This window comes from Flavonifractor sp. An92 (genome assembly GCF_002159175.1).
GTDB lineage: Bacteria > Bacillota > Clostridia > Oscillospirales > Oscillospiraceae > Pseudoflavonifractor_A.
Window position 1 is genome coordinate 1 of sequence record NZ_NFGZ01000024.1, and the last position, 45,999, is coordinate 45,999.

The 45,999-nt window shown below is 58.8% G+C and carries 47 protein-coding genes; 23 read left to right on the top strand and 24 right to left on the bottom strand.

Features of this window, described 5'->3' with window-relative positions; translation table 11 throughout:
- The first annotated feature begins 90 nt into the window (after positions 1 to 90).
- Together rsfS and B5G43_RS13255 are read left to right on the top strand one after the other, a co-directional pair.
- Positions 91 to 450, top strand: coding sequence for a ribosome silencing factor (rsfS, locus tag B5G43_RS13250; protein WP_087262168.1), 360 nt, complete (start codon positions 91 to 93; stop codon positions 448 to 450).
- Positions 451 to 524: 74 nt separating this feature from the next.
- Positions 525 to 1,220 carry a DNA alkylation repair protein gene (locus tag B5G43_RS13255; protein ID WP_087262170.1) on the top strand — a complete coding sequence of 232 codons (696 nt, stop codon included), beginning with the start codon at positions 525 to 527 and terminating at the stop codon, positions 1,218 to 1,220.
- A gap of 49 nt (positions 1,221 to 1,269) precedes the next feature.
- Here the strand turns inward: B5G43_RS13255 and brnQ are convergent, their stop codons facing one another.
- Both brnQ and B5G43_RS13265 read right to left on the bottom strand, forming a co-directional pair.
- Positions 1,270 to 2,571 (bottom strand): branched-chain amino acid transport system II carrier protein, encoded by a 1,302-nt coding sequence (gene brnQ / locus B5G43_RS13260; protein ID WP_087262172.1) that lies wholly within the window; start codon positions 2,569 to 2,571, stop codon positions 1,270 to 1,272.
- Between the two features lie 204 nt (positions 2,572 to 2,775).
- Positions 2,776 to 2,946, bottom strand: a complete 171-nt coding sequence (locus tag B5G43_RS13265; protein ID WP_087262174.1) for a 4Fe-4S binding protein — start codon at positions 2,944 to 2,946, stop codon at positions 2,776 to 2,778.
- 138 nt (positions 2,947 to 3,084) lie between these two features.
- Here B5G43_RS13265 and B5G43_RS13270 point away from each other — a divergent pair, with 138 nt between their 5' ends.
- Both B5G43_RS13270 and malQ read left to right on the top strand, forming a co-directional pair.
- Positions 3,085 to 5,610 carry an ATP-dependent Clp protease ATP-binding subunit gene (locus tag B5G43_RS13270; RefSeq protein WP_087262176.1) on the top strand — a complete coding sequence of 842 codons (2,526 nt, stop codon included), beginning with the start codon at positions 3,085 to 3,087 and terminating at the stop codon, positions 5,608 to 5,610.
- 139 nt (positions 5,611 to 5,749) lie between these two features.
- The gene (gene malQ, locus B5G43_RS13275) at positions 5,750 to 7,237 is read left to right on the top strand and encodes a 4-alpha-glucanotransferase (protein WP_087262178.1); all 1,488 of its coding nucleotides are present in this window, start codon (positions 5,750 to 5,752) and stop codon (positions 7,235 to 7,237) included.
- 45 nt (positions 7,238 to 7,282) lie between these two features.
- Here malQ and B5G43_RS13280 read toward each other — a convergent pair whose 3' ends face one another.
- The gene (locus B5G43_RS13280; RefSeq protein ID WP_087262180.1) at positions 7,283 to 8,245 is read right to left on the bottom strand and encodes an alpha/beta hydrolase; all 963 of its coding nucleotides are present in this window, start codon (positions 8,243 to 8,245) and stop codon (positions 7,283 to 7,285) included.
- A gap of 142 nt (positions 8,246 to 8,387) precedes the next feature.
- On the opposite strand from B5G43_RS13280, the gene B5G43_RS13285 reads away from it, so the two are divergent.
- The 12 genes from B5G43_RS13285 (at position 8,388) to B5G43_RS13340 (ending at position 20,851) form a co-directional block, all read left to right on the top strand.
- Entirely contained in the window at positions 8,388 to 9,695 is a 1,308-nt protein-coding gene (locus B5G43_RS13285) for a hypothetical protein (RefSeq protein WP_087262182.1), read from the top strand.
- Positions 9,696 to 9,712: 17 nt separating this feature from the next.
- The gene (locus B5G43_RS13290) at positions 9,713 to 10,417 is read left to right on the top strand and encodes a DUF6320 domain-containing protein (protein ID WP_087262183.1); all 705 of its coding nucleotides are present in this window, start codon (positions 9,713 to 9,715) and stop codon (positions 10,415 to 10,417) included.
- 170 nt (positions 10,418 to 10,587) lie between these two features.
- Positions 10,588 to 11,808, top strand: coding sequence for an argininosuccinate synthase (locus B5G43_RS13295; protein WP_087262185.1), 1,221 nt, complete (start codon positions 10,588 to 10,590; stop codon positions 11,806 to 11,808).
- Between the two features lie 297 nt (positions 11,809 to 12,105).
- Positions 12,106 to 13,485 (top strand): argininosuccinate lyase, encoded by a 1,380-nt coding sequence (gene argH, locus B5G43_RS13300; protein WP_087262187.1) that lies wholly within the window; start codon positions 12,106 to 12,108, stop codon positions 13,483 to 13,485.
- Positions 13,486 to 13,599: 114 nt separating this feature from the next.
- The gene (locus B5G43_RS13305) at positions 13,600 to 14,241 is read left to right on the top strand and encodes a hypothetical protein (RefSeq protein ID WP_087262189.1); all 642 of its coding nucleotides are present in this window, start codon (positions 13,600 to 13,602) and stop codon (positions 14,239 to 14,241) included.
- Position 14,242: 1 nt separating this feature from the next.
- A complete protein-coding gene (gene argC / locus B5G43_RS13310) occupies positions 14,243 to 15,178 on the top strand; it encodes an N-acetyl-gamma-glutamyl-phosphate reductase (RefSeq protein WP_087262191.1) in 936 nt (311 codons plus the stop codon).
- A gap of 34 nt (positions 15,179 to 15,212) precedes the next feature.
- Positions 15,213 to 16,430 carry a bifunctional glutamate N-acetyltransferase/amino-acid acetyltransferase ArgJ gene (gene argJ, locus B5G43_RS13315; RefSeq protein WP_087262193.1) on the top strand — a complete coding sequence of 406 codons (1,218 nt, stop codon included), beginning with the start codon at positions 15,213 to 15,215 and terminating at the stop codon, positions 16,428 to 16,430.
- Positions 16,431 to 16,451: 21 nt separating this feature from the next.
- Positions 16,452 to 17,306 carry an acetylglutamate kinase gene (gene argB / locus B5G43_RS13320; RefSeq protein WP_087262195.1) on the top strand — a complete coding sequence of 285 codons (855 nt, stop codon included), beginning with the start codon at positions 16,452 to 16,454 and terminating at the stop codon, positions 17,304 to 17,306.
- A gap of 12 nt (positions 17,307 to 17,318) precedes the next feature.
- Positions 17,319 to 18,497 carry an aspartate aminotransferase family protein gene (locus B5G43_RS13325; protein ID WP_087262196.1) on the top strand — a complete coding sequence of 393 codons (1,179 nt, stop codon included), beginning with the start codon at positions 17,319 to 17,321 and terminating at the stop codon, positions 18,495 to 18,497.
- Between the two features lie 35 nt (positions 18,498 to 18,532).
- Positions 18,533 to 19,450, top strand: coding sequence for an ornithine carbamoyltransferase (gene argF / locus B5G43_RS13330; protein ID WP_087262198.1), 918 nt, complete (start codon positions 18,533 to 18,535; stop codon positions 19,448 to 19,450).
- 110 nt (positions 19,451 to 19,560) lie between these two features.
- Positions 19,561 to 19,980 carry a cytidine deaminase gene (gene cdd / locus B5G43_RS13335; RefSeq protein WP_087262200.1) on the top strand — a complete coding sequence of 140 codons (420 nt, stop codon included), beginning with the start codon at positions 19,561 to 19,563 and terminating at the stop codon, positions 19,978 to 19,980.
- 1 nt (position 19,981) lies between these two features.
- On the top strand, positions 19,982 to 20,851 hold the full coding sequence (locus tag B5G43_RS13340) for an NAD(P)-dependent oxidoreductase (RefSeq protein ID WP_087262202.1): 870 nt from the start codon (positions 19,982 to 19,984) through the stop codon (positions 20,849 to 20,851).
- A gap of 41 nt (positions 20,852 to 20,892) precedes the next feature.
- Here B5G43_RS13340 and B5G43_RS13345 read toward each other — a convergent pair whose 3' ends face one another.
- On the bottom strand, positions 20,893 to 22,674 hold the full coding sequence (locus B5G43_RS13345) for a Na/Pi cotransporter family protein (protein WP_242960588.1): 1,782 nt from the start codon (positions 22,672 to 22,674) through the stop codon (positions 20,893 to 20,895).
- Between the two features lie 280 nt (positions 22,675 to 22,954).
- On the opposite strand from B5G43_RS13345, the gene B5G43_RS13350 reads away from it, so the two are divergent.
- Both B5G43_RS13350 and B5G43_RS13355 read left to right on the top strand, forming a co-directional pair.
- Complete coding sequence (locus B5G43_RS13350; protein WP_343214423.1) at positions 22,955 to 23,302, top strand: sigma factor; 348 nt, start codon at positions 22,955 to 22,957, stop codon at positions 23,300 to 23,302.
- 80 nt (positions 23,303 to 23,382) lie between these two features.
- Positions 23,383 to 23,898: a helix-turn-helix domain-containing protein gene (locus B5G43_RS13355; protein WP_087262206.1), complete on the top strand. Its 516-nt coding sequence runs from the start codon at positions 23,383 to 23,385 to the stop codon at positions 23,896 to 23,898.
- Between the two features lie 15 nt (positions 23,899 to 23,913).
- Here B5G43_RS13355 and B5G43_RS13360 read toward each other — a convergent pair whose 3' ends face one another.
- The gene (locus tag B5G43_RS13360; RefSeq protein WP_087262208.1) at positions 23,914 to 24,096 is read right to left on the bottom strand and encodes a hypothetical protein; all 183 of its coding nucleotides are present in this window, start codon (positions 24,094 to 24,096) and stop codon (positions 23,914 to 23,916) included.
- Positions 24,097 to 24,133: 37 nt separating this feature from the next.
- Complete coding sequence (locus tag B5G43_RS13365) at positions 24,134 to 25,054, bottom strand: tyrosine-type recombinase/integrase (protein WP_087262210.1); 921 nt, start codon at positions 25,052 to 25,054, stop codon at positions 24,134 to 24,136.
- Positions 25,055 to 26,038: 984 nt separating this feature from the next.
- Between B5G43_RS13365 and B5G43_RS13370 the strand changes: the two genes are divergently transcribed.
- From B5G43_RS13370 to B5G43_RS17405, 5 genes are all read left to right on the top strand, one after another.
- The gene (locus B5G43_RS13370; protein WP_343214424.1) at positions 26,039 to 26,284 is read left to right on the top strand and encodes a hypothetical protein; all 246 of its coding nucleotides are present in this window, start codon (positions 26,039 to 26,041) and stop codon (positions 26,282 to 26,284) included.
- A 293-nt stretch (positions 26,285 to 26,577) separates the two neighbouring features.
- Positions 26,578 to 26,787: a restriction endonuclease subunit S gene (locus B5G43_RS13375; protein WP_206405030.1), complete on the top strand. Its 210-nt coding sequence runs from the start codon at positions 26,578 to 26,580 to the stop codon at positions 26,785 to 26,787.
- Between the two features lie 78 nt (positions 26,788 to 26,865).
- A complete protein-coding gene (locus B5G43_RS13380; RefSeq protein ID WP_087262212.1) occupies positions 26,866 to 27,387 on the top strand; it encodes a helix-turn-helix transcriptional regulator in 522 nt (173 codons plus the stop codon).
- A gap of 350 nt (positions 27,388 to 27,737) precedes the next feature.
- Positions 27,738 to 28,013 carry a DUF3892 domain-containing protein gene (locus tag B5G43_RS13385; RefSeq protein WP_087262215.1) on the top strand — a complete coding sequence of 92 codons (276 nt, stop codon included), beginning with the start codon at positions 27,738 to 27,740 and terminating at the stop codon, positions 28,011 to 28,013.
- 14 nt (positions 28,014 to 28,027) lie between these two features.
- Positions 28,028 to 28,273 carry a hypothetical protein gene (locus tag B5G43_RS17405; protein WP_158097435.1) on the top strand — a complete coding sequence of 82 codons (246 nt, stop codon included), beginning with the start codon at positions 28,028 to 28,030 and terminating at the stop codon, positions 28,271 to 28,273.
- A 41-nt stretch (positions 28,274 to 28,314) separates the two neighbouring features.
- Here the strand turns inward: B5G43_RS17405 and B5G43_RS13390 are convergent, their stop codons facing one another.
- From B5G43_RS13390 to B5G43_RS13475, 18 genes are all read right to left on the bottom strand, one after another.
- A complete protein-coding gene (locus B5G43_RS13390; protein ID WP_087262217.1) occupies positions 28,315 to 28,494 on the bottom strand; it encodes a hypothetical protein in 180 nt (59 codons plus the stop codon).
- Positions 28,495 to 28,871: 377 nt separating this feature from the next.
- A complete protein-coding gene (locus tag B5G43_RS13395) occupies positions 28,872 to 33,308 on the bottom strand; it encodes a suppressor of fused domain protein (protein ID WP_087262219.1) in 4,437 nt (1,478 codons plus the stop codon).
- Positions 33,309 to 33,324: 16 nt separating this feature from the next.
- Positions 33,325 to 33,561 (bottom strand): hypothetical protein, encoded by a 237-nt coding sequence (locus tag B5G43_RS13400; RefSeq protein ID WP_087262221.1) that lies wholly within the window; start codon positions 33,559 to 33,561, stop codon positions 33,325 to 33,327.
- A 10-nt stretch (positions 33,562 to 33,571) separates the two neighbouring features.
- Positions 33,572 to 34,531 carry an NTF2 fold immunity protein gene (locus B5G43_RS13405; RefSeq protein ID WP_087262223.1) on the bottom strand — a complete coding sequence of 320 codons (960 nt, stop codon included), beginning with the start codon at positions 34,529 to 34,531 and terminating at the stop codon, positions 33,572 to 33,574.
- Positions 34,532 to 34,588: 57 nt separating this feature from the next.
- Positions 34,589 to 34,837, bottom strand: a complete 249-nt coding sequence (locus tag B5G43_RS13410; protein ID WP_087262225.1) for a hypothetical protein — start codon at positions 34,835 to 34,837, stop codon at positions 34,589 to 34,591.
- 102 nt (positions 34,838 to 34,939) lie between these two features.
- On the bottom strand, positions 34,940 to 35,677 hold the full coding sequence (locus B5G43_RS13415) for an SMI1/KNR4 family protein (RefSeq protein WP_087262238.1): 738 nt from the start codon (positions 35,675 to 35,677) through the stop codon (positions 34,940 to 34,942).
- Positions 35,678 to 35,682: 5 nt separating this feature from the next.
- Complete coding sequence (locus B5G43_RS13420) at positions 35,683 to 36,687, bottom strand: hypothetical protein (protein WP_087262227.1); 1,005 nt, start codon at positions 36,685 to 36,687, stop codon at positions 35,683 to 35,685.
- Positions 36,688 to 36,728: 41 nt separating this feature from the next.
- A complete protein-coding gene (locus tag B5G43_RS13425; RefSeq protein WP_087262228.1) occupies positions 36,729 to 37,109 on the bottom strand; it encodes a hypothetical protein in 381 nt (126 codons plus the stop codon).
- Positions 37,110 to 37,115: 6 nt separating this feature from the next.
- Positions 37,116 to 37,976, bottom strand: coding sequence for an NADAR family protein (locus tag B5G43_RS13430; RefSeq protein WP_087262230.1), 861 nt, complete (start codon positions 37,974 to 37,976; stop codon positions 37,116 to 37,118).
- 76 nt (positions 37,977 to 38,052) lie between these two features.
- On the bottom strand, positions 38,053 to 39,078 hold the full coding sequence (locus B5G43_RS13435; protein WP_087262233.1) for a hypothetical protein: 1,026 nt from the start codon (positions 39,076 to 39,078) through the stop codon (positions 38,053 to 38,055).
- Positions 39,079 to 39,087: 9 nt separating this feature from the next.
- Complete coding sequence (locus B5G43_RS13440; RefSeq protein WP_087262235.1) at positions 39,088 to 41,523, bottom strand: hypothetical protein; 2,436 nt, start codon at positions 41,521 to 41,523, stop codon at positions 39,088 to 39,090.
- A gap of 23 nt (positions 41,524 to 41,546) precedes the next feature.
- Complete coding sequence (locus B5G43_RS13445; protein ID WP_025543808.1) at positions 41,547 to 42,221, bottom strand: hypothetical protein; 675 nt, start codon at positions 42,219 to 42,221, stop codon at positions 41,547 to 41,549.
- Positions 42,222 to 42,240: 19 nt separating this feature from the next.
- A complete protein-coding gene (locus tag B5G43_RS13450) occupies positions 42,241 to 42,705 on the bottom strand; it encodes a hypothetical protein (RefSeq protein ID WP_025543807.1) in 465 nt (154 codons plus the stop codon).
- Positions 42,706 to 42,729: 24 nt separating this feature from the next.
- Positions 42,730 to 43,485 carry a hypothetical protein gene (locus tag B5G43_RS13455; protein ID WP_087262236.1) on the bottom strand — a complete coding sequence of 252 codons (756 nt, stop codon included), beginning with the start codon at positions 43,483 to 43,485 and terminating at the stop codon, positions 42,730 to 42,732.
- 27 nt (positions 43,486 to 43,512) lie between these two features.
- Positions 43,513 to 44,163 carry a suppressor of fused domain protein gene (locus B5G43_RS13460; protein ID WP_036627022.1) on the bottom strand — a complete coding sequence of 217 codons (651 nt, stop codon included), beginning with the start codon at positions 44,161 to 44,163 and terminating at the stop codon, positions 43,513 to 43,515.
- Between the two features lie 84 nt (positions 44,164 to 44,247).
- On the bottom strand, positions 44,248 to 45,081 hold the full coding sequence (locus tag B5G43_RS13465) for a hypothetical protein (protein ID WP_025543806.1): 834 nt from the start codon (positions 45,079 to 45,081) through the stop codon (positions 44,248 to 44,250).
- A gap of 17 nt (positions 45,082 to 45,098) precedes the next feature.
- Positions 45,099 to 45,500 (bottom strand): hypothetical protein, encoded by a 402-nt coding sequence (locus B5G43_RS13470; protein WP_020225648.1) that lies wholly within the window; start codon positions 45,498 to 45,500, stop codon positions 45,099 to 45,101.
- A partial coding sequence (locus B5G43_RS13475; RefSeq protein ID WP_242960590.1) for a DUF6138 family protein occupies positions 45,497 to 45,999 on the bottom strand: 503 nt, incomplete at its 5' end. The genes B5G43_RS13475 and B5G43_RS13470, both read right to left, overlap by 4 nt.

The window sequence follows — 45,999 nt, forward strand, 5'->3', positions numbered from 1 at the left end:
ACCCCGCCCCCCGCACCCACCACCGCGCCTGCGGAGGGGGAGGTCGTCCTCCCTCCCGAGGCGGAGTAACCGAGAAAAGGAGAATCCGATATGACCCCTAAGGAACTGGCACTGGCCGCCGTCAAGGCGCTGGACAGCAAGAAGGGCCAGGACATCAAGGTCCTGGAGACCGGACACCTGACCACCCTGGCCGACTACTTCGTGCTCTGCACCGCCACCTCCACCACCCAGGTCAAGGCCCTGGCCGACACCTGTGAGAAGATGCTCAAGGATGAGGGCGAGGTGCCCCATCATGTGGAGGGCCACCGGGAGGGCGGCTGGATCCTGCTGGACTTTTCCAGCGTGGTGGTCCACGTCTTTATGGAGGAGTCCCGGAAGTTCTACGACCTGGAGCGGCTGTGGGCCGACGCCACTCCGGTGGACATCAGCGAGATCGTGAAGCCCAACTAAACCAAACCGCTGTGGGCGGGACGGCAGTTCCATTGGCCGTCCCGCCCTTTTTTGATGGAAAGGAGGATGCCGCCATGCCGGATGCCGTGGAAACCATCCGCGCCCAGCTCCTGGCGCTTCAGGACACGAATTACCGGGCCTTTCAGTGCAGGCTCATGCCCACCGTGGACCCCGCGCGGGTCATCGGGGTGCGCACGCCCGTCCTGCGGAAGCTGGCGAAAACACTGCGGGGCACGCCGGAAGGGACCGCCTTTCTAGCGGCGCTGCCACACCACTATTATGAGGAGGACAACCTCCACGGGCTTCTCCTCTCAGAGGAGAAGGACTACGCCGCCGCCGTGGCCGGCCTGGAGCGCTTTTTGCCCTTCGTGGACAACTGGGCCACCTGTGACCTCATCAGCCCCAGGGCCTTCGCCCGCCGCCCGCCGGAGCTCCCCGGCCAGCTCAAGGCCTGGATGGCCAGCGGGGAGACGTATACCGTGCGCTTCGGCCTGGGAGGCCTGCTGCGCTGGTACCTGGACGAGGCCTTCCGGCCGGAGTATCTGATGTGGGCCTGGGACGTGTGCTGTGAGGAGTACTATGTCAATATGATGGTGGCCTGGTACTTCTCCACCGCCCTGGCCAAGCAGCCGGAGGCGACGCTCCTCTGGCTGGAGGAGCGTCGCCTGCCCCGCTGGGTCCACAACAAGACCATCCAGAAAGCGATCGAGAGCTTCCGAGTACCGCCGGAGACCAAGGAACATCTGCGCGCCCTGCGCTGGAGAGCATGAAAAAACCGCCCGCCTCTTGTGGAGAGACGGGCGGTTTTTCAATGTAGTGTCAGTTCCGGGACGCGAGAGGGGAGAGGAAGAAGCCCAGCGCCCATCCCACCAGGGCGGGGACGATCCAGCCCAGCCCCAGGTCGGACAGGGGAATGAAGGAGAGCACGTCGGAGTAGGTCAGCCGCTCCAGCTCCAGCAGGATGCTGGTCAAGCCGGTGAAGAGCACTGTGAGGGGGTAGACCAGCCGTCCACCCTGGAGACGCTTGGGGAGCAGAGATAGGAGGATCAGCGCGATGGCCACAGGGTAGAGGATGTTCAGCACCGGCACCGACAGGGTGAGGATCTGGGTCAGACCGATGTTGGCGATGAAGGCGCTGACCACCGCAAAGACCACCGCCCACTGCCGGTAGCTCAGCAGGGGGAAGGTTTCGGAGAAATACTCGCCGCAGGAGCAGATCAGGCCCACGCACACATTGAAGCAGGCGATCATAAAGATCGCGGCCAGCAGCAGGTTGCCCATGGGCCCGAAGAGGGCGGCCACCAGATTGGTCAGGGCCTGAGCGCCGTCGGTGGGCTCGGGGAAAGCTCCGGCGGACAGGGCGCCGATGTGGGCCAGCATGGAGTAGATAATAAGGAGGAGCACGCCGGCGATGACGCCCGCCCGCACGGTGGAGCGGACCACCACCCGCTCGTCCTGGATGCCGCGGGCCCGGATATTCAGGCTGATGATGATGCCGAACACCAGCGCGGCGATGGTGTCCATGGTCTGATAGCCCTCCAGGAAGCCGTTGGCCACGGCATTCACCGCGCCCTCATAGGTGGGGGCGGGGGCGCCGTAGCCCTCCAGGGGGTTGAAGAGGCAACCCGCAAAGGTGATAAGGATGAGGGCGATGAGGATGGGGCACATGATCTTGCCCAGCCGGTCGGTGAGCTTCTCCGGCCGCAGGGCCATCAGAAGGGCCAGGATGAAAAAGACCACCACATAGGCCAGACGGTACAGGTCCAGGGGCGCGCCCTCCCCGGCGAAGGGGGGAACGGCCATTTCAAAGGAGGTGGTGGCGGTGCGGGGAATCGCCAGGCACGGGCCGATGGCCAGGTAGGCCAGCACGGTGAACACCCGGGAGAAGAGGGGGTGGACCCGGTCGCCCAGAGCGACGAGCCCGCCGGTGCGGGCTACGGCCACCACGCCCAGGACCGGCAGGCCCACGGCGCTGACCGCCAGACCCACCATGGCGAACCAGGTCATGGTGCCGGCGCGGGCGGCGATGCCGGGCGGGAAGATCAGATTTCCCGCGCCAAAGAACATGGAAAACAGCGTGAAGCCGACCAGAAAGAGGTCGCGCCTGCTCAAACGCTCCATTTGAATCCGTCCTTTCTGATGGTTTGCCCGGACCGGGCAGAAGGTACCCCAACAGTATAAGCGATTTTGACCAAATTGTAAACGGCGGAAGGGGAGGAATGTGGGCAAAAAACGCAGAAAGCCGGAGTAGATGGAATTTTTTAGCGAAAATGCAAAAAAGAGACCCGTCGCATCGACGGGTCTCTTTTTCCGCAGATGTAGCGATTAGCCCTGGGAAATGGCGCCCACGGGGCAGGTGTCGGCGCAGCTGCCGCAGTCGATGCAGGAGCCGGCGTCGATCTCGTAGTGCTCGTCACCCTCGTGGATGGCGCCCACGGGGCAAGCGCCGGCGCAGGAGCCACAGCTGACGCAATCGCCGCTGATCTGGTATGCCATAGGTAACACCTCCAAACTTGAACTACTCACATTGTAACATGAATTTTGAAAAAATCAATCATAAAATAAAGGCAGACTGGTTATAGTTTCAAGTGCTCGCCGGGACCCCCCGGCGGCGATACACAGAAGAAGGAGCGGATGGGATTGAAAAAAGGGACCCGTCAGGCGGCAAAGGGCCGCAAAAAGGGACTGGAAGGGCAGGCGTTCACGCCGGGGGCCCGGCGGGCGCTGCGTCTGGCGGCGGCGGGCGCGGCCGAGCTGGGCCACAGCTATGTGGGCAGTGAGCACCTGCTCCTGGGCCTTCTGCGGGAGGGGCAGGGTCCGGCGGCCCAGGCCTTCAGTCGCTCCGGCGTCACCGAGGAGAAGCTGCTGGAGGCGGTGGTGACGGCGGTGGGGCGCGGGACGCCGGGCATCCCACCCGCCCAGGGGCTGACCCCCCGTTTCCGCCGGGTCATCACCCTGGCGCTGGATGAGGTGGGGCGGCGGAAGGCCGGGGAGGTGGACACGGGCCACCTCCTCTTTGCGCTCCTCCAGGACGGGGGCGGCGCGGCGGCGGACGCCCTGGCGGTGTGCGTGCCCCAGCTGGGGCGGCTGCGGCGGGAGCTGGCGGCGGCCATGGGCGGGGAGTCCGCCCCCTCCTTCCACTCCAGCGGCCGGGCCCGCAGCGAGCGGGAGTACGGCGAGAGCGGCAAGCTCATCGAGCAGTTCGCCCGGGACCTGACCCGGCTGGCGGCGGGGGGCAAGCTGGACCCAGTCATCGGCCGGGAGGAGGAGATCGACCGGGTGGTGCAGATCCTCGCCCGCCGCCGGAAGAACAATCCCGCCCTCATCGGGGAGCCCGGCGTAGGCAAGACGGCGGTGGCGGAGGGCCTGGCCATCCGCATCGCTGCCGGGGACGTGCCGGAGGACCTGCGCCGCAAGCGGCTCTTCGCCCTGGACCTCTCCGCCATGGTGGCGGGCACCAAGTACCGGGGGGAGTTCGAGGAGCGGGTGAAAAATCTCCTGGCCGAGGTGGTGCGGGTGGGGAACATCATCCTCTTCATCGACGAGCTCCACAATCTGGTGGGGGCCGGCTCGGCGGAGGGGGCCATCGACGCGGCCAATATTTTAAAACCCGCCCTGGGCCGGGGGGAGCTCCAGGTGGTGGGGGCCACCACCACCGAGGAGTACCGCCGCTACATCGAAAAGGACGCGGCGCTGGAGCGGCGCTTCCAGCCGGTGATGGTGAAGGAACCCGATTCTGCGGGGGCGCTGGCCATCCTGCGGGGGGTGCGGGAGCGCTACGAGAGCCACCATCGCCTGCACATCAGCGACGAGGCCATGGAGGCGGCGGTCAGCCTGTCGGTACGCTATCTGGCCGACCGGCGGCTCCCCGACAAGGCCATCGACCTCATCGACGAGGCCTGCGCCCTGGCCCGACTGGAGCGGCTGTCGCTGCCTCCCACCCTCCGGGCGCTGGAGGAGCGGGTGTCCCGCACCCGCCGGGAGAAGGAGCAGGCCATCCAGAAGCAGGATTTTGAGCGGGCGGCCATGCTCCGGGACGCGGAACAGGACTTCCGCCGGGAGCTGGAGGGGGCCCGGACGGTGTGGACCAGCGGCCACGCGGTGGGCCAGGTCACCGCCGAGGACGTGGCGGCGGTGGTGTCCCGCTGGACGGGGGTGCCGGTGACGGCGCTGACCCAGGGCGAGCGGGAGAAGCTGATGGACCTGGAGGGGGAGCTCCGCCGCCGGGTGGTGGGCCAGGACCAGGCGGTGGCCGCCGTGGCCCGGGCCATCCGCCGGGGCCGGGTGGGGCTGAAGGAGCCGAACCGCCCGGTGGGGTCCTTCCTCTTCCTGGGTCCAACCGGCGTGGGCAAGACGGAGCTCTGCAAGGCCCTGGCCCAGGCCCTCTTCGGCAGCGAGGAGGCCCTCATCCGCTTCGACATGTCGGAGTATATGGAGCGCCACACAGTCTCCCGGCTCATCGGCTCCCCGCCGGGGTATGTGGGCCACGAGGAGGGGGGCCAGCTCACCGAGGCCATCCGCCGCCGCCCCTACGCGGTGGTGCTCTTCGACGAGCTGGAAAAGGCCCACGCCGACGTGTGGGGCCTGCTGCTCCAGATCCTGGAGGACGGAGTGGTCACCGACGCCCAGGGCCGCCGGGCGGACTTCCGCAACGCGGTGCTGGTCCTCACCTCCAACGTGGGAGCGGCCCGGCTCAGCGGCCGGGGCGGACCGCTGGGCTTTGCCGGGGCGGTCCCGGCGGAGGAGAGCCGCCGGGGTGCGGCTCTGGAGGAGCTGAAAAAGGTATTCCGGCCGGAGTTTCTGAACCGGCTGGACGAGATCCTGTGCTTCCGCTCCCTGGAGCGTCCCGAGCTGCGGGTCATCGCCCGGCGGCTGCTGAGTGGGGTGGAAGAGCGCATGGCCGCCCTGGGCATCACGCTGGAGGTGACCGACGGGGCGCTGGACGCCCTGGCGGAGCTGGGGTTTGACCCGGAGTACGGGGCCCGGCCGCTCCGCCGGGCGGTGCGCGCCAAGGCGGAGGACCCGGCGGCGGAGGCCATCCTCCGGGGCGAGCTGGCGGCGGGGGACCGCTGCCGCCTGACGGCCCAGGGGGCGGAGCTGGTGCTGGAGCCCCTGCCGGAGGCCCTCCCCGCCCAGACCACACCGGGGGCGGAGGTTTGACTTGACATTTCTTTCCGGGACGAATTATAATGGTGTCTGTCGAATCGCCTATGGCGAGGGGGATTTCGACGGTTCTTTCCGTCGAAATCCATAAACCGCAGTGACTGTGTGTTGCAGTCGTGTTTTGGAGGGAATCACCATGCTCGAATACCGTTCCAGCGGTATCCTGCTGCCCGTGTCGGCGCTGCCCGGTCCCTATGGGATCGGCATGCTGGGGGAGCAGGCCCGCCGCTTTGTGGATTTTCTGGCCGCCGCCGGCCAGCACTATTGGCAGATCCTCCCCCTGGTACCGCCCGGGGGAGGGGATTCGCCCTATATGTCCCCGTCGTCCTTTGCGGGCAATCCTCTGTTTCTGGACCTGGACGCGCTGGCGGAGGAGGGGCTGCTCACCCCCCAGGAGCTGGAGAGCGCCCGCTGTCCCGACCCGGACCGGATCGACTACGCCTGGCTCCACCAGACCCGCACCCCCCTGCTGCGCCAGACCTGGGAGCGGGCCCGGGAGAAGTACACCGAAAAAGTGGAGGAATTCCTGGAGGAGGAGAAGAGCTGGCTGCCGGACTACGCCCTCTTCATGGCCGTGCGGGCCAAGTATGACGGGGCGGAGCTGAAGGACTGGCCCCACGAAGTGCGCACCCGGGAGCCGGAGACCATGAAGGCCCTGAAAGAGGAGCTGGCCGACCGCTGCCTCTACTACGCCTTCCTGCAATACCTCTTCTTCCAGCAGTGGACCGCCCTGAAGAAGTACGCCAACGACCGGGGCATCCTCATCCTGGGCGACCTGCCCATCTACGTCTCTCCCGACTCTGCGGAGGTGTGGTCGGAGCCGGAGCTCTTCCAGCTGGACGAGGACTACATGCCCACTGCCGTGGCGGGCGTTCCCCCCGATGCCTTCACCGACGAGGGCCAGCACTGGGGCAACCCCCTCTACGACTGGAAGTACCACAAAAAGACCGGATACGCCTGGTGGCGCGCCCGGGGCGAGCACATGGCCCGGCTCTATGACACGGTGCGCATCGACCACTTCCGGGGGTTCCACACCTACTGGTCCATCCCCCTCAAGGCCAAGAGCGCCAAGGAGGGCCACTGGGAGCCCGGCCCCGGCATGGAGCTGGTGAAGGTGCTGGAGTCGGTGCCCGGCCTGTCTCTCATCGCCGAGGACCTGGGGGACCTGGACGACACGGTGCGGGACTTCATCGCCCGCAGCGGCCTGCCCGGCATGCGCATCCTGGTCTACGCCTTTGACCCGGTGGGGGAAAGCTCCTACCTGCCCCACAACTGCACCCCCAACTCTATCATCTACACCGGCACCCACGACACCCCTACCTTCGTCCAGTGGCTCTTTGACGAAGCCAGTCCCGCCGAGCGGGACTACGCCCTGGACTACCTGCGCCTGCGGGAGGACGAGGGCTTCGGCTGGGGTGCGGTGTGCGGCGCGTGGGCGGCTCCGTCCCGGCTGGCCATCGCCCCCTTCCAGGATCTGCTGGGCCTGGGCGCCGACGCTCGGATGAACGCCCCCGGCACCATGGGCCCCCAGAACTGGAGCTGGCGGGTGCGGGAGGCCGCGCTGAACCCCGACGTGTCCGGCCGCCTGCGCAAGGTGACCCGGACCTACCGCCGCTGCCTGTAAAGACGGAAAACGCCGCCCGATCGCATACGATCGGGCGGCGTTTTTTTAAAACTGCTCCAGCAGGAAGCGGCCGATGCTCTCCATGGCCTCGTTGGCCTTTTTGATGGGGAACATCTGGAACACATGCCACATGTCCTTCCACACCTCCAGGCGGCAGGGGATGCCACTGGCCACCAGCCGGTCCCTCAGGCGCACCGAGTCGGAGAGCAGGATCTCGTTGGTGCCCGCCTGGATGAGCACCGGCGGGAAGCCGGTGAAGTCGCCGAACAGGGGGGAGAGGTAGGGGGAGGTCAGGTCCTGGCCCTTGGCGTAGGCGGCGGTGACGGCCTGGATGTACTCCTTGGTGAGGGAGGGGTCCAGGGCGGCCCGCTCCTGGTAGGACTTGCCGCTGGCGGTCATGTCGGTCCAGGGGGACATGAGGATGAGGGAGGCGGGGAGCCGCCGCCCCATGGCCTTGAGCCGGTGGGTGAGGACCAGGGCCAGATTGCCGCCCGCCGAATCTCCGGCCAGGATGACGTCCCGGGCGCCGTAGCCCAGATACATCAGGTGGTCCCAGGCCTTTACCGCGTCCTCCACAGCGGCGGGGTAGGGGTGCTCGGGGGCCAGGCGGTACTCAAAGGCCAGCACCTCGTAGCCCGTGACGTTGGCAAGCTTCGAGGCGATGGGCCGGGAGTAGCCCAGGTTGCCGCTGGTGTAGCCCCCGCCGTGGCAGTACAGGATGGCGTGGCGGCGGTCGTGGCCCCGGCTGGGCCGGACCCAGGCGGCCTTCATGCCGGAGAGGTCGAAGGGCTCCCAGCTCATCCCCGCCATGGGGGCGGCCAGACGGCCCAGCACCTCCTGTCCTTTGCGCTGGCGCTCCAGGTCCTCGGGGTCCATGGACTCGGGGGAGGTGGCGGTGTGGATGGCCTTCAGGGCCTTCATCATGGGGGCCAGCCGCCGCTCCTCGGCGGGACGGGTGTCCTGCCGGAGCTGGGCCAGACGGAGAGGGTGATCGCTTCGCAGCTTCATAGGGGGTCCTCCTTGCTAAAGTACCCCCTATCATATCATAGGAGGCGGGAAACTGCAAATCCCGCCCCTTGTGGTTTTCAGGGGGGAATGCTACAATGACACCAGAACCAGTCCCGGCAGCGGGAGGAAGGGAAGGAGAGCCATGAAACAGCGGACGGACCCGGCGCGGAGTTGGTATAAGCTGGACAACGCGGCGGTGCTCTACTCGGCCTTGCAGCGGGAGGAGTATTCGGCCATCTACCGCTTTTCGGCGGTGATGACCGAGAAGGTGGACCCCAAAGCCCTCCAGCGGGCGGTGGACCGGACCATGCCCCGGTTTCCGGGGTTCCGGGTGCGGATCAAGAAGGGAGCCTTCTGGTACTACTTCGAGCCCAACGACGCCCCCGGTCCTTTTGTAAAGGAGGACATCTCCAACCCATGCCAGCCGGTGCGCTTTAAACAGGACGACGGCTGGCTGGTGCGTTTTTACTACTATGAGCGGCGCATCTCCATCGAGGTGTTTCACGCCGTGTCGGACGGCGGCGGGGCGCTGGTCTTTTTCCGCACCCTGCTGGCGGTGTACCTGCGGGAGATGGGCCACGCCATTCCCAACGGCCCGGGCATTCTGGACGTGGACGAGGAGCCCCGGAAAGAGGAGCTGGAGGACGCCTACGCCCGCTACGCCACGGTGCGGCCCCTCCGGGCCGGGGTGGACAAGAAGGCCTATCAGAATACCGGCACCGCCGAGCCCTTCTACACCCTCAACGTGACCATGGGCTTTGTGCCGGTGGACGCGCTGAAGGCCCGGGCCAAGGCCCTGGGGGTGTCCATCACGGAGTACCTCTCCGCCGCCCTCATCAAAGTGATCCTGGATAATCAGGCCCGGGAGCGGCCCGCCCGCCCCAAGCCGGTGGCGCTGGCCATCCCCATCAACCTGCGGGGGTGGTTCCCGTCGGAGACCCTGCGGAACTTCATCCTCACGGTCCGCCCCTGCGTGGACCCCAAGTTGGGGGAGTATACCTTTGAGGAGATCGCCACCTATGTCCACCACTATCTCCGCCTGCACATCAACCGCAAGGAGATGCAGGCCCTCCTCACCGGCAACGTCCGTTTCCAGACCAACCCGGTGCTCCAGGTCATCCCCATCTGGGTGAAAAATCCGGTCATGGCTCTGAGCTACCGTCTGGCGGGGTGCCGGCCCTACTCGGGGACCTACACCAATCCGGGCGCCTTCCGGGTGCCGCCGGAGATGGAGCCCCACATCCAGCGCATGGAGGTCATCCTGGGCCAGGCCACCAGCCCCCGGGTCCACTGCGCCTCCATCAGCTACGGCAACACCATGTGCATCACCTTCGCCGGGACGATGAAGGAGACCGACACCGAGCGGGACTTCTTCCGCTTCCTGGTGAAGGAGGGCGTCCATGTCAAGGTAGAGAGCAACCGGACGGTCCAGTCCGAGCTGATGTTTTGAGAAATGAGGTGTCGAGCATGTCCTATTGTGTCAACTGTGGTGTGGAGCTGGACGCCACCGCGTCCTTCTGTCCGCTGTGCCATACCCCGGTCGTCAACCCCAAGCAGCCGGTGGATACCGTCTCGCCGCCGCCCTTCCCCACCCGGCGGGGAGAGGTGCCCCCGGTGTCCAAGTGGGAGCTGGCCCTGCTGCTCTCCGCCATGCTGGCCTCGGTGGCGGTGTGCTGCGGGATTCTGAATCTCTTCTTCGTGCCGGAGCGCACCTGGTCCCTATACATCATCGGCGCGGCCCTGATGCTGTGGCTGTGGTTCGTGCCGCCCCTCCTGCTGCGGGGAATGCCCATGCTGGTGCGCCTGCTGGTGGATGTGTTGGCGGTGGCGGTGTATGTGCTGCTCATCGCGGTGGATCTGGACGGGATGGACTGGTATCTGTCCCTGGCGCTGCCCATCATCCTGTGGGGCGGAGCCTGCGTCTTTTTCCTGGGCGCCCTGATGGGAGGCGGAAAGCGGTCCATCCTCAGCAGCATCACGCTGGTCATCGGTACCATCGGCGTGTTCCTCATCGGTCTGGAGATCTTCATCGACCGGGTGGTGCTGGGCCGGTGGGAGCCGGGGTGGTCCCTGGTGGTGCTCACCGTCTGCGTGGCCCTGGTGATCCCCCTGGTGGTGGTCCGGCGGGTGTCCTCCCTGCGCGAGGAGGTCCGCCGCCGCTTCCATATGTAATGGGATTATACAGTGTATCCCCGAATATAATGAATAATCATGAAAACCGCTCGAAGAAAACCGCATGATTATGCAAATTCACTATTGCATTTTCCGGAGAAGGGGAGTATACTGTCACCAACAAAACAAAACCGCCCCGTTCGGCGGCGGGAATTCAGGAGGTCAACGTCATGTCTGAAGTGAAAAAAGTCGTACTCGCCTATTCCGGCGGTCTGGATACTTCCATCATCATCCCCTGGCTGAAGGAGAACTACGGGAACCCCGAGATCATCGCTGTCTCCGGCAACGTGGGCCAGGCCGACGAGCTGGAGGGCCTGGAGGAGAAGGCCATCAAGACCGGCGCCTCCAAGCTGTACGTGGAGGACCTGGTGGACGAGATGGTGGACGACGTCATCATCCCCTCCATGATGATGGGCGCCAAGTATGAGGACTACCTGCTGGGCACCGCCTTTGCCCGGCCCATCATCGCCAAGCGCCTGGTGGAGATCGCCAAGGCCGAGGGCGCCGACGCCATCTGCCACGGCTGCACCGGCAAGGGCAACGACCAGATCCGGTTCGAGCTGGCCATCAAGCGCTTCGCCCCCGAGATGAAGATCATCGCTCCCTGGAGAGAGTGGGACATCAAGAGCCGCGACGAGGAGATCGACTACGCCGAGGCCCACAACGTGCCCCTGAAGATCAACCGGGAGACCAGCTACTCCAAGGACAAGAACCTGTGGCACCTGTCCCACGAGGGCCTGGACCTGGAGGACCCCGCTTCCGAGCCCCAGTACGACAAGCCCGGCTTCCTGGAGATGGGCGTCTCTCCCGCCATGGCCCCCGACGAGGCCACCTATGTGACCATCGACTTTGAGAAGGGCTGGCCCGTGGCCGTGGACGGCGAGAAGATGAAGGCTTCCGACATCATCCGCAAGCTCAACGACCTGGGCGGCAAGAATGGCATCGGCCTCCTGGACATCGTGGAGAACCGGATGACCGGCATGAAGGACCGGGGCGTCTATGAGACTCCGGGCGGCACCATCCTGTACCGGGCCCACGAGGTGCTGGAGATGATCACCATCGACAAGGACACCGCCCACATGAAGAGCAAGCTGGCCGTGGACTTTGCCGACCTGGTGTACAACGGCAAGTGGTTCACCCCCCTGCGGGAGGCCCTGTCCGCCTTCGCCACCGAGACCCAGAAGCACGTCACCGGCACCGTGAAGCTGAAGCTCTACAAGGGCAACATCATCACCTCCGGCGTCACCTCTCCCGACACCCTCTACTCTGAGGAGATCGTCACCTTCCAGGAGAGCGACTACAACCAGAACGACGCCACCGGCTTCATCAACCTCTGGGGCCTGCCTGATACCGTGCTGGCGCTGCGGGATCAGGGCAAGCTGAACAAGTAAGGCGGCGTTCTGGTCCACGGCGGAGCCGTGGCCGGCGCGGGTGCGCCGCACAAGCGTTTTCGCGGCGCGAAAACCTTGGCGCAAGGGCGGATTCACTCCGCCCGCGCAAGTGAAATCAAAGGGGCCCCCGGCGGCTGTGCCGCTGGGGATGGCCTGCCCGACACCGTGCTGGCTCTCCGGGACCAGGGCAAGCTGAACAAGTAAAACGCATGACACTGCGGGCGGCCGCAGGCTGCCTCCTACCACCGGGTAGAGGCTGTCTGTGGTCGCCCACAATCCAGATAAGGAGCGATCACCATGAAACTGTGGGCCGGACGGTTCCAGAAAGAGACCGACACCCTGGTAAACGATTTTAACTCTTCCATTTCCTTCGACGCCCGGATGTACAAAGAGGATATCGCCGGCTCCATCGCCCACGCCACCATGCTGGGCAAGACCGGCATCATCGAGGAGCACGAGGCGGAGAAGATTATCGAGGGCCTGAAGGCCATCCTGGCCGACATCGAGGCCGGGCAGGTGGAGTTCTCGCTGGAGAACGAGGACATCCACATGAACATCGAGACCATGCTTACCCAGCGCATCGGCGACACGGGCAAGCGCCTCCACACCGCCCGCAGCCGGAACGACCAGGTGGCGGTGGACTTCCGCCTCTTTGTGAAGAAGGAGATCCCGGTCATCATCGACCAGATCGTCAAGCTGGAGGAGGTTCTGGTGAAGAAGGCCCAGGCCAACCTCCACACCGTCATGCCGGGCTACACCCACCTCCAGCGGGCCCAGCCCACCACCTTCGCCCACTACATGATGGCCTACGCCAACATGCTCAAGCGGGACATCACCCGCTTTGAGGACTGCCTGGAGCGCATGGACGAGTGCCCCCTGGGCGCCGGCGCTCTGGCCACCTCCACCTATCCGGTGGACCGGTTCCAGACCGCCCAGGCCCTGGGCTTCAGGAAGCCCACCGACAACTCCATGGACTCGGTGTCCGACCGGGACTTCGCCATTGAGTTCCTCTCCGCCTGCTCCATCCTGATGATGCACCTCTCCCGCTTCTCCGAGGAGATCATCCTCTGGTGCTCCTGGGAGTTCAAGTATGTGGACCTGGACGACGCCTACTCCACCGGCTCCTCCATCATGCCCCAGAAGAAGAACCCCGACGTGGCCGAGCTGGTGAGAGGCAAGACCGGGCGGGTGTATGGCTCCCTGGTGACCCTGCTGACCCTGATGAAGGGCCTGCCCCTGGCCTACAACAAGGACATGCAGGAGGACAAGGAGCCCGTGTTCGACGCCATCGACACCGTGGAGCTGTGTCTGCCGGTGTTCGCGGCCATGCTGGACACCCTGACCATCCGGGAGAAGAACATGCGCAACGCGGCCTCCGGCGGCTTCATCAACGCCACCGACTGCGCCGACTACCTGGTGAAGAAGGGCATGCCTTTCCGGGAGGCTTACATGATTGTGGGCAAGCTGGTCAACTTCTGCATCAAGACCGGCGAGACTCTGGACACCCTGCCGCTGAAGGACTTCCGGGCCGTGTCCCAGATCTTCGACGAGGGCGTGTACCAGGCTCTGGAGCTCAACACCTGCGTCAACGGGCGCAAAGTCTATGGTGGTCCTAGTGCGGAAAGCGTGCAGCAGCAGATCGACAACATCCAGGCCTTCCTGGCGGAGCGGAAGTAAAACAGCGGCCGCTCCGTGGGGAATTGTAACGGATTGTTGGTTGAAATCCACTCCATCTCGTCGTAGTATGGGAACATAAACCCATCAGACGAACAAATGAATGGAGTGTTTTCAATGAGACGTGCCATCTGGCCCGCAGCGCTGGCGCTGCTTCTGCTGACCGGCTGCGCCGGAACCGCCAGCGAACCGCCCAGCGCCAGCCCCCAGCCCTCTCCGGCGGCCAGCGCCGCCGCCCCTACTCCCAGTCCCACCGAGACGGCGGAGGACCAGGGGCCCGCCCCCGAGGAGGTCTTTGACCAGCTCCCGGACGAGTTCCTCTTCTCCAGCGGCGCGGGTGGATGGGGCACCATCCTCTCCATCGAATCGGACGGCAGTTTTTCCGGAGAATACCACGATTCCGAAATGGGCGGCACGGTTCCGCTGTGCTATTACTGTGAATTCAGCGGTACGCTGTCCCAGCCGGAGCGGGTGGACGCCTATACCTACTCCACCACTCTCCTGTCCTTGGAGCAGGAGAAAGAGGAGGGGGAGGAGTATATGGAGGACGGGATCCGTTACATCATCTCCACCCCCTACGGCATCGAGGGCGCGGAGGAGCTGCTGCTCTACCGGCCCGGTACGCCGGTGTCAGAGCTGCCGGAGGAATTCCGGGGCTGGACCGGCCTGAGCGGCACGGCCGCACCGGAGACGCTGTCCGATTGGGGACTCTACAATGTGAACACCCAGCAGGGGTGGATCGGCTATGAGGGGGATTAACATGAAAGCGAAAATTTACATTGACGGCCAGGAGGGCACCACCGGCCTGCAGATCTATGAGCGCCTGGGCGCGCGGAGCGACATTGAGCTCCTGCGCATCGACGAGGACAAGCGCAAGGACGTGGAGGAGCGCAAGAAGTTCCTCAACGCCGCCGACATCGTGTTCCTGTGCCTCCCGGACGCGGCGGCGCGGGAGGCGGTGGCCCTCATCGAGAACGACCACACCCGCGTCATCGACGCCTCTACCGCCCACCGCACGGCCCGGGATTGGGCCTACGGCTTCCCCGAGCTCTACCGCTACCCCGGCGAGGTCATCGGCCAGGCCGCCCGGGTGGCCAATCCCGGCTGCCACGCCACCGGCTTTCTCGCCTCGGTGGCGCCGCTGGTGAAGCTGCACATCCTCCCCGACGACTATCCCGTCACCTGCTTCTCCCTTACCGGCTACTCCGGGGGCGGGAAGAAGATGATCGCCCAGTACGAGGGGGAGGAGAAGGGGAACGACCTGTACGCCCCCCGGGTGTACGGCTTGAACCTGAACCACAAGCACCTGCCGGAGATGCAGAAGATCGCGGGGCTGAAGCAGCCCCCGGTGTTCTGCCCCATCGTGGACGACTACTACAAGGGCATGGCCACCACCATCCAGCTCCACAACAAGTATCTCCTGGGCCAGCCCACGGCGGAGGAGATCTATCACATTTTCTCGGCCTACTACGCCGGTCAGAAGCTGATTTCGGTGCGCATGGCCGGGGAGGGCGAGTTCGTCTCGGCCAACACTCTGGCGGGGAGCGACCGGCTGGAGCTGGTGGTCAGCGGCCACGAGAAGCAGACCACCGTCACCGCCCTCTTCGACAACCTGGGCAAGGGCGCCTCCGGCGCGGCGGTGCAGAATATGAACATTATGCTGGGCCTGGACGAGACTACGGGGCTGAACCTGTAAGAGATCGTCCGGCCAAGAACAAGGAGTGACCACCATGAAACAGATCACCGGCGGCGTTACTGCCGCCAAGGGCTTCAAAGCCTGGGGCGTCCACTGCGGCGTGAAGAGCCACAACGTGGACAAGAAGGACCTGGCCATCATTCTCTCGGAGCGGGAGTGCAACGCCGCAGCGGTGTATACCATGAACCGCGTGAAGGCCGCCCCCATCTACGTGACCATGGACCACCTGGAGGACGGCACCGCCTGGGGCGTCATCGCCAACAGCGGCAACGCCAATGCCTGCTGCCCCATGAGCCACGAGAACGCCGAGCTCATGTGCCAGTACGCCGCCGCCGCCACCGGGCGCAAGCCGGGGGACTTCGTGGTGGCCTCCACCGGCGTCATCGGCCAGACCCTGAACGTGGCCGCCATTGAGAAGGGCGTGCCCCAGGTGGTGGCCGGACTGAGCGCCGACGGCTCCGACGCCGCGGCCCACGCCATCATGACCACTGATACCTCCAAGAAGGAGATCGCCGTCACCCTCACCGTAGGCGGCAAGAACGTCACCATCGGCGCCATCGCCAAGGGCTCCGGCATGATCCACCCCAACATGGGCACCATGCTGTGCTTCATCACCACCGACTGCGCCATCACCCACGAGATGCTCTCCGAGGCCCTCCACGAGACGGTGCCCAAGACCTTCAACCGGGTGACGGTGGACGGGGACACCTCCACCAACGACATGTGCGTGGTGCTGGCCAACGGCATGGCGGAGAACCCCCAGATCGAGTGGAAGGATGACAGCTATACCGTGTTCCAGAAGGCGCTGCGCTATGTGTGCGAGTACCTGGCCCGCTGCATCGCCGGCGACGGCGAGGGCGCCAGCCGCCTCATCACCTGCACCGTCCGCTCCGCCCGCAGCGAGGAGAGCGCCGAGCGCCTGGCCAAGGCAGTGGTGGCCTCCCCGCTGGTGAAGGCCGCCATGTTCGGCTCCGACGCCAACTGGGGCCGGGTGCTGTGCGCCATGGGCTATTCCAAGGCCCCCTTCCGCCCCGAGTACGTGGACGTGAAGTTTGCCTCCGACGTGGGCGAGGTCCTGGTCTGCCAGCAGGGCATGGGCCTGGACTTCGACGAGGAGGCTGCCAAGAGCATCCTCAGTCAGGACGAGGTCATCATCGACATCGACCTGCACGAGGGACAGGACACCGCCACCTGCTGGGGCTGCGACCTGACCTATGATTACGTCAAAATCAACGGCGATTACCGCACCTGATCGGAAAGAAGGAGTCCAAACATGTCTGACCCAGTCGTGACCCGCGCCACCGTGCTGGCCGAGGCCCTGCCCTACATTCAGAAATACTACGGCAAGACCGTGGTGGTGAAGTACGGCGGCAACGCCATGATCTCCGACGAGCTGCGCCACGCCGTCATCTCCGACATCATCCTGCTCAACCTGGTGGGCGTCCACGTGGTGGTGGTCCACGGCGGCGGGCCGGAGATCAGCGAGATGCTGAACAAGATCGGCAAGGAGTCCAAATTCGTGGACGGCCTGCGCTACACCGATGAGGAGACCATGGACATCGTGCAGCAGATCCTCTGCGGCAAGGTGAACAAGAACCTGGTGGCCACCCTGAACCGCCTGGGCGGCAAGGCCATCGGCCTGTGCGGCATGGACGCGGGGCTCTTCGAGGCCAAGCAGCTCAGCGAAAAATACGGCCTGGTGGGGGAGATCGTCCAGGTCAACCCCGCCCCGGTGCAGGACAGCCTCACCCAGGGGTATATCCCGGTGGTCTCCACCGTGGCCCAGGGCGTGGACGGGGAGAACGCCTACAACATCAACGCCGACACCGCCGCGGCCAAGCTGGCGGTGGCGCTGAAGGCGGAGAAGCTGATCCTCCTCACCGACGTGCGGGGCCTGCTGCGGGACCCCAAGGACGAGAGTACCCTCATCCCGGAGGTGGAGCTCTCCCAGGTGCCCGAGCTGGTGAAGGACGGCGTCATCAAGGGCGGCATGATCCCCAAGGTGGACTGCTGCGTGGAGGCGGTGCGCTCCGGCGTGAAGGACACCATCATCCTGGACGGCCGCATCCCCCACTCCATCCTCATTGAGCTCCTGTCCGACGAGGGCATCGGCACCATGCTGCGCTAGGAGGCAATTGCCATGAATCACAACGAACTGGTGGCTTTGGACCACCAATACACCCTCCAGACCTACGGCCGCTTCGACGTGGACATCGACCACGGCAAGGGCGCCACGCTGTGGGACCTGGCGGGGCGGAAATACATCGACTTCACCTCGGGCATCGGGGTGTGCTCGGTGGGCTACGGGAACGAAACGTGGGCCAAGGCCATCTACGACCAGGCCCTCACCCTGGGCCACATCTCCAACCTCTTTTACTCCCAGCCCTACGCCAAGCTGTCCGAGGCGCTCTGTCAGCGCACCGGCATGGCGGCGGCCTTTTTCGGCAACTCCGGCGCCGAGGCCAACGAGGGCCTCATCAAGCTGGCCCGGAAGTACAGCTTCGACCAGTACGGCAAGGGCCGCAGCACCATCCTGACCCTGAAGAACTCCTTCCACGGCCGCACCATCACCACCCTGACCGCCACCGGCCAGGACGTGTTCCACCAGTATTTCTTCCCCTTCATGGAGGGCTTCCGCTACGCCGACGCCAACGACCTGGAGAGCGTGAAGGCCCAGGGCGGCGACGACGTGTGCGCCGTCCTGGTGGAGCTGGTGCAGGGCGAGGGCGGCGTGCTCCCGCTGGACAAGGCGTTCGTCCAGGATGTGGCCAAGCTGTGCGCAGAGAAGGACTGGCTCCTTCTGGTGGACGAGGTGCAGACCGGCGTGGGCCGCACCGGCACCCTGTTCGCCTTCCAGCAGTACGGCATCCAGCCCGACGCGGCCTCCTTCGCCAAGGGAATCGCCGGGGGCCTGCCCATGGGCGGCTTCCTGGTGAATGAGAAGTGCCGCACCGTTCTGGGTCCCGGCACCCACGCCTCCACCTTCGGCGGCAACCCCATCAGCTCCGCCGCGGCGCTGACCGTGCTGGACCTGCTGGACGAGGAGACCCTGAAGGGCGTCACCGAGAAGGGGGCCTATCTCCGCGCCGGCATCGAAAAGCTCCAGAAGAAGAGCATCGGCGCCACCCGTGGCCTGGGCCTGATGATCGGCGTCGAGGTGAAAGAGGGGTATACCAACAAGGCCCTGGCGGCCAAGCTGATCGAAAACGGCCTTCTGGTGCTGACGGCGGGCCCGGCGCTGCGGCTGCTGCCCCCGCTGACCATCACGAAGGACGAGATGGACCAGGGCCTGGCCATTCTGGACGCGGCGCTGGACTAAGCGATTTTCCATCACATTGACTGAGGTGATTTGACATGAAAGACCTGCTCAAGCTGCTGGATCTCTCCAAGGAGGAGATCCTCCACATCCTGAACGTGGCCGACCAGATGAAGTACAATCAGAAGCACGGCCTTACCCACAACTACCTCCAGGGCAAGACCCTGGCCATGATCTTCGAGAAGAACTCCACCCGCACCCGCGTCTCCTTTGAGACCGGCATGTTCCAGCTGGGCGGCCACGCCCTCTTCCTCTCCAGCAAGGAGAGCCAGATCGGCCGCGGCGAGCCGGTGGAGGACACCGCCCGGGTGCTCAGCCGCTACTGTGACGGCATCATGATCCGCACCTACTCCCAGGAGGAGGTGGAGAAGCTGGCCCAGTACGCCGACATCCCCGTCATCAACGGCCTCACCGACTTCGCCCACCCCTGCCAGGTGCTGGCCGACCTGATGACCGTCCGGGAGCACCAGAGCAAGCTGGAGGGCCTGAAGATGTGCTTCATCGGCGACGGCAACAACATGGTCAACTCCCTCATCGTGGGCGGCCTGAAGGTGGGCATGGACGTGTCCGTGGCCTGCCCCGAGGGCTACGATCCCCACCCCGACGTGATGGCCTTCGCCAAGAGCGTCACCACCTCCAAGTTCTCCCTGGTGCGCGACCCCGCCGAGGCCGCCAAGGGGGCCGACGTGGTCTTTACCGACGTCTGGGCCTCCATGGGCCAGGAGGAGGAGGCCGCCAAGCGCCGCGCCGCCTTCCAGGGCTACCAGGTGAACGACGCGCTCATGAAGCTCACCAACCCCGGCTGCATGGTGCAGCACTGCCTGCCCGCCCACCGGGGCGAGGAGATCACCGCCGAGGTCTTTGAAGCCCACGCCAATGAGATCTTCGACGAGGCGGAGAACCGCCTCCACGCTCAGAAGGCGGTCATGTACCTGCTCATGGGCGACGAGAAGTAAGAACGACCCATTGAAAACGCCCCCGCCCGTACGGCGGGGGCGTTTTGCTTGCCAGCGGCGGGGAAATTGTGTTATCATGGGCATACATCCAAGACCAAGGAGGGATTTTTATGACCGATCGGGAACTGGTGGAGCTGGCCTTCACCATGCTGGAGCGCTCCTATGTGCCCTACTCCCACTTCCCCGTGGGGGCGGCGCTGGAGTGCGCCGACGGGACGGTGTTCACCGGCTGCAATGTCGAGAACGCCGCCTATGGCTCCACCATCTGCGCCGAGCGCACCGCGCTGGTGAAGGCAGTCAGCGAGGGACACCGGGACGACTTCGTCCGGCTGGCCGTGGTGGGGGATTCGGCGGACTACTGCTGGCCCTGCGGGTCCTGCCGGCAGATGCTGTATGAATTTGCCCCCGATCTCACCGTGCTGGTGGCCCGGGGCGACCACGAATTTGTGAAACTGCCCCTGGCGGAGCTGCTGCCCTACGGCTTTGGGCCCAAATCCCTCAGCGGGGAGCCGAAAGGGGAGGTAGAGTAACATGGCACAGATCGCGTGGATCGGCGCGGGGGTGATGGGGCGGCCCATGGCGGGCCACCTGGCCGCCCACGGCCATCAAGTGCGGGTGTACAGCCGCCACATGGAGAAGCTCACCGGCGCGGAACAGGAGGGCCTGGAGCCCTGCGCCACCATCGCCCAGGCGGTGGCGGGCGCGGAATACGTCTTTGTGATGGTGGGCTACCCCAAGGACGTGGAGGAGGTGTTCGCCGGTCCCGGCGGCATCTTTGAGAGCGCCGCACCGGGTACGCTGGCGGTGGACATGACCACCTCCTCGCCGGAGCTGGCCCGCCGCCTGTGGGAGCAGGGGAAGGAGAAGGGCATCCGGGTGCTGGACGCCCCGGTGTCCGGCGGCGACCGCGGCGCCCGCAACGCCTCCCTGTCCATTATGGTGGGCGGCGAGAAGGCCGATTTTGAGGAGGTCCGCCCCCTGCTGGCCTGCATGGGCACCGGCCTCCACTACATGGGGCAGGCCGGCAGCGGCCAGCACACCAAGGCCGCCAACCAGATCGCCGTGGCGGGGGCCACCGCCGCCTACACCGAGGCCCTGCGGTACGCTCAGGCGGCGGGGCTGGACCCCCGGGCCATGCTGGAGGCCATCGGCGGCGGCGCGGCGGGGAGCTGGCAGATCGCCAACATGGCACCCCGGGTGCTGGCGGGGGACTTCGCCCCCGGCTTTTTCATCAAGCATTTCATCAAGGACATGAAGATCATCCAGGACGAGAGCGCCCAGCGGGGCGTGGAGCTGCCCATGCTGGACACGGTGTGCTCCCTCTACGAGGAGCTGGCCCGCCGCGGCCTGGAGAACGAGGGCACCCAGGCCCTCATCCGCTATTACGAGCCCGAGGCATAACAAACGGCCTCCCCGATTTCCGTCGGGGAGGCCGTTTTGCATCAATCCAGGGGTTTTTCGATGGGGGCGTAGTACTTGGTGCGGTAGAACTGGAACATGTCGTCGAACTCCTTGTCCTCGCCGTGGTGCAGGGCGTGCATGTAGGCGTGGGAGTCGGTGCGGATGAGGGAGTCCTTGGCGGCGGTCTCCCGCACGATGTACAGCGCGATGTTGGAGCAGTGGTCGGAGATGCGCTCCAGGTTGATGAGCAGCTCCAGGTACTGGGTGCCCAGCTCCACGGTGCACTTGCCGTCCTTCAGACGCTCGATGTGGCGGCTGCGCAGCTCGTCCCGCATCAGGTCCACCACTTCCTCGATGGGCTCCACCTCCAGGGCCAGCTCCCGGGAGCGCTGGGTGTAGCTGTCGATGGCCTTGTCGATGGTCTCGTCGACGGCGGAGGTCATGGCGTTGAGCTCGGCCTTGGCAGCGGGGGAGAAGGTCATGCCGCGGTCATGGACGATGGCGGCAGTCTCGGACAGGTTCACCGAGTAATCGCCGATGCGCTCGAAGTCGGACAGGGTGTGGAGGAGCTCCGACACCTTGGCGCTGTCCTCGGCGCTGAGGGAGTGGTCGCTCAGGCGGACCAGGTAGTTGTCCAGGGTGCTCTCCAGCTTGTCCAGCGCGGTCTCGGTCTCGTTGAGGCATTCCAGCTTCTTGCCGTCGTAGTGGTCCAGCAGCTCCACCGCCAGGCGGTAGTTCTCCTGGGCGAAGTGGCCCATCTGCACCACGGCGTCGTGGCACTTCTCAAGAGCCAGGGAGGGGGAGGAGAGGAAGCGCTCGTCCAGCACGGACACCTCCCGCTGGTCGGCGTCGCCGGGGATGATGTGCTCCACCAGGAACACCAGCTGCCGGTTGAAGGGGAGCAGCAGGGCGGTACAGCACACGTTGAAGCCCAGATGGAGATTTGCGATGCTGCTGCGGTTGAGGACGTCGTGCCAGAAGGGGAAGTGGAAGATGGCGTTGCCCACATAGAGCACCACCAGGAAGAAGAGGGTGCCGATGACGTTGAAGAGGAGGTGCAGGCAGGCGGTGCGCTTGGCGTTCTTGCTGGCGCCGATGCCGGAGAGGAGGGCGGTGATACAGGTACCGATGTTCTGGCCCATGATGAGGGGGATGGCGATGTTGAAGGTGACCACGCCGGTGGAGCTCATGGCCTGCAGGATACCCATGGAGGCGGAGGAGCTCTGGATCAGAGCGGTGACCAGGGCACCCACCAGCACGCCCAGGAAGGGGTTGGAGAAGGCCACGAACATCTCGCGGAACTGGGGCAGCTCCTGGAGGGGGGCCACGGTGGACTCCAGGGTCTTCATGCCGATGAAGAGGAGGCCCAGGCCCAGGACGATCTGACCCACGCATTTTTTCCGCCCGCTGTTGATGAACATGTAGAAGATGATACCGATGGTGGCCAGTATGGGGCCCAGCACCTGGGGTTTCAGCAGGGAGAGGAAGAGGTTGTCCGATGAAATGTCGCCCAGGCTCAATAACTGGGCGGTGACGGTGGTGCCGATGTTGGCGCCCATAATGATACCGACGGTCTGGCGGAGCTTCATGATCCCGGCGTTGACGAAGCCCACGCACATCACGGTGGTGGCGGCTGAGCTCTGGATGAGGCCGGTGACCAGGGCGCCCAGCAGCACGCTCTTGAATACATTGCTGGTCAGTCGCTCCAGAATGCTCTCCAGGCGTCCGCTGGACAGCTTCTCCAGTCCGTCGGTCATGGTAGACATGCCAAACAGGAAGGTTGCGACAGCGCCAAACATGGCGATCACATCAGTTGCACTCACAAGACATCCTCCTAATTTTCATTGGTTCAAGCCCGCAACGGCGCGAATGCTCCGAGTTTAACCAGTACAAATTATATACGCTCTTTCACCGCTCGTAAATCCTTCCAATCGACTTTGTCGAAAATGTACGTTTCCGATAAAATGGATGTCAAAATTTCGTAAAACTTTGTGTGCGAAAGGCGTGGACAAACCGGGAAGGAACGTACATAGGGACGGGCCATCCCGGAATAAGATGGAAAAGATTTGTTTGCGTCGCGCAAAGGAGAGGGAGGAGAGCACTATGTTACCGGTTTGGCTGTTGCTGATGCTCAACGGGCTGTTTGTGAGCCTGCGTCTGACGGGCGGGGAAGGGTCCTTTCCCCGTCCGCTGAAGGCGGAGGAGGAGCGGGCGTGTCTGGAGGCTATGGCGGCGGGGGACCCGGAGGCCCGGGACCGGCTCATCGAGCACAATCTGCGCCTGGTGGCCCACATCGTCAAGAAATACTATACCCCAAACGGAGACCAGGACGATCTCATTTCCATCGGCACGATAGGGCTCATCAAGGGTATCACCACCTTTAAAAGTGATAAGCAGGTCCGGCTGGCCACCTACGCCTCCCGTTGCATTGAAAATGCTACACTATCGTAGCGGACCTTTTGCCCCATCATGTGGCGGATCGCACCGACTTAAGGGATAAATGGCATGTGTTTTGCCAACCTACGGAACGCATGATAGTCATGACACGCTATGCTCTCGATGTGGTCAGTTACGCGCCCTTGTATATTCATAGTTTCCGGCTTGTCCAGCCCCACACGCTGGTGGAGGCGGAGAAGTTCAATCTTATCTACACAGATCCAGCTCAAATCGACAAGATTGCGGACAAGCTGCGGTGGTACCGATACCAGCATGGTCTGCTGCAAAGAGATGTGGCAGACTACGCCGGTCTGGATCGCAGTACATATTCCGGCTATGAGAATACCCTGCGGGACTACTACCCCATTGAGAAGATGGAGAAGATTGCGGAGCTGTTCGCCGTGCCGGTCACGGATTTGCTGGACGAGTTTAATTTGTTCCTCTACAATGGTCAGGGACGACAGATTAAAGAAATGCGCCGGCGGCGTCAGATGACCCAGGTGGAATATGCCAGGCGACTGGGTGTCCCCTTTGGTACGCTGCAAGGGTGGGAGCAGGATCGGGTACAGATCTGCAAGCAGACATGGCGCAGACTGAAAATCAGAGGATAACACAAAGGGATGGGGTTATGCCCCATCCCTTTGCTGATGTATTCGTTTGATGGCCTCAATCAACTCCGCTTTCTGCTCCACGGGGCAGGGCATGGCTTTGATTTGTTCCATGACAGTCTGCGCATGGACGGCGGCAACTTTCTTGGAAAGTTCTTCCTGCTTTTCCGGAGTTGTCGGATAATGCATAATAACGCCCAACGCACATACCCTCCTCCTTGGTAAGGCAGTATATGCGTCAATGCTTGTCCTTCATGTTTTTTGTGGACAGCGAAGCTAGGTAAACATTGGTCACATCCGCCCGCTCATGGCCCAGCAGCCGGGACACCATGAAGTGGGCGTCCAGAGCGCCCGTGCCCTTGTCCATCAGTTCCTTATACTTCTCCGCTGCAAAGGTGTGGCGAAGTCCGTGAAAGGTCAGGGGAAGGTCAGATTTTACTTGAATGCTGTTTCGATGCGCCACGATGAACAGCTGCAGGCGGTGGATGGCCTGGTCGGTGGGCATATCATCCGGCACCAACAACTTGTGGCCCCGCTGGGTGCGTGTCAGTTGACGCCGCAGGGCAATGGCGATCTGCTCGTTGATGGGGACGGTGCGGATCTTGCCGCCCTTGCCCTTGACGGTGACGGCGTTCTCCCGAAGGGCCTGCTTTGCCGCGGCGGTGTCGATGCGGAAACACTCGTGGATGCGGAGCCCAGCGTAACGGGCCAGATAGAGAGCCAGAATGTAATCCCAGCGCTCCGCAGCCAGGGCCCTGCCCAGCATGTGGTTGAACTCCTCTGTACTCCATGTGCGGTCCACACCGCCGAAGCGCCGGCGCTCCAGCTCGACTCCCAGTTCGCTGTTGGTGGGCAGCGCATACTTGGGGTTGCTCACTTTGTCATGGAAGAAGCGGATGGCTGCCAAATCTGTTTTTATGGTGGAAGCCGACTTCCCATGCTCCTGCAAATACAGCACATAGCCAACAAGGTGCTTGCCACTGATGTTGCTCAGTTTCTGAAGGTGGTACTCGTCAGCCAGGTAGCCGCAGAACCGCTTGCACGCTTCGTAGTAGCGATCCTTGGTGCGGAAACTGCCTTGACGATTATGGCGGGCCAGTTTGTTCAGTTGACTCACCAGGGCCAGATAGAGGCCCTTGTTTTGAATGGATCGTGTCATATCGTAAAATACTCCTTTTCTTTCATAGGTAGTTCAGATGGGCGCAGTTCGCCCATTGGCAGAGCCGTTTGTTTCCGCCGGATCTCCAGGAAAATCTTCCTGGAGCCTGGGGGCAATCGCTTCGGAACCCATTGCAGCAGAGGCGTTTCCAGGAAGCGAGCCATGAACGGCGAATCTCTGTCTCTTTTTCAATTGGAACCAGGTCAGTACGAGCGCAGTATGGGGATAGACCCTGCCATCGGCGGGCATTGCTCCGATGACGACTGCCGACACAACCGCTGAAACTCGGCTGCAAGCTGCGGTAAAGAACCACAGCCTGCGTGTGTCTGTTGATCCCTTCGGCTGGGATCAGGGGAATTGCGTCCTCTTTGCTGCCGAACCGGCACTGTGCCGGAACAAAGAGGGGTGAGCCTGCTGCCACAGGCTCCGAGGTGCAGCACCCCAAGTCACTCCGCACACCTCAACGCGGAGAAGGGGGACGGCCATGTTTTAGAATAAGTTCTTCTGGCACCATACCGCAGACTGGCAGGGTCTGGTGTAACTCCCATCGGGAGTGCGGGGCTATGAACGCACAAAAAGAGGGTGCGAAAAGTTCCTTCTGTGCCTGATCTACACAGGCAGCAAACTTTTCGCACCCTCAAACAAGTGCTCGTATTCTTTCTCATGGCCATCCGAAGAAGAAGTCAACATCTTCGGCGCAACACCACATCATCAAAGGGAAAGACAGCCGATGAACATGGTTCCCTTGTTGTCCACTGAAACGGAGACAACAGCCGCAGGGCATTGCCCTGGCGGAAAACGGCTGAAACGTACAAACATAACAGCGTGCGCAATGCGAGATGCCCCTCTCGCTCACAGGTGAATCCTGCCCCGGAGTCCCACCGAGTACGCGCAAAGAATCAATCGTAATTTTTATATACCACAATATATTGTGTTTGTCAATAAGATTAAACTTATATATAGATAATTTGGAAGAAGATTTTCTTGCCTTTTTTCGACAGACAGGCCTACGAGGCTGAGGACCGCCATGCCGTGCAGGACGAGCGGTGGAGCGTTTTTACCCGGGAACAGATCGTGGAGAAGGACAATAGTTGGGACCTGGGACTCATCCGGGACGACTCAGTGCTGGACTACAACGACCAGCCAGACCCGGTGGATAGCGCGGAAGAGGCCGTTGACCTGCTGATGAGCGTGGTGAAGGAGCTGCGAGCCCTGGAGGTGCGGGACTGATGGCGAGGAAAAAAGAAAACCTAAGGTCTGCAGAGCGCTTGGAGGAAGCATTAGTACCAGATTGGGAGCAGCTATACAAAGCACCAGCGAATTGATGTTGGGCATACCTTAAACCAATATCTAAACTACGAACAGGTAAAAAAGATGCCAATTATGGTAGTGTAGACGGCGAATATCCTTTTTTTACATGTGCTGCAGAGCAAATTCGTTGTCACGGATATTCATTTGACTGTGATGCTATACTGATTGCAGGAAATATTAATGCTAAAAAAACCGGAGTATATAGGTTTGATATGCCAAAGATAAATGGGCGAAGTGAAATTGTCCGTATCCTTGACGATCTCCTCGCCAAAGAGCAGCAAGCTAAGGAATCCACCGAAAGGGCTCTGGAGCAGATCGACCTCATCAAAAAAGCCATCCTCGCCCGTGCCTTCCGCGGCGAACTGGGCACCAATGACCCCAGCGAGGAGAGAGCGGAAGAACTGCTTTTCTCTAAAATTTAACAAGACACTACAATTTTTTGTAGTGTCTTAACAAAAGCGACATTTTGGTGTATAATGTAGAGCATGAGGTGAACCCCTATGAACAACTTAAAACAGATCCGAGAACTGTATGGGGCCACACAGGAACAGATCGCCCAGGCCATTAATGTGAACCGTGTCACCGTGGCAAACTGGGAAAACGGCACATCTGTTGCCTCCAGCAGTAACCAGGAAAAGCTCTCGATTTACTACGGGATAGGTCCGGAGTATTTCTACGAGAAAGAATTGGACGAAGTTGCCAAGAAAATTGTAACTGATACCAGTGCAAGAGCTCAAGAACTTACGGAGAAGTCTGAAGGAAAACGAGTCAAAGAACAAGACTTCCACAAGATGTTTGAGTCCATTACATTTAAACAGGCCATGGAACAGTACATGTTTTCCATGAAGATGCTTTTGGCAACTGCTGATAGTGGCGAACTGGACAAGCTTAAAGCAGCGGCTCTTATCAACAGGAAAATGGGCACCAGGTTAGACGCAATTATCGCTCTCCGAGAGCAGGAAGAAAAATCCGGGGAGCCATCACTGTTTGATCTTATTGAGAAGGTCGAAAACGGCGAATAATAACAATATATAGTATATTTATATAAAATAAATACAACATATAGTTGACACATTCTCCCTGCCCTGTTATAATAGGCCAAGATTCCAGGCAAAAGAAAACAGCGCTCCGGCTGGTACCCGTTGCGCTGCATCTTGCGTCTACACAGAATACGATGCTCAGAAGCATGATATAGACTGTGTTTCCCTTAGACACATTTACTATATCACGTTTCTGGGCTCGGTTCAATATGGGATATTTCACGAAGTTGACTTGTTCCTTGTGGCCGAGTTTTTCTTTTGGCTGTTTTGAATAGATACTCCTAACAACCAATGATGACCGCATCTATGCGGAGAAAGGAAATGTGACTTTAATGTACGCAACAAAAATCAAAATGAAACCGGGCTGCTACAGTTCCGGTAGCCTCCTGGAGATCGACTCCGTTTACATCGAAGGCTGTGACAATCCCGGCTTTTTCAAAAAGGCTAACCTGTACGACTTTTTGAAAGAGAACCCTGGCACCATTCAGGTGAAAATTTTCCCCTTTCCTGATGTAGTTCCTGCTCTTAGTAAATATGATGAGAAGTATGTGCGCTCCACCCCCAATGATTACACGCACGATAACCTTCTTGACCTGCCGCGCGAATGAAAGAGGGGCTGAAGATGGCTTCTTTTAAGTTTGATAGCAAAAAATTCATGAGGGAACTGGAGAAAGACATTAAGAAGTCTATTCAACAGGATCTTTCGCGGCATCCTGAAAGGGTCTTAAATGATCATGTTGGCGAATGTGTGGATGCATGTTGTCCCCATTGCGACAATCCCCAAATGGAGGTACTTTCAGGAGGCTTTGTCCGCTGTCCGGCATGCGGATTCACAGACCGAGCTAAGATTGAACTCAACTGGAAATAAAAAAGGTGTGGCTTATGGGTACCAGACATAGGCCACACCTTTTATTTCGCTAACTCCAGGAACGCCTCTCGGTATGTTTCCAGAATCCGGGCGGCGGCCGCATCAATCTTCTCATCATCGGTCAGTTCACGCTTGCCAACTTGAGGCGCCAGGGAAGGGGGAGAACCGCTCTCTAACTGCTGGTCACTGTGCAGCATAGGATCAACTTTGTCCGACATCATGATTACCTCGCTTTCCACCTAAAATTATTTGCTTTTATTTTGCCAGATGATTGTCCAAAGTACAAGGGAATTCTATCACGGTAAAACACAATCAAGGGATGCGCCGCGAAACGCCCGGTTTCACGGCATATCTTTTTTGTTTCTCCCACTCCAAGCAAACATCCACCGCAACTCTTTATTGAGAAAACCTTATCCATTTGACATACTTTTGACAGAAAAACGGAGCGCCTGCCTTGTCGCAGGAGCTCCGTTTGTGGTTCCGGTAATTCACTTTTGTTTTGATTTCCGCAGTCGGCATATTCTTTCCGCCTTATCTCGCTCCCCCAGAGGCTGGGCAAAAACAGAGAAGAACTCCCTGATGCACACACAGTCTCCCATCAATCCCACCAGAAGTACCAGACGGTGGACTGCCGCAGCACGTCGGCCAGATTGCCCACCGTTGGGTCTTCCTCCTGATCCACAACGTCCGGGCAGAAACCGTACTGCTCCACCGCCGTCCCCATGGCCTTCTCCTCGGGGACAGGGGCCGGGAGGGTAAACTCCAGCTCGTCATGGGTCATGGCAGCAGGGACCGCCCCATGCTGTTCAAACCAGTATTTCGCAACTGCCATTAACTTCGGCGTGTTAGGACATTCATTCCAGCCACCAAAGGGCAGATAGGCAAAGACCTCCCAAGGATTCTTCACTGGGATTTTAGCCAGAATGAGAGGATAAGTCATTTTGCTATCGGAATTCCAGTAGCTTGAAAAACGACGGTTATCATATCCGCCCACCATCTCGCCCAGGATATCCTCATCCCAGTCCATATCGTCATCCTCGGCTTCTTCTTTGCACTGCCCAATCATTTCCTGCAGAACCGTCTTTCCGTCCTTGAGAGGTGCGGCGAGCATTTTCTTCCGGTATTTGGCGACTTTGTCTGGGTCGAAAGTATAGTCGTCCTCGCCATCGCTGTCAGGGTCAGAATTCATAATCAGGCATTCCCACAGGATTTCGTCATCCGCCTTAATCAGAACCGGCACAAAGCCCTCTTTGACACTTTCTCGTTTGGCATAGTTATATGCCGACATGATGGGATCATCATCCGTCATTGCGGGGAAATAGGTACATTCACAGTTCAGATATTTCATCATGGCCTTCGCAAGCTCCGAAGGCTCCAGAGTGGCCTCATCGAAATCCTGTCCCTGCCAGTTGGCAAAGCGTTTATCAATCACTTTTGCCATAGCCTGATAATAGTCCTCATCAAAGGGAATGAACAGGTAAGCTTCCTCCTGGAACTGATCAGAATAATATTGCTCTGAGCCGAAATATTCCAAGGCATAGTTGTCAATGTCGCTGGGGAAGTAAGGGCTGTCTCCTTCCCCATAGTAGTATCCGGCAAAGGCCGCGCCCTCCTTGTTGAACAGCGCCCCAAAGAGCTGCCCATTCAGCTGATCCCGGATAAAGCTGCGCAGATCGGCGCGGCTCAGATCCGCCATCAGTGGCTGCACCTGCTCCCAGTACCGCTCCATAAATTCCACGCTCATCAGGTCATGCTCCATGCACCAGCGCAGATAGATCGCCATGTGGTTGTAGGCATTGATCTCATCCACCGGCAGGCCCTTTTCCTGAATGGATTCCAGGTGCCAGGCGGCATCGTCCATATCGCCGGTGAACTCCTCCTCTGCAAGCGTTCCTCTGGTGATGGCATTCTGGCGGATGGGATTGACCACAAAACTGATACCTGCCATCTTTTCCAGCAGAGCGTCCGCATCATGCTCCAGTTTATACTTCAATTCGTTCCGATAGAGAGGAATTACCTGATAGAAGTTGACCTCCTCGCCGCTGGGCAAAGTGCAGACCTCGCCTCCGTTCCAGACAACATCTTGCGGGCCCACCAGAAGTGCGCCGCAGAGTGTCGTGTTCTCCGCAAACGGCGACTGCTTGTCCATTGTGTGACCAAAACCCAGCCAGGTATCGCCGGAAATGGGCAAGCGGGCCAACACTTTCAAGAGGCCAATGGGCCAGTACCACCGCTCATCCTTCAGAGATTCCTCATCCAGTTTCCAGTCCTTCGGCAGAGCGATGGCCAGCTCCGCCCGCTCCAGCTTGTATTCCGCCAATTCCTCTGGCACATTCATCCGGTGGGCCCCCATGCCCATCGTCACCAGCGTGTAGTAGTCCCGTGCCTCAGAGGGCGGAACAACGCAGATGTCCACATGAATGTCGGGAGAAACCAGCTCATGGAACACATTCTCAAACTCACCAAAGGTGTTTTTGATGTGCTGCTCGATTGCGGACATCTCATCCTCTGTATAAACCTCCGGTCCCCTGCTATCCGTCGAGGACCAGATGGCATCCGCCTTTGTACCGTCTGGATTCAGGAAAATCTGAAAATACTGATCCTCTCCCGGCTGCTGATAGACAAGGCCGATACGGCGGGTCTGGTCCACAAGCACCGCCGCCAGGATACCCTCTGCTTCCCCTTCAGGAGTGTGGGTCAGCCATTCCCCGCTGTCCAGCCGTTCCTTAAGCTGCCGCAGCCAGTCCGTTCCCATCTTGGAGAGTCCGGCTTCGTTCATGCGGAAGGAGAGCTCCACCAGATGCTCCTTCACCGGGTATTGAAATTCACAGCAGGGGGAATTTTTCTCATAGCCATACCGCTCCGGGCGGAACAGCTCATAAAATTCGGCAAGTCCAGCTTCGTCCACCCGAATACAGGCCAGGGCGCGCTGTTTATCATCCACATCTTGGCCCTGCCCCTGCTGGAGCAGTTGGTCGGCATCGGGGTTGATCCAATGGTACTCCATCTGTTCCAGGGTTGCTCCGGCTTTAATCTCCTCCTGCAAGGTCAAGAACTCATAATCGCCCGGCTCCAGTTTTAATCCTTGCTTGACGGCATCCAGCGCGCCGGCTTGATCGCCAAAATGCGCCCGCAGCTTGCCCACCTGCAGCCAGATCCAGGGGTAGTCCGGTTCCTCCTGAGCACCCCGCTCCGCATATTCCAGTGCTTCTTCCAACCTGCCGCAGTACATCAGCGCCACAGAATACCGGTAGTACCAGGTGGCGCAGCCTGCGGCGTTCTTCTCCGAATCCTTCATCCATTCTGCAGCCTGGTAATAATGGATATAGTCATCCAGATTGTTGCAGGCGAAGGAATACCAGAGGGCGATCTGCAAATCCTGATGGGCCTGCTTTTCGCTGAATCTTCCTTCTTCTACGCCATTTTTGATAAAATCCTCCAGCCAGTGGAGCATTTTCCCAAAATAGCCGGAAACGCCTTCGTCAAAGGATTCCAGCGTTTCAATATCTTCTTTCGAGAGCAGGGAGCCGGTTTCCTCGTGGATGTCAGGCTCTGGTTCCTCCTCATCCAGCAGCGGCACACCGCCCACATCCCGCCGGAAAGCGTGGAAGTGGGCATAGGGCAGGCCGCTTTCTTCCAAGAACGCCTGCGCCGCTGTCAGTACAGCGGGCAGATCCCAGGCAATGAAATCCAGATACCCGCAATACAGGCCAGTGGCCCCGCCCAGGAAGGTCACGGCTTCCGCTCCTGCATCCCGCAGGATGGCATCCCGCAGGTCATCCCGGAAGTCCAGAATGGCTTTGCTCCGCTCCTCGCCAGTAAAGCCTTCTAATGGGTAGCAGAGGAAACCCACCGCAATGCCGTCCTTGTGGTATTCGTCCACCGCATCACTGCGGGCAGTCAGGTAGTCGTTGATGATTACCGGGAGACGGCAGGTGCCGGTATAGACATCCAGCCGCCAATCGGCCTCCGGGTCCTCCACCGGTTCCAGTTCATAGGTAAGGTAGCTGTTTTCCAGGTAGTCACTGCCGTCCCGCCAGAGGGAGAGTCCCATGCTTTGCAGCAGTTCCGGCAGCTGGGAAAGGAGCATAGCTGGTTCCTCTTTCGGCTGAGCATAAACATCGAACCCGGCGACAAAGGCGATAGCGGAAACTTCTCCGATGGTTTGATCCACCAGCATGGACAGCGCCCACCAGACCCGGTCCGTATCCTCTTTCAAAAGCGGCGTCAGCTTTTCGCAGCAAAGGACCAGACTTACCCGCTGATCCTCTGTTTCCTCTGCCCACATCTGCACATCCTCGGCCCGAACTTTGATGTCTCCAGCCCGCAGTTCGAACCCCTCACAGGGCTGGCGGCCTACCCAGATATTCCAATGCTCCAGCACCGATTCTGGGGCCTGCTTCTGGAAGTACACCAACGGGAACAAGCGGGAGCGAAGGCCCTCCGGACTGAGGATCAGTTCATACTTTTCACCATTGAAGCCCAGCTCAAAGGAAGTATCACGCAGGGCAGTCTTGAGTGCGTTACCGCACTTTTCAATCAGTTCCTCGCCGCGCTGGTGCGTTTTGTCTGTGTCCATGAGTTGACGCAGTGTCCCCTCGATTTGAGTAAAGGCTGCCCACGATTCCCGCGTCCTTTCCCGGAAGTTCTTTTCAAACCGGGGCAGGGTCAAACGGCGGCGGCAATCGTCTATGTACTCCTGGGTATCTTTGTCTCCTGGGCGAGCTTTCAGGGCCCTTTCAAAGTAACGCAGGGCGGGGCCTTCCTCATCCAGGTAATAATAAGCGGAAGCGATCCGATAATTCCAGCAGTGATCTTCGGCAAAATGCTCCTCATGGGGAGCCAGAAGCTCCAGAGCCTTTTCATACAGCGCCCGGCCTGCCTCTCCGATTTCTGCAATGGCGATGTATGCCTTGGCCAGTTCGCTGTCCAGTTCCGGGGTGCGCTCCCCGGCGGGGATAGCCTCCAGCGCATCAATCACCTTCTGAATTTCATTCTGTTCAAACCATTGCTGGCATTGTTTCAATAAATCCATATCATGACCTCCTCGTTTACGGTTGAGTTTCCAGATAGAATCCCCACACGCAGTTGGAGAACTCTCCGGCGGCAAAGCGGTGGATTTTCCCGTTGATCTCCACCTCATAGACATGAAACACCTTTTCCGTGCCGTAATGGGGATCGATGACCGCCGCTGTTTCCCGGCAGTCGCGCCAGCGGTACTGAAAGATATTTACACCAAATAACTCACACTGCCCATCCAAACCGGATGTTTCAAATTCCCATGTCATTTCGTATCCCTCACAATCCCGCGCGCTGCCAGCCGTCCAGCCGCTCCTGCACGGCGTCGATCTTCCAGCCCTTGCCCACCCGCTTCATGAGGAAGCGGCGGTCAAAGCCGGTGTTTTTCTCTCTGGTGTAGATGTAGAGCTTGTTCTTGGTGATCTGCTCCGCATCCAGGAATTCTTCCCCGTTGTAGGTGCCCTGGGCACTGTAGGAGAGGCCCAGGGGCCGGTAGCCCGGACGGGGCTTTTCACTCACATACTTCTCCCAGATCGCCAGCAGGCGGGGCACAGCCTCGGCATCCTCAAACCCGGCCTGCTCCATATACTGCTCCCATTCCGTCATCTCGGCAAAGAAAGCGGACAACACCCTGCGGCATTCCTCCGCCGCCTGCTCGTCCAGCTGGGCGGGTGTCTTGGCCTTTTCCCGCTGGAGCTGGGAGAAGTGTTCCATCTGCTCCTGGGTGAACTGCACATGGGCCACCGGCTTGATGTAGTTGTTGCCTGCGATGGCCAGCAGGCCCTCGTAGGTAACGGCGGTGTGGTCGATCTGGATGTGGGAGAGCTTGGGGATGGAGGCCGCCTGGAGCAAACCGGCATCGTCCAGCCTGGTGCGGTTGAGGGTCAGAAGGTCCAGTTTGCAGCTTTGCAGAGCGGACAGGCCGCTGCCGTTGATCCCGGCGTTACCGTCCAGCAGCAGATAGCGCAGCCTGGGCATGGCGGAAAAGACGGGGAAGCAGGCGTCAGTGAGCGCCCCGTCCTCCACGCCGAAGTTGGCCATGCTTTTATGTCCGGCAAAGGGGGCGAGCAGTTCATCCGTCACCGGACAGCCTTTCACATGGAAGCCCACCAGGGTGTAGCTGGCCAGCCGCTCCATGAGTTCCATGGTCAGCTCCGGGACTTCAAATTGTTTCTCTCTGTCTAAGGCCAGGACACCGTTTTCCCAATCCGCTGTCCGCGCCCGTTTCGGCCATTCCATAGCTTTCCTCCTTACTCCTGTGCTCAATCTGTTACCATTTCATGGGGAAATCTCTTTTCAAATATCCCAGTCTATGAAATCTTCACGGTTCAATACAAAGTGCTGATACAGGCACTTCAAATTTTCCTGTTCCTCCCGTGAGAGCTTCGCCCCGTTTTCATACCGCAAAGTGTCGGCATACAGGATAAAACCATCCACTTTTCCTGATGAAGCCCGAAACTCACCGTTTCCAATGATGGCAGCATCGCCACATACAAATGTAACCGAAGAAGAAGTGGTATGGATTTTCATAATTGCTTTGATCATGACTTCCTCCCAAAATCACATCATTGTGTACTTTGCTCATTTGGATTGTCTTTATCGGGCTCCAATGCCGATGAATCGCACCTGCACAACGCAGCTTCGACCTTACAGATTGCGGATATATGCTTGATCTTCCAGAAACTTTTCCAACGAAATCTGCTGTTTTTCGTACATCAATCCCCAGCGGTCAAGAGAGTTTTCCAGCGGGGCGGTTCCGGTATCAAGACCGGAATAGATCAAGAGCGGCAGTTCTTTCAGCCTGTCTTTTGTCTGCTGAAAGCTGCTGTCGCCAAAATGCTGTTTTAGAAACACCAGAGCCTTTTTGGTGTCGGAAATCCCGGTTACAATCAGGCGGATGTAGTGATAGGGATATGCTGTTTCATATTCCTGCGTTTTGGGTACATCCAAAACGCTTTCGAGAAAATCTTCCAAACAATCAAAGGCAGGCTGAAAGTCCCAAGTTCCGGCGCCATGTTCTGCCCAGAACACGGCTGTATCGTTCCGTCGCAGGTCCAGGCAGTATGGATCACCAGCATCAGACGCAATCACCACAAGATGCTCGTCCCAATCTTTAATTACCTTTTGTTCCACAGGATTATAGGCGTATCCCTCCTGGCCCTTCACAAGGGTATCCAGTCCCCACAGTTCCAGGGCCTCATAGGTATCATTGCTCCACACGGTTCGCAGTCCACAGCAGCGCTCCAACAGCATCCAATAGTCTGCCGGAAGTTCCCAGCGTCTGCGGATCTGGCTCTTATACTGCTCGGACACGGCTTGCTCCATCGCAGGTATATCAATTTGCCTTAATAGCTCGTCCAATAATTGCTCCAATCGGCTTTTCATCAATATCACCTCTCATTTTCGGGTGATACTATTCTCCACCCGGAGGTCTGCACCCGGATCACAGGACGGAAAAAGTCAAAGTCATTGTGGATCTCATTATCCTCCCGAATCTCCGGTTTACAGTGAGGGGAACAGGGCAAATATCCAAGCAAAGGTCCCATGCCACCGCAGATATTGCAGCCGCCGTCGCCGCCGCATGTGGTCAATGTTTTCCCGTCTACCAGCTCCCGCTGATAAGGGTCGTAGGCAATAGACAGGCCAAAGAAGTTGGGCTGCTCCATGTCGTATGGCTTGCCCTGATCCTCCGGGCCTTCAAAATGGTGCAGTTTCATCTTGCGGTCCAGCCCATCGCCCCAGGGAAACAGGGTGCGGCATCCGCCTCCGCACAGATAGGCCCACTCATCCGGCGTGGGAAGGCTGGCTGCCAGCTCCCACAACAGGGACCGCTGAAACTCTGGGTAGGTCATTGGATGGCACAGCCACGCCCGCCAGCTATCCCCACTGCGTTCAAAGCGGACCGTTTGGTGTATCTCAAAGCTCTGGCCGCTCCGGCCCGCCCACTTCTGTAAGCTCTCCAGCCAGTCAGGGTGGGCGGTGATGCGTGGGTCGTTCATGGGTACGCTTTCCCAGCCGATCTCCTCCAGTTTTCTGCCCACAAACATGGGGCCGATGGTCACCTGGCGTACCGGGGCCATGCCCTGCCGGAGAAATTCCTCCGCAGTGCCCTCATATTCGATTTCCGCAAACATATCCGCCAGTTCCTCTTGGTTGGCCTTGTCCATCCCTTGAACAAAGCCCTCCCAACCAAGAATCACGGTATCGCCCGGGACAAAGACAAACTCCCTGCCTCCTTTTTCAAATAGGCCGGTGGTGCAGCTTTGTCCCCAGCGGGAAAAGGCGTATAGTTCCTTGAATGTCAAATGATAACGAGTCGCCAATGTCTGCATCAACCAGAGCTTATCGGACAGTTTCAATGTATCAAATTGTGGGCGAAATAGTTTTTCGTTCATAGCCATTCCCTCTTTCTGATTCAGGGCGATCCTGTCTCAAATTAAAAAAGCAGTTCACCGAAAAACAGTCTGAGAACCACGGCAGATAATGATTCAAGCTGTGGCTTGCTGAGAGGAGTGTAGTGAAGGACGATTTCTCCATACAACTCCGTGTTGATGTGGTGTTCTTCCAGATACCGCAGAACCTTTCGGTTGTTCCGCACGATATTTAGACGAAACCTGGTGTTATCAAGGGCATATTCAAAACAGTCCGGGTCAATCAACTGACCATTGGCTGGATCATTCATTTCCAAGCGGAGTGCTTCCGCGCCGGTCTTGCGGGAGAGTGTAAAGTAGCCATCCTCCAGTTCAAAGGACAGGCAGGACAGTCCTTCCTCATTGTCCAGCTCCCAAGTCATTCTTTTTGCAAATAATTCCATCATTTTACCTCAGACTGCGTTCCAGTCGCACAACATTTCATTCTGCGTGACCCGGCGCAGTTCGTCCCGTACCTCCATTAGAGCAAAACCCAGCAGGTTTTGCCCCCGCCACTTCATCGGGTCCTGCGCCTCGGGGGAGCTGGCTGCGAGACGAATACCCCAGATGTTATCATAGGGACTGGCCTCCGCCAGCATATTATCTCCGGTGGAGAGAAGAAATTCGCGCAGGTCGCGGTTCTGGCTGAATTTGCACCAGTTGCCATTCAATACAATGGCGTATTTGAACTTGTCCCATACCTTCTGGTCAAACCCCCGCACCTTGCGGCCCAGGGCCTTGATCTGTTTCGGGTCGCTGCATTTCAAAATTTGCTCCCGAATCTCCTGATCGCCGAACAGTTCCGCCTTGCCTGCCATCATATACTGCTCCATACAAAGATAGGTATTGGCAACGGACCAGAAATCCTCCATCCACCACTGGCTGAGACAGCTTTTTGTCAGCTGGCCGTCCTCGGCAGGCTGATGGCCCCAGAACAGACACAGTTCCCGCTTTCTCCCCATGGAAAATTCCTGCTGGAGCCACTGGCGAGTGTACTTAGGGCTTCCTTCTGGCTGCCACGCATTCACCCAGAAGTCCCCATGTTCCAGCACTTCGCTGCTATCTTCGTCATCCCACCAGCCCTTCCAGGTCACCGGCTCGGGAAAGAGGGTGCGGTATTCTGTCCGCTCATCCGGGGAGAGGGTGTCCAGCCAATCGCCAAATCGGTATATGTAATCCTCCCCATAGCCCATGCGCCAGCCAATAGAGTATCTCTCGATCTCCCGGTGGACCAGCCAAGGGGGAGGCATTATTTTCTTTTCCTGTAATGCCATATCATTTTCCCTCGTCTCACAGCAATTAAATTCTTCTTTTCCTACTTTTTTTGAAAAGCATACTCAGCCCCCATAACTACTCCAAGGTCATTTCACAAAGAACCAGCTTGTTTTTCTCATCGCTGAGAAATGCCCGGTTTCCCCATACATCCAGCACATGGAAGGAAGCGTATCCACGGGGCATGGCAAGGTCGATCAGCACCAAATCTGAAAGGCGCAGCACCTTTTGTTTACCCTTCCAGTCATCATTCTTAAAAATGGGAGATAGGATCAGGCAAGTCCTGTCACCGGAGAATTTTCCGCGCATCCCGTGTTTTCCGGGCAGGCGGCTTAAATTATCTTTGCCCCACAGTTTCTTTTTGAATAGTCCGTTTTCCTCCAGTTCCAGATACCAATAGTAGCCCATGAGAGAAAGACCCGCCGGATTGATGGTGCTGCTTTCCAAAAAGGCATAAAACTGTCCGTTCTGTTCCAGTATGGAGCCAATCATAGGATAGTTGTAGTGAAAGTCTGCCTGGGCAAAATTGCCGCCAGCTCGCTCTACCGCCGCCAAATGGGTCTGTCGGGTTCCTGCTTTGCTGTATACGCAAGAGCCGCTTTCTGCCCAGTGTGCAGTCATGGTTTCAAAGTCTACCGTCAGGCTGGTAAAACTGTTGGTCGCATCAGCGGAGTTGTCCACTCGGCACACAATAGGGAAAACGCTTTGGCTTCCGGTGACTGCCACCGGCTTGGGAATACCCTGGGCACACCAGTTATCCATGGGGATCGGAATCCACTCTCCATCCATCTGCGGCATCCACCAAAGGGATTTACTGGCCGGGCAAACCAACAGTATTCCTCTGTCGCATGAGAGCAAGACAGGAACTTCCCAAACATCTTGCTGCTCTTTCGGCTCCGGGCTGGGAATCCACCTGGAAACTTCGCCTTTGACCCACAAAACGCCGCTGCACTTTTGCACGAGATGATAGGTCCAAAACACAATTTCATCCTCGCTGCGGGCTACCATACCTTTGCATCCAGTCGGGCTGTATTTGAAGGAAGTTCCCGTCAGTTCAAATTCCTCGAACTCCCAGTTCTTTATCACTTTTAGTTTCGCTTTCATGCTTTCACCTCACAGCAAGTCTACCTTGATACCGCACCGTTCCAGAACGGGCAGCACCTGTTCCGGCTTGGAGGACATGAGAGTAATATGTTTGAGATTGGGGAACTGGCGCAGTTCCGCCTCAGTAATGGTATTAAGATCAAAGGCTCCATCCTCGCCATCCCAGAACGGACAGAGCTGGGTATAAATCTCGCTGCCGCCATCCATCTCGATTTCTGTGACCTCCGGGGCCAGCCGCTCCGGGACAGGGTATTTCTCCAGCCACTTCCGAATCTCTGGGATGGGTTCATACCCTTCCGCGTCAATGTCGATCTTGCGTCGGCTATACTCTCTGGCAAACTCATGGGCATCCAGTTTAGGAGCCAGTAAGCATTTCTCGTACATCAGGACTTCCATGACCGCCAGCTTGAAGTTGAAGCTGGTAAAGGTGAGCACTGGTTCAGTCGGCTTGGATAACTTGTATTTCTGCGCTTTCGCCGCCTTTTTCTCTGGCTCTTTCCAGCTGATCTGCACCATGGCGGAGAGGGCCTCCAGCTTTGCTTTCTGCGCTGACTGCTCCTCTGGAACAGGCCCCGGCAGGCGGGTGTAAACGGTAAAACCACCTAATGTGAAGGTATGGGCAAAGCCGGCGAAATCCTTCCATTTGGCCTCCCGATAATCTTTGGAGCCGATCCAAACTGCCCCGTCAAATGGCTGCCGGACCGCATACTCTCCCTGCTCAGCTACCCGAACGCCAATGGTTTTGATGGTCTGTTCATCTTCATCCAACCAGCCCTGCAATCCAAGTTCGTCCCACAAAGCAAGGGCCTGGGTATAGGGACTCTCCCGGCCTGTGATGGGGCTTTTCCGTGTTCCATTTTGCAGGACGATGCGGGCTGGCCCCAGCTTTTCCGCCAGCTGCGACAGGGTAAACGGCGGCGTAAACACCGACCCCAGGATGGTCAGGCTGTCTTTTTTGAGGACGATTTTCCGCTCCGTGGCCTTGGGAGGCAGAAAGATGGGCAGATTTGGGTACACTTCCTTGTACTCCCGCCAGGGTTCCAGCTTTTTGGGCTTGTTTGCCGTCCGAAGGAAACCCCAGAAGTCGATGGGGTAACGGAACACCGGCCCAACCATATCCCGCCGGGTGACGATGACCACCGTGCCATCGGTGAGTATTCCAATGTGCTGCATTTTCTCCCCGCCGAACATTCCCGGACAGATACGCAGCACTTCACGGGTGTTCCTATTGATGAGCTGGGCAAAGTCATCGGAGAGGATTTCGCCGTTTCCCTGCACCAGCAGCCAGTCCCCTGTAAACCAGCGGAGTTTCAGCCCCTCGCCCATTCCAGGCAGGGGGGCAATTCGGCACCGCCCGGTGTCCATGTCCAGTTCCAACAGGCATTCTTCCATCCGCCCCTTGCCGCTGACTGCGTGGATCATGGTAATGCGGCCTGTGCCGGGAACGGGAATGGCCTCGGAGAGATGGTCGTATCCATCCAGAGAGAAGGGGTGTTTTGTTACCTTGCCGTTTTCCCAGCGGTAAATCTGCCCCTTGTACCACCCGTTGGAAAAGTAGACCCGGCCCAGCCCGTCTGCCACGATGCCACAATGGTGTTTGATGCTCCATCCATCTTCCGGCAGGGGCCAGTTTTTCACATCCTGACAGGTGCCCCGGTCGGTGAGTTCAATCCGTGTGGCGTTGGTGGGATCGCCCACCCAGAGGGAATGGTCAACCCAGCACAGGGTCCGGGGCGGACCGTCATATCCAATGGGGGACGGCTCGAACCAGTTGAGGGTAGCCGGATTCTTGCTCAGTAATGCCCGCCCAATAGTCCCGCTGCCAGCGGCTCTGGACGCGGCATAGAGTCCATTTTCTGCGGAATAAGTGAGGCACCCAAGGTGTGGCAAACTGTGGGCGCGGGTCACCTGGGGCGGACGCTGGCGCAGATCGGCCACACAGCCGTTTTTCCATTCTTCTGCATCCTGGTTTTTCCATTCGCCCGCCGCAAAATCACCCGCCAGGGAGTTGAAGAAATAATCGTACTCATCCTGGAGGATGTATTCCTCGCAGGGCATCAGCTTCCCAGTGTCCTGCTCCTTGGCATGGCCGCCCCATTTTCGTCCTTGCTGTTTCATTAGGTGGCAATATTGCCCATGCTTTTTGCAGTAGCGTTCCCATTCGTTGCGGTCTCCCTCTGGGATCAAGGCAAACAGATACTCGTCCTCATCGTCCAGGTTATATAGTGCCCAGCCGAAGGCAGACAGCTCCTGTCCCAACGCTGCCGCCCCTTTCTCATGTGGCAGTCGCATATACTGGACAGCCACCATATCCAATCGTTCCTCCAGCAGCGCCGGGACCTGTGCGCCCCACTTTCTCCGAAGTTCCGCCAGAGTGTCCTGTACGGCTCCGTCAAATTTTAGAATGTCCAGCGCATCGGATATGATTTGTGCCCAGTCTGGCATGAAAGTACCCCCTTTTTAGTGCCTCAAAGTTTGCTGCTCAGCCGCTTGACTGGCGCAGACATTACATCTGGAAAATGCTTACACAGAATCTCTGTGAATAAGGTCATTGCAAGAAACGGCTTGAGATTACCTGCTGCAATCTCAAAATATTGAGAATAGCCCCAATCCAACTCATCTTCTCCGCACCAAAAGTTGAGAAGTTCTGCCCCCAGATCCATCCGCTGACTGGATAGGGATTTCCATGGAATCTGTGACCGCAGATACTCCTGAACCTCTCTGAGCTGTTCTGCGGCAATGCGCTGATGGGCATAATCCCACACATTCTTAAAATAGGTATCCAGTTCTACATAGCCAGAAAAGAGGATGCCGCAATCAATCTTGGAAAATATCTCCACCATACAAAGGATGCGCCGCCGGTGAAAAGCCTCCATTTCCCGTTCCAAGGCCTCAGCCTGAATCATTTCGTGTTTCTCTATACAGGCATAAGCTTCATTTTCTGGTATCTGGAACGCTTCATCTACTTTTTTGGCTATGGTAAACATCTGGATTTCATCGGCATTCTTGCGCTTGCGTAGGTCATCCCAACTGCCTCGCTCCCATTTATCCTCTTTTGAATAACAAGCAGAGCATATCGCCTGTGCCGGGTCAATTTCTCTCGTCAAACAGTAAGGACAAAGAATTTTCGCATTCTCACACAATCTGATCGGCTCCTTTATATTATTCCATGTCCGCTTCTATTTCTTCCGCTTCCGACAAGCCATATACATCCGTTGGCGTATCCCCTGAAAACTCAACCATAAGTCCAAATGGCTCCCCCACAGGAAGGGTACAAATCTCAAAGTGCAGGCCCCATTCTGTCTCATCATAAAACAGAAATTGCGGCTGCTCGGCGGGAATCTCCGTTTCAGGGAATGGAGCGCGCTGCAATCCAAACTTCTCAGGGCTTTTACCAATCTGCGCCTGAATCTCATGCTCCGCTTTTGAAAGATACTCCCGCCAGTTTTGAAGCACAGAACGGATAAAATCCAGGTTTGCCGACCGGAGTTCAGATGTGTTCAAAATAATGGAAAACAGGATCTCTGTGTCTGCGATTCTTCCAGTCCAGCAGTGGATGGTCCCTGGTCCTTTCTGAAAGGTCAGTGCTCCCAATCCCAAATCGGAATGTTCAAAAAACTGTTCCATATCATTCTTGCCCCAATCCCCAGGTTACAGCGACAGCCATGTGGTCAAAGCACTAATTTCCTCCCACAGCAATGCGGATTTCCCAGCGGCGGCAAAGGCTTTTTGGACACCGCCATAGCGCCGCTCGGAGCGATCCGCCAGCTGGAGCGCGGCTGCCTCCAGATTGGGAATCGCCATCACAGCATCTGCCAGCGCCTGGGCGGAGAGTTTATCCCCGATCAGAGAGGCGGCAAAGTAGCGCAAATGGCTGTGAGAGAGGGCGGACAAATCGTTTAGTTTATGCAGCTCATAGAGTTTCAGGGCATAAAGGGAAGGAAGCCCATCCAGAGCCGGTAGTTCCTGCACAGCTGGGAGTGATTGGAGATAGAGTTTCTGAAGCCGGGTCGCTGGAGTCAGGAAAGCGGCAAGATCTTCCGTTTTCCGCATTTCCTCCAAATGGAGATAGGTAATGCTGGTGAGAAGTGGGGTGATGTCGCCATTCTTTTCCCCACGCAGGTGGAGAACACGCAGGCCGGGGAGAGAAACATTGTCCCAGGAAACAGGGGCCGACAGCCATAGGGACAGTGTATGAAGCTGCTTTAGCCCGGAGAGAACTTCTACACCCTCACACTTTTCCATTAGGGTTAGTTCCTCCAGATTGGGATAATCTCGCAGGAAGGACAGATTCACCTTCCGCTCTCCCGTCACAGATAGGCACCGTACCGCATCCGGCTTTCGCCCATTCAGATCAATCTTTTCTCCGCCGCGCCAGAAAACTGCGGTGCAATATGCCTGTTCCATGTTGCGTTCTCTCCTTATTCTTCTGTGTTATTCAAACTTGGTATCCGGTCTTTGGAAATATACAACATGGTCTACATCTTCCATGTATTCCAGCATTTCATCTGTACTATGTTGAATCTTGTATTCCAGTTCGTTCTCTGTCAGAGGAATCACCTGATAAAAACCGACCCAACTTCCATCTGAGAGCTTACAGACGGCAGCACCCTCCGGCGCATCCTGTACGCCTAAAAGAACACACCCTGCCAGCAATGTATTATCTGCGTATGGTGTTCCGTTTTGAATAGAATGCCCATAGCCCAGCCAAGTGCTTTCTATGATTGGAAATCTTGCTAAATAGCGAAGCAGCTCTACTGGCCAATTTTCTTGGCTTTCCTTACTTTCAGGGTTCCACTCAGGCGGAAGGCACATCATCAGTTCTATCCGAGAGGGAAGGCCATCCTCTTGATATTCACTTGGGATCTTCATCGAAAACGCACCCATGCCTGTGGTTACCAAAGTATAATAGTTGTGTTCCTCATGGGGCGGAATGATGGAGACATCAACATGAATATCTTCGCTGAAAAACTCATGAACCACTGTTGTGGCTTTTCCAAAATATTTTTCGATATGGTTGTCCAATCGTTCAAGTTCATCGGGACTATATAACGCAGGATTCTCCAAATACTTTCCAGTAATCATTGATCACACACCTTACTTCTTTTCTCGGCTTACATCATCAACACCAGTAATCATCAAATTCTTACCAAAACAGTCCTATTGTACTCATGCCAGTTCCGCATCCAAAATCTGCACCTGTTTTCCTTTATCATTCACATAGTAAAGTGCAATGTAGTCAATGCCGTCCCGTTTGACCTGCTCCCAGGGCATCCGCTCACCGTTAACCAGTTCCACGGTATCAGCCTCGTCTACCTCGAAGCTCTCTTTTTCATCCTCATAGTCGATATTGTAGCCCAGTTCCAGCACCAACTTGGAGGCAGGGATCTCATACCGCTGGAGGGGGCGGTGCGCCAGCTGAGCTGGATTGTGTTCATCGCAGAACATATTATCATAACCATGCTGCCCACCGTCGAAGATGACGAACTCCTCGCCGCTCTCTGGGTCGCGGGCTTCCACCAGTCCGGGGGCCTCGCCTCCATCTATGATATAGAATTGGGACTCTCCCTTCACTGTGAGCAAATCTCCGTAATACCACACTTCCAGCAGTTCATTTCCGGCAGAGGAGCAGAGGGTCACGGTGGGCAGGCGCTTTTGTTTCCGTTCTTTGACATGGCCCTCCAGCCAGGTAGGGATTTGGGGAAAGGAATCCCGTTTCTTCTTTTTTCGTGGTGATGCCTGTGCATCGTTCAACGGCTCCATATCCAGAATGATGATCCATCCGCTATAATCGCTGTACTTCATTGTGGTGTTCGCCCGGATATAATCCTCCCCCCAGAGGGCCACATCCGCCTTACTATACCAGGTAGTCTGTGTTACACCATCCTCATTAGTAACATCGCAGCAGAGGTAATCTTCTGCTTTCCCGTTTCTCAACGCTATCATACGAAGAATTTCGGTATCTTCCGGGGTGACTTCACGAAAGTTCAATTTTAATGCCATAGGGCAGCCTCCCTGTATCAAAAGGTGTCGTAGCCAACCTCCGGGCTGGGTATGAATTGCTCGTCAAAGGACACATTGAGATAGAGTTCCCCAGCCGGTGAATCCCCAGTATCGTAACAGAGGGAAAACGCCCCGTAGCAGCCGGACTTGTCTATCGTAATGTCGGTGAGGGGCAGGTCGGGGATCTCCTCGTCATCGGGGAATTCCTTTTGCAAAATGGCGTGGGCCTGCCGGTCCAGCTCGTCCAGCTCCCAGACCAGCCGCTCCCAGAAGGGCATGGCCAGAATCTCTGCCTCGGTATAATCATTGCAGTTGATATGCAGTTCCTTCCCCGCCCGGTGCGCCGTAAAGTAGACCCCGCAGCTCATTACCTCCCAGCTGTCCGCATTCCATAGAGATAGGAATTGTTCTTTTGTCATTGCTGCATTCCCCCAATCACGGGATCAATTTGGCTGAAAATGCTCTGATATTTCTCCTTCAGTTCCTCTGGAGCGGCTTCCACCACTTTCTGACCACCTTTGGCGCTGGCTTTGCCCCAGATCACATAGCAGACCGTTTCCCATGCGTATTGCAGCACTTCCTCCGGGCTGGCTTCTGTTTCTTCGGCGGGTTCCTCGCCCTCGTCATCATCGTCATCCTCGTCGGAGGAAAAACCGCTTGGAATGATCTCGGACAGGTGGATTTTTGCCTCCAGCAGAGCGTCCAGGCTTTCTGCGTTTGCCATCCACGCGGCATAGTCCTTGGAATACTTCATGTTCTGCATGGACAGCACCCCACGGACAAATACAGGGACGGTATCGGCGGTAAAGCCGAACTGTTTCACATACTCCCGGAGGAATTTTTCCTGTAAGTGGGAGTGCTCATCATCACAGAGATCGAGATAATCCCATACCAGCTGCCGCCACTCTTGCCCCAGCA

What these genes read in the sequence shown, in the direction of transcription:
- B5G43_RS13380 (WP_087262212.1), top strand. Translation starts at nt 26,866, where the DNA reads ATGAACAACTTAAAACAGATCCGAGAACTGTATGGGGCCACACAGGAA.
- B5G43_RS13390 (WP_087262217.1), bottom strand. Translation starts at nt 28,494, where the DNA reads ATGATGTCGGACAAAGTTGATCCTATGCTGCACAGTGACCAGCAGTTA.
- B5G43_RS13285 (WP_087262182.1), top strand. Translation starts at nt 8,388, where the DNA reads ATGAAACAGCGGACGGACCCGGCGCGGAGTTGGTATAAGCTGGACAAC.
- B5G43_RS13410 (WP_087262225.1), bottom strand. Translation starts at nt 34,837, where the DNA reads ATGATCAAAGCAATTATGAAAATCCATACCACTTCTTCTTCGGTTACA.
- B5G43_RS13255 (WP_087262170.1), top strand. Translation starts at nt 525, where the DNA reads ATGCCGGATGCCGTGGAAACCATCCGCGCCCAGCTCCTGGCGCTTCAG.
- argJ (WP_087262193.1), top strand. Translation starts at nt 15,213, where the DNA reads ATGAAACAGATCACCGGCGGCGTTACTGCCGCCAAGGGCTTCAAAGCC.
- B5G43_RS13340 (WP_087262202.1), top strand. Translation starts at nt 19,982, where the DNA reads ATGGCACAGATCGCGTGGATCGGCGCGGGGGTGATGGGGCGGCCCATG.
- argF (WP_087262198.1), top strand. Translation starts at nt 18,533, where the DNA reads ATGAAAGACCTGCTCAAGCTGCTGGATCTCTCCAAGGAGGAGATCCTC.
- B5G43_RS13395 (WP_087262219.1), bottom strand. Translation starts at nt 33,308, where the DNA reads ATGGATTTATTGAAACAATGCCAGCAATGGTTTGAACAGAATGAAATT.
- B5G43_RS13365 (WP_087262210.1), bottom strand. Translation starts at nt 25,054, where the DNA reads ATGACACGATCCATTCAAAACAAGGGCCTCTATCTGGCCCTGGTGAGT.
- brnQ (WP_087262172.1), bottom strand. Translation starts at nt 2,571, where the DNA reads ATGGAGCGTTTGAGCAGGCGCGACCTCTTTCTGGTCGGCTTCACGCTG.
- B5G43_RS13350 (WP_343214423.1), top strand. Translation starts at nt 22,955, where the DNA reads ATGTTACCGGTTTGGCTGTTGCTGATGCTCAACGGGCTGTTTGTGAGC.
- B5G43_RS13430 (WP_087262230.1), bottom strand. Translation starts at nt 37,976, where the DNA reads ATGGCATTACAGGAAAAGAAAATAATGCCTCCCCCTTGGCTGGTCCAC.
- B5G43_RS13280 (WP_087262180.1), bottom strand. Translation starts at nt 8,245, where the DNA reads ATGAAGCTGCGAAGCGATCACCCTCTCCGTCTGGCCCAGCTCCGGCAG.
- B5G43_RS13355 (WP_087262206.1), top strand. Translation starts at nt 23,383, where the DNA reads ATGATAGTCATGACACGCTATGCTCTCGATGTGGTCAGTTACGCGCCC.
- B5G43_RS13470 (WP_020225648.1), bottom strand. Translation starts at nt 45,500, where the DNA reads ATGACAAAAGAACAATTCCTATCTCTATGGAATGCGGACAGCTGGGAG.
- argH (WP_087262187.1), top strand. Translation starts at nt 12,106, where the DNA reads ATGAAACTGTGGGCCGGACGGTTCCAGAAAGAGACCGACACCCTGGTA.
- B5G43_RS13420 (WP_087262227.1), bottom strand. Translation starts at nt 36,687, where the DNA reads ATGAACGAAAAACTATTTCGCCCACAATTTGATACATTGAAACTGTCC.
- B5G43_RS13295 (WP_087262185.1), top strand. Translation starts at nt 10,588, where the DNA reads ATGTCTGAAGTGAAAAAAGTCGTACTCGCCTATTCCGGCGGTCTGGAT.
- argC (WP_087262191.1), top strand. Translation starts at nt 14,243, where the DNA reads ATGAAAGCGAAAATTTACATTGACGGCCAGGAGGGCACCACCGGCCTG.
- argB (WP_087262195.1), top strand. Translation starts at nt 16,452, where the DNA reads ATGTCTGACCCAGTCGTGACCCGCGCCACCGTGCTGGCCGAGGCCCTG.
- B5G43_RS13265 (WP_087262174.1), bottom strand. Translation starts at nt 2,946, where the DNA reads ATGGCATACCAGATCAGCGGCGATTGCGTCAGCTGTGGCTCCTGCGCC.
- B5G43_RS13415 (WP_087262238.1), bottom strand. Translation starts at nt 35,677, where the DNA reads ATGAAAAGCCGATTGGAGCAATTATTGGACGAGCTATTAAGGCAAATT.
- malQ (WP_087262178.1), top strand. Translation starts at nt 5,750, where the DNA reads ATGCTCGAATACCGTTCCAGCGGTATCCTGCTGCCCGTGTCGGCGCTG.
- B5G43_RS13405 (WP_087262223.1), bottom strand. Translation starts at nt 34,531, where the DNA reads ATGGAATGGCCGAAACGGGCGCGGACAGCGGATTGGGAAAACGGTGTC.
- B5G43_RS13455 (WP_087262236.1), bottom strand. Translation starts at nt 43,485, where the DNA reads ATGGAACAGGCATATTGCACCGCAGTTTTCTGGCGCGGCGGAGAAAAG.
- B5G43_RS13305 (WP_087262189.1), top strand. Translation starts at nt 13,600, where the DNA reads ATGAGACGTGCCATCTGGCCCGCAGCGCTGGCGCTGCTTCTGCTGACC.
- B5G43_RS13290 (WP_087262183.1), top strand. Translation starts at nt 9,713, where the DNA reads ATGTCCTATTGTGTCAACTGTGGTGTGGAGCTGGACGCCACCGCGTCC.
- B5G43_RS13270 (WP_087262176.1), top strand. Translation starts at nt 3,085, where the DNA reads ATGGGATTGAAAAAAGGGACCCGTCAGGCGGCAAAGGGCCGCAAAAAG.
- B5G43_RS13425 (WP_087262228.1), bottom strand. Translation starts at nt 37,109, where the DNA reads ATGATGGAATTATTTGCAAAAAGAATGACTTGGGAGCTGGACAATGAG.
- B5G43_RS13375 (WP_206405030.1), top strand. Translation starts at nt 26,578, where the DNA reads ATGCCAAAGATAAATGGGCGAAGTGAAATTGTCCGTATCCTTGACGAT.
- B5G43_RS13385 (WP_087262215.1), top strand. Translation starts at nt 27,738, where the DNA reads ATGTACGCAACAAAAATCAAAATGAAACCGGGCTGCTACAGTTCCGGT.
- B5G43_RS17405 (WP_158097435.1), top strand. Translation starts at nt 28,028, where the DNA reads ATGGCTTCTTTTAAGTTTGATAGCAAAAAATTCATGAGGGAACTGGAG.
- rsfS (WP_087262168.1), top strand. Translation starts at nt 91, where the DNA reads ATGACCCCTAAGGAACTGGCACTGGCCGCCGTCAAGGCGCTGGACAGC.
- B5G43_RS13450 (WP_025543807.1), bottom strand. Translation starts at nt 42,705, where the DNA reads ATGGAACAGTTTTTTGAACATTCCGATTTGGGATTGGGAGCACTGACC.
- B5G43_RS13435 (WP_087262233.1), bottom strand. Translation starts at nt 39,078, where the DNA reads ATGAAAGCGAAACTAAAAGTGATAAAGAACTGGGAGTTCGAGGAATTT.
- B5G43_RS13325 (WP_087262196.1), top strand. Translation starts at nt 17,319, where the DNA reads ATGAATCACAACGAACTGGTGGCTTTGGACCACCAATACACCCTCCAG.
- B5G43_RS13460 (WP_036627022.1), bottom strand. Translation starts at nt 44,163, where the DNA reads ATGATTACTGGAAAGTATTTGGAGAATCCTGCGTTATATAGTCCCGAT.
- B5G43_RS13400 (WP_087262221.1), bottom strand. Translation starts at nt 33,561, where the DNA reads ATGACATGGGAATTTGAAACATCCGGTTTGGATGGGCAGTGTGAGTTA.
- B5G43_RS13440 (WP_087262235.1), bottom strand. Translation starts at nt 41,523, where the DNA reads ATGCCAGACTGGGCACAAATCATATCCGATGCGCTGGACATTCTAAAA.
- B5G43_RS13465 (WP_025543806.1), bottom strand. Translation starts at nt 45,081, where the DNA reads ATGGCATTAAAATTGAACTTTCGTGAAGTCACCCCGGAAGATACCGAA.
- cdd (WP_087262200.1), top strand. Translation starts at nt 19,561, where the DNA reads ATGACCGATCGGGAACTGGTGGAGCTGGCCTTCACCATGCTGGAGCGC.